This is a genomic window from Mesorhizobium sp. M7A.F.Ca.US.005.03.1.1, from assembly GCF_003997975.1.
GTDB lineage: Bacteria > Pseudomonadota > Alphaproteobacteria > Rhizobiales > Rhizobiaceae > Mesorhizobium > Mesorhizobium ciceri.
On record NZ_RZRO01000011.1, the window covers coordinates 1 to 54,338 of the forward strand.

General features: G+C 61.5%; 60 protein-coding genes and 2 pseudogenes (1 of these 62 running past the window's edge). 40 read left to right on the forward strand and 22 right to left on the reverse strand.

The annotated features are described in order from the left end of the window. The first annotated feature begins 105 nt into the window (after window positions 1–105). Genes EN990_RS07455 through EN990_RS07465 form a run of 3 tightly spaced genes read left to right on the forward strand, consistent with a single transcriptional unit; the run spans window position 106 to window position 1,627 of the window. Entirely contained in the window at window positions 106–981 is an 876-nt protein-coding gene (locus tag EN990_RS07455) for an alpha/beta hydrolase (protein WP_127369578.1), read from the forward strand. A gap of 57 nt (window positions 982–1,038) precedes the next feature. Beyond that, window positions 1,039–1,365, forward strand: a complete 327-nt coding sequence (locus EN990_RS07460; protein WP_027163236.1) for a hypothetical protein — start codon at window positions 1,039–1,041, stop codon at window positions 1,363–1,365. 10 nt (window positions 1,366–1,375) lie between these two features. Then, complete coding sequence (locus tag EN990_RS07465) at window positions 1,376–1,627, forward strand: hypothetical protein (RefSeq protein WP_127369576.1); 252 nt, start codon at window positions 1,376–1,378, stop codon at window positions 1,625–1,627. A 73-nt stretch (window positions 1,628–1,700) separates the two neighbouring features. Here EN990_RS07465 and mutL read toward each other — a convergent pair whose 3' ends face one another. Next, window positions 1,701–3,575, reverse strand: coding sequence for a DNA mismatch repair endonuclease MutL (gene mutL, locus EN990_RS07470; protein WP_127385315.1), 1,875 nt, complete (start codon window positions 3,573–3,575; stop codon window positions 1,701–1,703). 74 nt (window positions 3,576–3,649) lie between these two features. Continuing rightward, window positions 3,650–4,552, reverse strand: coding sequence for a LysR substrate-binding domain-containing protein (locus tag EN990_RS07475; RefSeq protein WP_013532333.1), 903 nt, complete (start codon window positions 4,550–4,552; stop codon window positions 3,650–3,652). A 90-nt stretch (window positions 4,553–4,642) separates the two neighbouring features. On the opposite strand from EN990_RS07475, the gene EN990_RS07480 reads away from it, so the two are divergent. The 4 genes from EN990_RS07480 to EN990_RS07495 all read left to right on the forward strand — a co-directional run bounded on the left by EN990_RS07480 (window position 4,643) and on the right by EN990_RS07495 (window position 9,077). Further along, entirely contained in the window at window positions 4,643–6,193 is a 1,551-nt protein-coding gene (locus tag EN990_RS07480) for a trimethylamine methyltransferase family protein (protein WP_127370354.1), read from the forward strand. Between the two features lie 42 nt (window positions 6,194–6,235). Next, complete coding sequence (locus EN990_RS07485; protein WP_127388267.1) at window positions 6,236–7,885, forward strand: ABC transporter substrate-binding protein; 1,650 nt, start codon at window positions 6,236–6,238, stop codon at window positions 7,883–7,885. Window positions 7,886–7,981: 96 nt separating this feature from the next. Next, on the forward strand, window positions 7,982–8,461 hold the full coding sequence (locus tag EN990_RS07490) for a DUF3828 domain-containing protein (RefSeq protein WP_064994159.1): 480 nt from the start codon (window positions 7,982–7,984) through the stop codon (window positions 8,459–8,461). A 4-nt stretch (window positions 8,462–8,465) separates the two neighbouring features. Beyond that, window positions 8,466–9,077, forward strand: coding sequence for a hypothetical protein (locus tag EN990_RS07495; RefSeq protein ID WP_127369658.1), 612 nt, complete (start codon window positions 8,466–8,468; stop codon window positions 9,075–9,077). A 9-nt stretch (window positions 9,078–9,086) separates the two neighbouring features. Here EN990_RS07495 and queF read toward each other — a convergent pair whose 3' ends face one another. Next, entirely contained in the window at window positions 9,087–9,548 is a 462-nt protein-coding gene (gene queF / locus EN990_RS07500) for a preQ(1) synthase (protein ID WP_010915503.1), read from the reverse strand. Between the two features lie 101 nt (window positions 9,549–9,649). On the opposite strand from queF, the gene EN990_RS07505 reads away from it, so the two are divergent. Next, a complete protein-coding gene (locus EN990_RS07505) occupies window positions 9,650–11,695 on the forward strand; it encodes an NADH:flavin oxidoreductase (protein ID WP_127385469.1) in 2,046 nt (681 codons plus the stop codon). Window positions 11,696–11,838: 143 nt separating this feature from the next. Here the strand turns inward: EN990_RS07505 and EN990_RS07510 are convergent, their stop codons facing one another. Next, window positions 11,839–12,246, reverse strand: a complete 408-nt coding sequence (locus EN990_RS07510) for a hypothetical protein (RefSeq protein ID WP_013532327.1) — start codon at window positions 12,244–12,246, stop codon at window positions 11,839–11,841. Between the two features lie 115 nt (window positions 12,247–12,361). Between EN990_RS07510 and EN990_RS07515 the strand changes: the two genes are divergently transcribed. Together EN990_RS07515 and EN990_RS07520 are read left to right on the forward strand one after the other, a co-directional pair. Continuing rightward, complete coding sequence (locus EN990_RS07515) at window positions 12,362–12,790, forward strand: MarR family winged helix-turn-helix transcriptional regulator (RefSeq protein WP_013532326.1); 429 nt, start codon at window positions 12,362–12,364, stop codon at window positions 12,788–12,790. Between the two features lie 115 nt (window positions 12,791–12,905). Next, complete coding sequence (locus EN990_RS07520) at window positions 12,906–13,718, forward strand: hypothetical protein (RefSeq protein ID WP_245267631.1); 813 nt, start codon at window positions 12,906–12,908, stop codon at window positions 13,716–13,718. Between the two features lie 71 nt (window positions 13,719–13,789). Here the strand turns inward: EN990_RS07520 and EN990_RS07525 are convergent, their stop codons facing one another. Continuing rightward, window positions 13,790–14,530, reverse strand: a complete 741-nt coding sequence (locus EN990_RS07525) for a polysaccharide deacetylase family protein (RefSeq protein WP_081714379.1) — start codon at window positions 14,528–14,530, stop codon at window positions 13,790–13,792. 76 nt (window positions 14,531–14,606) lie between these two features. After that, complete coding sequence (locus EN990_RS07530) at window positions 14,607–16,673, reverse strand: EAL domain-containing protein (RefSeq protein WP_063171870.1); 2,067 nt, start codon at window positions 16,671–16,673, stop codon at window positions 14,607–14,609. A 331-nt stretch (window positions 16,674–17,004) separates the two neighbouring features. On the opposite strand from EN990_RS07530, the gene EN990_RS07535 reads away from it, so the two are divergent. Further along, window positions 17,005–18,192 carry a glycine C-acetyltransferase gene (locus EN990_RS07535; protein WP_127388268.1) on the forward strand — a complete coding sequence of 396 codons (1,188 nt, stop codon included), beginning with the start codon at window positions 17,005–17,007 and terminating at the stop codon, window positions 18,190–18,192. 52 nt (window positions 18,193–18,244) lie between these two features. After that, window positions 18,245–19,279, forward strand: coding sequence for an L-threonine 3-dehydrogenase (tdh, locus tag EN990_RS07540; RefSeq protein ID WP_013532321.1), 1,035 nt, complete (start codon window positions 18,245–18,247; stop codon window positions 19,277–19,279). A gap of 229 nt (window positions 19,280–19,508) precedes the next feature. Here tdh and EN990_RS07545 read toward each other — a convergent pair whose 3' ends face one another. After that, on the reverse strand, window positions 19,509–20,447 hold the full coding sequence (locus EN990_RS07545; RefSeq protein ID WP_127368277.1) for an ornithine cyclodeaminase family protein: 939 nt from the start codon (window positions 20,445–20,447) through the stop codon (window positions 19,509–19,511). Window positions 20,448–20,753: 306 nt separating this feature from the next. Here EN990_RS07545 and EN990_RS07550 point away from each other — a divergent pair, with 306 nt between their 5' ends. The 4 genes from EN990_RS07550 to EN990_RS07565 are packed head-to-tail and all read left to right on the forward strand — an operon-like array spanning window position 20,754 to window position 24,506. Next, window positions 20,754–21,617, forward strand: a complete 864-nt coding sequence (locus tag EN990_RS07550) for a GNAT family N-acetyltransferase (RefSeq protein WP_127368278.1) — start codon at window positions 20,754–20,756, stop codon at window positions 21,615–21,617. Between the two features lie 11 nt (window positions 21,618–21,628). Next, window positions 21,629–22,807 carry an alanine racemase gene (locus EN990_RS07555; RefSeq protein ID WP_127368287.1) on the forward strand — a complete coding sequence of 393 codons (1,179 nt, stop codon included), beginning with the start codon at window positions 21,629–21,631 and terminating at the stop codon, window positions 22,805–22,807. A gap of 56 nt (window positions 22,808–22,863) precedes the next feature. Further along, window positions 22,864–23,055, forward strand: coding sequence for a hypothetical protein (locus tag EN990_RS07560; protein WP_206519153.1), 192 nt, complete (start codon window positions 22,864–22,866; stop codon window positions 23,053–23,055). After that, window positions 23,052–24,506 carry an aldehyde dehydrogenase family protein gene (locus EN990_RS07565; protein ID WP_127368279.1) on the forward strand — a complete coding sequence of 485 codons (1,455 nt, stop codon included), beginning with the start codon at window positions 23,052–23,054 and terminating at the stop codon, window positions 24,504–24,506. The genes EN990_RS07560 and EN990_RS07565 overlap by 4 nt, the downstream gene beginning before the upstream one ends. 629 nt (window positions 24,507–25,135) lie before the next feature. Here the strand turns inward: EN990_RS07565 and EN990_RS07575 are convergent. Both EN990_RS07575 and EN990_RS07580 read right to left on the reverse strand, forming a co-directional pair. Next, complete coding sequence (locus EN990_RS07575) at window positions 25,136–26,035, reverse strand: ankyrin repeat domain-containing protein (protein ID WP_127368281.1); 900 nt, start codon at window positions 26,033–26,035, stop codon at window positions 25,136–25,138. A gap of 87 nt (window positions 26,036–26,122) precedes the next feature. Next, a pseudogene (locus EN990_RS07580) lies at window positions 26,123–26,431 on the reverse strand (transposase); the annotation flags it as partial. Between the two features lie 151 nt (window positions 26,432–26,582). Here EN990_RS07580 and EN990_RS07585 point away from each other — a divergent pair. Further along, window positions 26,583–27,443 (forward strand): alpha/beta hydrolase, encoded by an 861-nt coding sequence (locus EN990_RS07585; protein ID WP_127368289.1) that lies wholly within the window; start codon window positions 26,583–26,585, stop codon window positions 27,441–27,443. A gap of 333 nt (window positions 27,444–27,776) precedes the next feature. On the opposite strand, the gene EN990_RS35425 is transcribed toward EN990_RS07585, so the two are convergent. After that, window positions 27,777–27,938, reverse strand: a complete 162-nt coding sequence (locus EN990_RS35425; RefSeq protein WP_164766092.1) for a hypothetical protein — start codon at window positions 27,936–27,938, stop codon at window positions 27,777–27,779. A gap of 67 nt (window positions 27,939–28,005) precedes the next feature. Here EN990_RS35425 and EN990_RS36025 point away from each other — a divergent pair, with 67 nt between their 5' ends. After that, a complete protein-coding gene (locus EN990_RS36025; RefSeq protein ID WP_245469170.1) occupies window positions 28,006–28,320 on the forward strand; it encodes a DUF6074 family protein in 315 nt (104 codons plus the stop codon). 39 nt (window positions 28,321–28,359) lie between these two features. Here EN990_RS36025 and EN990_RS07590 read toward each other — a convergent pair whose 3' ends face one another. Together EN990_RS07590 and EN990_RS07600 are read right to left on the reverse strand one after the other, a co-directional pair. Next, a complete protein-coding gene (locus EN990_RS07590; protein WP_127368283.1) occupies window positions 28,360–28,668 on the reverse strand; it encodes a hypothetical protein in 309 nt (102 codons plus the stop codon). 810 nt (window positions 28,669–29,478) lie between these two features. After that, the gene (locus EN990_RS07600) at window positions 29,479–30,078 is read right to left on the reverse strand and encodes a carbonic anhydrase (RefSeq protein WP_127368284.1); all 600 of its coding nucleotides are present in this window, start codon (window positions 30,076–30,078) and stop codon (window positions 29,479–29,481) included. A 795-nt stretch (window positions 30,079–30,873) separates the two neighbouring features. On the opposite strand from EN990_RS07600, the gene EN990_RS07610 reads away from it, so the two are divergent. The 8 genes from EN990_RS07610 (at window position 30,874) to EN990_RS07645 (ending at window position 38,971) form a co-directional block, all read left to right on the forward strand. Next, window positions 30,874–32,700, forward strand: coding sequence for a PQQ-dependent dehydrogenase, methanol/ethanol family (locus EN990_RS07610; RefSeq protein ID WP_245460898.1), 1,827 nt, complete (start codon window positions 30,874–30,876; stop codon window positions 32,698–32,700). A 17-nt stretch (window positions 32,701–32,717) separates the two neighbouring features. After that, on the forward strand, window positions 32,718–33,257 hold the full coding sequence (locus EN990_RS07615; RefSeq protein ID WP_127368285.1) for a c-type cytochrome: 540 nt from the start codon (window positions 32,718–32,720) through the stop codon (window positions 33,255–33,257). Then, the gene (gene coxB / locus EN990_RS07620; protein WP_127368286.1) at window positions 33,254–34,237 is read left to right on the forward strand and encodes a cytochrome c oxidase subunit II; all 984 of its coding nucleotides are present in this window, start codon (window positions 33,254–33,256) and stop codon (window positions 34,235–34,237) included. Before EN990_RS07615 ends, coxB begins: the two co-directional genes overlap by 4 nt. Next, the gene (ctaD, locus tag EN990_RS07625) at window positions 34,237–36,174 is read left to right on the forward strand and encodes a cytochrome c oxidase subunit I (protein WP_127388269.1); all 1,938 of its coding nucleotides are present in this window, start codon (window positions 34,237–34,239) and stop codon (window positions 36,172–36,174) included. Before coxB ends, ctaD begins: the two co-directional genes overlap by 1 nt. Next, window positions 36,167–36,766, forward strand: a complete 600-nt coding sequence (locus EN990_RS07630; protein WP_127370326.1) for a cytochrome c oxidase subunit 3 — start codon at window positions 36,167–36,169, stop codon at window positions 36,764–36,766. The genes ctaD and EN990_RS07630 overlap by 8 nt, the downstream gene beginning before the upstream one ends. After that, on the forward strand, window positions 36,763–37,212 hold the full coding sequence (locus EN990_RS07635; RefSeq protein ID WP_127370327.1) for a hypothetical protein: 450 nt from the start codon (window positions 36,763–36,765) through the stop codon (window positions 37,210–37,212). The genes EN990_RS07630 and EN990_RS07635 overlap by 4 nt, the downstream gene beginning before the upstream one ends. 83 nt (window positions 37,213–37,295) lie before the next feature. Further along, window positions 37,296–38,069: a cytochrome c oxidase assembly protein gene (locus tag EN990_RS07640; RefSeq protein ID WP_164766093.1), complete on the forward strand. Its 774-nt coding sequence runs from the start codon at window positions 37,296–37,298 to the stop codon at window positions 38,067–38,069. Window positions 38,070–38,071: 2 nt separating this feature from the next. Further along, window positions 38,072–38,971, forward strand: coding sequence for a cytochrome c (locus EN990_RS07645; protein WP_127370441.1), 900 nt, complete (start codon window positions 38,072–38,074; stop codon window positions 38,969–38,971). A gap of 180 nt (window positions 38,972–39,151) precedes the next feature. Here the strand turns inward: EN990_RS07645 and EN990_RS07650 are convergent, their stop codons facing one another. The 5 genes from EN990_RS07650 to EN990_RS07670 form a co-directional block, all read right to left on the reverse strand. Beyond that, a complete protein-coding gene (locus EN990_RS07650; RefSeq protein ID WP_127388271.1) occupies window positions 39,152–40,456 on the reverse strand; it encodes a glucoamylase family protein in 1,305 nt (434 codons plus the stop codon). Window positions 40,457–40,561: 105 nt separating this feature from the next. Beyond that, entirely contained in the window at window positions 40,562–41,509 is a 948-nt protein-coding gene (locus tag EN990_RS07655; RefSeq protein WP_127369830.1) for a VOC family protein, read from the reverse strand. Then, on the reverse strand, window positions 41,500–42,402 hold the full coding sequence (locus EN990_RS07660; RefSeq protein WP_127369831.1) for an SMP-30/gluconolactonase/LRE family protein: 903 nt from the start codon (window positions 42,400–42,402) through the stop codon (window positions 41,500–41,502). The genes EN990_RS07655 and EN990_RS07660 overlap by 10 nt, the downstream gene beginning before the upstream one ends. A 4-nt stretch (window positions 42,403–42,406) precedes the next feature. Further along, entirely contained in the window at window positions 42,407–42,850 is a 444-nt protein-coding gene (locus EN990_RS07665; RefSeq protein ID WP_127369832.1) for a cupin domain-containing protein, read from the reverse strand. Next, a complete protein-coding gene (locus tag EN990_RS07670; protein ID WP_127369833.1) occupies window positions 42,847–43,320 on the reverse strand; it encodes a DoxX family membrane protein in 474 nt (157 codons plus the stop codon). The genes EN990_RS07665 and EN990_RS07670 overlap by 4 nt, the downstream gene beginning before the upstream one ends. Window positions 43,321–43,574: 254 nt before the next feature. Between EN990_RS07670 and EN990_RS07675 the strand changes: the two genes are divergently transcribed. Genes EN990_RS07675 through EN990_RS07685 form a run of 3 tightly spaced genes read left to right on the forward strand, consistent with a single transcriptional unit; the run spans window position 43,575 to window position 47,384 of the window. Next, window positions 43,575–44,384 carry an SDR family oxidoreductase gene (locus tag EN990_RS07675; RefSeq protein WP_127388272.1) on the forward strand — a complete coding sequence of 270 codons (810 nt, stop codon included), beginning with the start codon at window positions 43,575–43,577 and terminating at the stop codon, window positions 44,382–44,384. A 4-nt stretch (window positions 44,385–44,388) separates the two neighbouring features. After that, window positions 44,389–45,951, forward strand: coding sequence for a GMC family oxidoreductase (locus EN990_RS07680; RefSeq protein WP_127370278.1), 1,563 nt, complete (start codon window positions 44,389–44,391; stop codon window positions 45,949–45,951). Next, entirely contained in the window at window positions 45,948–47,384 is a 1,437-nt protein-coding gene (locus tag EN990_RS07685) for a glycosyl hydrolase (RefSeq protein ID WP_127388273.1), read from the forward strand. The genes EN990_RS07680 and EN990_RS07685 overlap by 4 nt, the downstream gene beginning before the upstream one ends. A gap of 287 nt (window positions 47,385–47,671) precedes the next feature. On the opposite strand, the gene EN990_RS07690 is transcribed toward EN990_RS07685, so the two are convergent. Continuing rightward, window positions 47,672–47,920 (reverse strand): hypothetical protein, encoded by a 249-nt coding sequence (locus tag EN990_RS07690; protein ID WP_127388274.1) that lies wholly within the window; start codon window positions 47,918–47,920, stop codon window positions 47,672–47,674. Window positions 47,921–47,982: 62 nt separating this feature from the next. On the opposite strand from EN990_RS07690, the gene EN990_RS36030 reads away from it, so the two are divergent. The 3 genes from EN990_RS36030 (at window position 47,983) to EN990_RS07700 (ending at window position 48,898) form a co-directional block, all read left to right on the forward strand. Then, window positions 47,983–48,123, forward strand: coding sequence for a hypothetical protein (locus EN990_RS36030; RefSeq protein ID WP_245469171.1), 141 nt, complete (start codon window positions 47,983–47,985; stop codon window positions 48,121–48,123). Window positions 48,124–48,375: 252 nt separating this feature from the next. Next, the gene (locus tag EN990_RS35435; protein WP_164766094.1) at window positions 48,376–48,519 is read left to right on the forward strand and encodes a hypothetical protein; all 144 of its coding nucleotides are present in this window, start codon (window positions 48,376–48,378) and stop codon (window positions 48,517–48,519) included. An 85-nt stretch (window positions 48,520–48,604) separates the two neighbouring features. Beyond that, the gene (locus EN990_RS07700; protein WP_127369961.1) at window positions 48,605–48,898 is read left to right on the forward strand and encodes a hypothetical protein; all 294 of its coding nucleotides are present in this window, start codon (window positions 48,605–48,607) and stop codon (window positions 48,896–48,898) included. Between the two features lie 115 nt (window positions 48,899–49,013). Here the strand turns inward: EN990_RS07700 and EN990_RS36035 are convergent, their stop codons facing one another. After that, a complete protein-coding gene (locus tag EN990_RS36035) occupies window positions 49,014–49,232 on the reverse strand; it encodes a hypothetical protein (RefSeq protein WP_206632795.1) in 219 nt (72 codons plus the stop codon). Between EN990_RS36035 and EN990_RS36040 the strand changes: the two genes are divergently transcribed. The 4 genes from EN990_RS36040 to EN990_RS36045 all read left to right on the forward strand — a co-directional run bounded on the left by EN990_RS36040 (window position 49,222) and on the right by EN990_RS36045 (window position 51,800). Beyond that, the gene (locus tag EN990_RS36040) at window positions 49,222–49,374 is read left to right on the forward strand and encodes a hypothetical protein (protein ID WP_206632797.1); all 153 of its coding nucleotides are present in this window, start codon (window positions 49,222–49,224) and stop codon (window positions 49,372–49,374) included. The genes EN990_RS36035 and EN990_RS36040 overlap by 11 nt on opposite strands. Before the next feature lie 736 nt (window positions 49,375–50,110). After that, entirely contained in the window at window positions 50,111–50,956 is an 846-nt protein-coding gene (locus EN990_RS07710; RefSeq protein ID WP_127388276.1) for a LysR family transcriptional regulator, read from the forward strand. Window positions 50,957–51,397: 441 nt separating this feature from the next. After that, window positions 51,398–51,664 carry an AraC family transcriptional regulator gene (locus tag EN990_RS07715; RefSeq protein WP_245461100.1) on the forward strand — a complete coding sequence of 89 codons (267 nt, stop codon included), beginning with the start codon at window positions 51,398–51,400 and terminating at the stop codon, window positions 51,662–51,664. Window positions 51,665–51,686: 22 nt separating this feature from the next. Continuing rightward, entirely contained in the window at window positions 51,687–51,800 is a 114-nt protein-coding gene (locus tag EN990_RS36045; RefSeq protein ID WP_245461099.1) for an AraC family transcriptional regulator, read from the forward strand. A 123-nt stretch (window positions 51,801–51,923) separates the two neighbouring features. Here EN990_RS36045 and EN990_RS07720 read toward each other — a convergent pair. Beyond that, a pseudogene (locus tag EN990_RS07720) lies at window positions 51,924–52,149 on the reverse strand (SOS response-associated peptidase family protein); the annotation flags it as partial. Between the two features lie 18 nt (window positions 52,150–52,167). On the opposite strand from EN990_RS07720, the gene EN990_RS35440 reads away from it, so the two are divergent. Beyond that, window positions 52,168–52,350, forward strand: coding sequence for a hypothetical protein (locus EN990_RS35440; RefSeq protein ID WP_164766091.1), 183 nt, complete (start codon window positions 52,168–52,170; stop codon window positions 52,348–52,350). Window positions 52,351–52,429: 79 nt separating this feature from the next. Here the strand turns inward: EN990_RS35440 and EN990_RS07725 are convergent, their stop codons facing one another. Then, the gene (locus tag EN990_RS07725) at window positions 52,430–52,960 is read right to left on the reverse strand and encodes a ferritin-like domain-containing protein (protein WP_127370039.1); all 531 of its coding nucleotides are present in this window, start codon (window positions 52,958–52,960) and stop codon (window positions 52,430–52,432) included. Between the two features lie 141 nt (window positions 52,961–53,101). Beyond that, complete coding sequence (locus tag EN990_RS07730; RefSeq protein WP_127370038.1) at window positions 53,102–53,284, reverse strand: hypothetical protein; 183 nt, start codon at window positions 53,282–53,284, stop codon at window positions 53,102–53,104. A 357-nt stretch (window positions 53,285–53,641) separates the two neighbouring features. Here EN990_RS07730 and EN990_RS36610 point away from each other — a divergent pair, with 357 nt between their 5' ends. From EN990_RS36610 to EN990_RS07745, 3 genes are all read left to right on the forward strand, one after another. Then, the gene (locus EN990_RS36610) at window positions 53,642–53,776 is read left to right on the forward strand and encodes a hypothetical protein (RefSeq protein WP_281056248.1); all 135 of its coding nucleotides are present in this window, start codon (window positions 53,642–53,644) and stop codon (window positions 53,774–53,776) included. 183 nt (window positions 53,777–53,959) lie between these two features. After that, entirely contained in the window at window positions 53,960–54,214 is a 255-nt protein-coding gene (locus EN990_RS07740; RefSeq protein ID WP_127369747.1) for a hypothetical protein, read from the forward strand. A 120-nt stretch (window positions 54,215–54,334) separates the two neighbouring features. Further along, window positions 54,335–54,338, forward strand: the 5' portion of a protein-coding gene (locus EN990_RS07745) for a Crp/Fnr family transcriptional regulator (protein WP_127369746.1). It continues 710 nt past the right edge of the window; only the first 4 of its 714 coding nucleotides appear in the window; it begins with the start codon at window positions 54,335–54,337; its stop codon lies off the right edge, out of view.

Here is a 54,338-nt window from a genome sequence, read left to right on the forward strand (position 1 = left end):
GTGGTGAATTTGAAGAGATGAATATTGCCGACCGTCCGCTTCCGCCATTCGGAACGATCCCTCGATCAAACGCGTTTAGCCGAGGTTTGTTCGACGGAGGTCCGAATGCCGGGTGCAACCACGCACCGACGCATGCAACTGGATGATCTATCCATTTTTTATCGCGAGGCAGGGCCGTTAGAAGCACCTGTCTTGCTCTTGCCGCACGGCTATCCCTGCTCTTCGTTCCAATTCCGCCGACTGATGCCGGCGCTCGCCGACCGCTGGCGGACGATTGCATTCGACTGGCCTGGCTTCGGATACAGCGGCACACCCGATCCGGTCACCTTCGGCTATGATTTCGACGCCTATTGCGACGTGCTTTCCAAGCTTGCCGATGAATTCGGTCTCGAACGCTACGCCTTGTGGCTGCACGATTATGGCTCGCAGATAGGGCTCCGGCATGCGATCTCGCACCCGGAGCGGATCAGCGCCCTGATCATCCAGAACGGCGACATCTACGAGGACGTGCTTGGACCCAAATACGCCACGATCAAGGCCTGGTGGACCGACAAGGCGCCCGGCAAGCACCGTCCGCTCGAGGCCGCGGTAAGTGAGGACGGGTTCCGGGCCGAGTTCATCGGGGAAGTGGCTGACGACGTCGCCATGCGCGTGCCGCCCGATCTCTGGAGCCTTCACTGGCCACTGATGAACACGCCGGTTCGTCGGCAGATCGCCGTCGGTCTGATGGAGAAGCTGGAAGCCAATCTCACCTGGTTTCCGCGCTACCAGGCTTATTTGCGTGAACACCATCCGCCCACGTTGATCGTTTGGGGGCCAGAGGATGGCTATATGCCCGCGGCGTCGGCAACGGCCTATCATCGCGATCTGCCCGATGCGGAACTGCATCTGATCGAAGGGGCGGGTCATTGGCTGCTCGAGACACATTTCGACGACGCGCTGCCGCTGGTCCGCGATTTCCTGGCTCGTGTTCACGGCTGATCACAGCCGGCGTCCGCTATGCCCGGTTTGCTGTCCGCCTGACTGAAGGAGAACCTCATGCCGACCAAACCGACCATCGCGCGCATCTGGCGCGGTCGCACCCGCCGCGACATCGCCGACGCCTATGAGCCATACCTGCGTGCCGAGGGTATTCCGCCCCTCGAGAAGACGGCGCTTGGCGTCCAATTGCTGCGCGAGGACCGTGATGCCGAGACGTGGTTCACAACCATCTCCTATTGGGCCGACATGCAAGCGATGACCGCCTTTACCAAAGGCGAACCGACCAAAGTCCATCATCTGGACCGCGATGCCGAGTTCCTGATCGAGCTGCCGGAGCGGATCGAAATCCATCGGATACTTGTCGATCGTCGGGGACTGCGCTGAGCGCCGATCGGTGGTTCGCAACCTCTTCTTCTTCGCGGTGATATCGCTGATCTGGGGGCTGACCTGGGCCGCGATCAAGCTCGGTCTCAATGACGCGCCTCCGCTCCTGCTGGCGGCTGCACGCTATTTGCTGACCGCTTTGGCGGCAGGAGCCTGGCTTTTCGGCGAGGCGGTCGGCTGGGCTGAAATCACCGGTGCGATCCTCCTGCTGGCGGCGGCTGCGATCGCGCTACTCAGGCCGCTGGGCGAAAATCGCGGGTGACCACATTGTCGGCCGGCCTCCTTGACCTGCCGACCTCGAGCGGCGAAGCGATAGGCCCGCAATCCGTCCGCAGCTATCGCCGTCCGAAAAGCCGTTCGATATCCGCCAGCTTGAGTTCGATATAAGTGGGGCGGCCGTGGTTGCAGGTGCCGGAGCCGGGCGTCGCCTCCATCTGCCGCAGCAGCGCGTTCATCTCCTCGGCCTTGAGCAGGCGGCCGGAGCGCACAGAGCCGTGGCACGCCATGGTCGCGGCTATCTTGTCCAGCCGCTCCTTCAGCGTGTCGACCGTGTCGTTGTCGGCGATCTCGTCGGCGAGGTCGCGCACCAATTGCTGGACATTGGCCTCGCCCAGCATCGACGGCGTCTCGCGCACCGCGACAGCGCCGGGGCCAAAGCGCTCGATGCCGAGACCGAAGCGGGCCAGCGTTTCCGAATGCAGCGCAAGCCGCTCGGCATCCTCTTCCGGCAGGTCGATGATTTCGGGCAGAAGTAGCATCTGCGAGGGCACCGGGCGCGAATGCAGCGCATTCTTCAGCGCCTCGTAGACCAGCCGTTCATGCGCCGCATGCTGGTCGACGATGATGAGCGAATCCCTGGTCTGGGCGACGATGTAATTCTCATGCACCTGGGCGCGCGCCGCGCCCAGCACCGCGCCGAGCAACGTCTCGGCCGCTTCATCCTGCCCTGCGCGTGCATCGGCGCTGGCAAGCGGACCGGCATCGAAAGCCGCTTGCTCGCTTTCTCGCAAGCCGCGCTGCTCGAAGCCCGCACCATCGAAACCCATATCGAGCGGCCGCTGCGGCGATCGGGCAGGATCGAAGCCGGACGGACCCGACGCGCGGTAGGCCGCGTCGTAGCTGCGGTGGCCGTTTGCCGGTCCGCCGTGGCCGTAGGATGCGGCCCCTGGCCGGAACGCCGCCATCATGCCGGCGGCACCCGTGGTGGCGGCGCGGACGCCGGCATCGGCCAGTGCCTGTCGGATGGCCCCGACGATCAATCCGCGCACAAGGCCGGGATCGCGGAAGCGCACATCGGCCTTGGCTGGATGGACGTTGACGTCGACGATGGCCGGATCGAGCGTCAGGAACAGCACCGTCACCGCATGGCGGTCGCGCGGCAGGACGTCGGCATAGGCGCCGCGTATGGCGCCGGCGATCAGCTTGTCGCGCACCGGGCGGCCGTTGACGTAGGCATATTGCTGCAGCGCGTTGGCGCGGGTGAAGGACGGGATCGACACGTGGCCGGTCAGATGCACGCCATCGCGCATCGCGTCGAGGGCAATCGAATTGTCGGGAAAGTCGGCGCCCATCACCTGGGCGACACGACGCAGGCTGCCTTCCGCGCTGTCATCCGCCGCCGGCAATTCCAGTGTCGAGCGGTCCGAGCCGGCCAGCGTGAAGCGCACGGCGGGGAAGGCGATGGCGATGCGCTTGACCACATCGCTGGTGGCCGAGCTTTCGGCGCGCTCGCCCTTCATGAACTTCAATCGGGCCGGCGTTGCGAAGAACAGGTCGCGCACCTCGACCGTGGTGCCGCGATTGGCCGCCGCCGGCCTGACAGGCAGGACGCGGCCACCCTCGATGCCGATCTCGGCGGCGCTGTCACTCGCTGCCGTGCGCGAGCGGATCGAAAGTCGCGACACCGAGCCGATCGACGGCAGCGCTTCGCCGCGGAAGCCCAGCGAGCGGATGTCGTTGATATCCTCGGTGAGCTTGGAGGTGCAGTGACGTGCGATCGCCAGCGCCAGCTCCCGTTCGGCAATGCCGGAGCCGTCATCGGTGACGCGGATCAGGTTCAGCCCGCCGCCCGATGTGACGATCTCGACGCGCGAAGCACCGGCATCGAGCGCATTCTCGACCAGTTCCTTGACCACGCTCGCCGGACGCTCGATGACTTCGCCGGCGGCGATCTGGTTGATCATCGTTTCGGAAAGCTGGCGGATGGGCATGGCGGCACTATAGGCGGATTCGCGTCGCGCGGGAGGGGCAGAATTGCGCCAGCGGTGGATCAGTGGAAAACGACTTATGCCTGCGCCGCCAGCCAGTCGCGCACCTTGCGGGCGTTGTCGCTGAGCTCCCGGTTCTTCGGCCAGACGACATAGAAGGCCTTGCCGGTCTTCAGCACATGATCCGTCACCGGCACCAGCAGGCCCGACGCCAGCAGCCGCTCGGCGAGGTGCCGCCAGCCGAGCGCGATGCCTTGGCCTTCCATGACACCCTGAATCACCAGGCCGTAGTCGTTGATGCGCAGGCCGCGCGCGGTATCGCTGAGATTGGCGCCCGCAGACTGGAACCATTCGTCCCAACTGGCCGCCTCGCGATACGGCTCCTCCAGATGGATGAGGCGGTGCGTGGCCAGTTCGGCAGCGGATCTGGGCAGGCCGAACTTTGCCGCATAGCTGGTGCCGGCGACGGGAAATATCTCCTCGTCAGCCAGCGGCAACGAATGATAGTCCGGCCAGTCCCGCGGCGCGCCGCCGCGCACGCCGAGCGGGATGCCTTCCGCGATGATGTCGAGGTCGCGGTCGGCGGTCTGGATACGCAGGTCGATGCCCGGCAGCTCGTCACGGAACTGCTGCAGGCGCGGCATCATCCAGAACGAACCGAACGCGGTCGAGGCGGCCAGCGTGACATGACCGCCGGTCGCCTGCAGGCGCAGATCCTCCGCCGATTTGCGGATGTGCGAAAGGCCGAGCGAGACGTCGGCATGGAAGCGCTCGCCGGCCTCGGTCAGGAGCACCTGGCGGTGGCGGCGCTGGAACAGCTTGGCGCCGAGCTGTTCTTCCAGTCCGCGCACGGCATAGGAGACGGCGGCCTGCGTCATGCCCAGCTCGCGCCCGGCGGCGGTGAAGCTCGACAGCCGCCCGGCCGCCTCGAAGACGATCAGGCTGCCGGCCGAAGGCAGAAGGTGGCGCAAGCTTCGCATAAGCTGAGCTTATACAAGAGATCAGGATTTTCCAGCGTCACATCACCATTTTGTCGCGCTAGGCTCCTTCATGAGTGGAATGGAGTTGCCATGAACGCACCGGCCCCCGAAGTGACCGAACATGCCAACCGCCGCAGTGGCGGCCGCCTGGGGCGCAAGGCCCTGCGCGGAGCTCCCGTAACGTCGTTCCCGACGCTGGTCCGCCAGATCCCCGTCTACCAGATGGTCCCGGATGAGGCGGTCGAGCTGATCCACGAGGAGTCGCTCTTGATCCTCGAAGAGGTGGGATGCGAGTTCCGCGACGACGAGGCTATCGCACTGTGGAAGGCGGCGGGCGCGGATGTCTCGGAAACCCGTGTGCGGATCGACCGGGCCCTGCTGATGGAACTGGTGTCGAAGGTCCCGTCGGAGTTCACGCTCAATGCGAGGAATCCGCAGCGCACGGTGCGGGTGGGCGGCAACAATACCATCTTCGTGCCGATGTATGGCGCGCCCTATGTTCGCGATCTCGATAACAACAGGCGTTACGGCACGCTCGCCGACCTCAACAATTTCCACAAACTCGCCTACATGGCGCCGGCGCTGCATTCATCGAGTTCGGTCATTTGCGAGCCGATGGAAATCGCGGTACCGAAGCGTCACCTCCACATCATCCATTCCGCGCTTAAGCATTCCGACAAGCCGTTCATGGGCATCGTCACGTCCAAGGAGCGGGCGGAAGACACGATGGCGATGGCAGGCATCGTGTTCGGAGAGGATTACGTCCGCGACAATCCGGTCCTGGTGTCGATCACCAACTGCAATTCGCCGCTGGTGTGGGACGCCACCATGCTGGACGCGATGAAGGTCTATGCGCGAAGCAACCAGCCGCTGATCCTCGCACCCTTTGCACTGTGCGGCGCCTCGACTTCGGCGTCCGCCGTGGGCGCTGTGGCACAGGTCAATGCGGAAGCGCTGGCGGGCGTCGCCTTCACGCAACTGCTGCGCCCAGGCTCGCCGCAGATCTACGGACAGTTCATGGTCACGGTGGACATGAAGACCGGTGCTCCGATGGGCGGCACGCCCGAGGCGGCGCAGATGATGTATCTGATGGGAGCGCTGGCGCGGAAATACCGGCTGCCGTGGCGCACCTCCGGCTTCCATGTCGGGTCGAAGCTCAACGACGCCCAGGCTGGTTACGAGGCGAACATGCTGATGCATGCCGCCATCCTCGCCGGCGCCAACTACATCTGGCACTCCGCCGGATGGCTCGAGGCCGGCCTGACCTGCGGCTATTCGAAATTCGCCACCGACTGCGAACAGCTCGTCGGCTGGTACAAATATGCCGGCGGCCTGCCGTTCGACGATTTCAAGGAAGCCATGGCGGCAATCCGCGAGGTGGGACCGCAGGGCCATTTCCTCGGTACCCAGCACACGCTGGAACATTTCGAATCCGCCTTCTTCATGCCCTCGATCATGGACTTCAATTCGTTCGAACAGTGGAAGGCAGAAGGGGCGAAGGACCACGACACGCGCGGCCGCGAGAAGGCGCGCAACATGCTGGCGGATTACGAGGAGCCGAAGCTCGACGAAGGCATCGCCGATGGCCTGATGGATTTCATCGCGCGGCGCGAGGAGAGGCTGCCGGACAGCGTCAGTTGAGGCGAAGAACCAAGATCAAAGGGAACCAGACGGGAGGAAAAAATGGCATTCTTCAGAAGCAGTGGCGATCGCGTGCCGAGCGCTATCGAGGCAATGGCGGTCGAAGCACGCGCGGGTCGTGTCGACCGGCGCGAGTTCCTGGCGCTGGCAAGCGCCTTCGGCGCATCGACGGCTCTTGCCTATGGCATGATCGGCCTTGCCGTGCCGGATCGGGCCTTGGCCGAAGAGCCGAAGAAAGGCGGAACGCTGCGCGTCTCGATGTCGGTGAAGGGACAGAAGGATCCGCGCACTTACGACTGGGTGGAACTGGCGAACATTTCGCGCTGCTGGCTGGAGCCGCTTGTCCGCTATACCAGGCAATTCACCTTCGAGCCGGTCCTGCTCGAAAGCTGGGATATCAACGACGACGCCACCGAATACGTGCTGCATGTGCGCAAGGGCATCACGTGGAATAATGGCGATGCCTTCAACGCCGATGACGTCGCTCACAATCTGACCCGCTGGTGCGAGAAGAATGTCGCCGGCAATTCCATGGCCGCCCGGGTCGGCGCGCTGATCGACGCAAAGACCGGCAAGGCCAGGGATGGCGCGATCACCAAGGTCGACGACAATACGGTCAAGCTGAAGTTAAGCGAACCAGACATTTCGCTGATCCCGAATTTCACCGACTATCCGGCGCTCGTCGTCCATCGCAGCTTCGATGCCGACGGTGCCGATCCGATCAAGAAGCCGATCGGCACGGGACCGTTCGAACTGGTCTCCTACGATGTCGGCCAGAAGGCGGTCGTCAAGCGTCGTGAGAATGGCAAATGGTGGGGTGGTGAGGCGCCGCTCGACAGCGTCGAGTTCGTCGACTACGGCACCGATTTCAACGCCACCGTGAACGCGTTCGAATCCGGTGAGATCGACCTCAATTTCGAGTCGCCCGCCGACTTCATCGACATTCTCGACAAGATGGATCTGGTGAAATCGGAGGTGGCGACGGCGACGACGCTGGTTGCCCGCACCAACATCACCCACAAGCCCTATGACGACAAGCGGGTGCGCAACGCCCTGCAAATGGCCGTCGACAACAATGCGGTCCTCGAACTCGGTTATGCCGGGCGAGGCACCCCTGGTGAAAACCACCACGTCGCCCCGATCCATCCGGAATACTATGCGCTGCCCAATAAGACACGCGACGCCGCCGGCGCCAAGAAGCTGATGGCGGAAGCCGGACAGGCCGACTTCGAGCATGAGCTGATCACCATCGAGGACGATTGGCAGAAGAATACCGGCGACGCCATTGCCGGCCAGTTGCGCGATGCCGGGATCAAGGTGAAGCGCACGGTGCTGCCGGGTTCGACCTTCTGGAACGACTGGACGAAATATCCCTATTCGATGACGATCTGGTACATGCGCCCGCTTGGCGTGCAGGTGCTGGCGCTCGGCTATCGCACCGGCGAGGCCTGGAATGAATCGGCATATTCCAACCCCGATTTCGATGCCAAGCTCAAGCAGGCGCTTTCGCTCATCGACGTGGAGAAACGACGCGAGGTCATGAAGGATGTCGAGCAGATCCTGCAGGATTCGGGCGTCATTATTCAGCCCTTCTGGCAGAAGCTCTACAGCCACATGAGCAAGAAGGTGAAGAACTATGGTGTCCACCAGACATTCGAGATGGACCTTCAGAACGTCTGGCTGGACGGCTGAAACAAGGTGCTGCAGGACTTCATGAGCCGCAAAAAAGCCGATATGCAGGATACGTGGTGTTGATAGGCTCAAGCCGTCAAAAGCCGGAGATTCTGCATGCGACTGACAGTGATCGTTGCCGCCCTTTCGATAGCCCTGCCGGCCGGAGCCGTCGCCGGACCGGCGTCCGACGCGGTGAAGTTCTTCTATGCCCCGGCGGTCAAGTTCGAGGCCGACGAACAATATCGGGACCGGTTCACCGAACCGGTGACGAAACTGTTCGAGCTGAACGACCAGGCAACGAAAAAGAACCCGGACCAGGTCGCCTGCATCGATTTCGATCCTGGTCTCGACGCTCAGGATTTCGATCAGAAAACCGTCTCGAAAACGCTGAAACTGTCTGAGAAGCAGGATGGCGACAACGCACAGGTCACGGCATCCTTCAGCCTGTTTCCGGAAGGCGATGATTCCAAACGTGAAATGCTCTGGTCGCTCAAGAAGATCGACGGCAAGTGGAAGATATCGGACATCGCTTCCAAAACCAGCGACTGGACGCTCAGCGCGCTGGAATGCATGGCCGGCCAGACGCCGGAGTGAAGCGATGGCCCACGGCCGGTTCGTGGCACTGTCGGGTGTGTGCCTGCTGGCGGCTCTGAGCGGCGCCGCCGCGCAAGGCTTGTTGGGTGCGCCGCCGGCAAACGCCCCGGCCGACACCCAGCCGAGCGACAGCGCTGCACCGCCCGCAAATGCGCCGGGCGGAGCGGCAGAACCGGCCACGCCGCCGGTTGGATGGTCGCCGGCCGAAGCCGCGCCCGCCGCACCGATCCAGCCGGGCTCGCCGACCGCCGTGGTGCGGCCGTTTTACGGTCAGGTCGGGCTGGAGATCGATCCGGCCGAGCGAAGCCATTTCATCGATCCGGCCAAAACCGTGCTCGACAAGAGCGACGCCTTGCGCAAATCCGGGCAGGGCGAGTGCCTCGACCCCAACATGGCGCTCGACAATGCCGATTACGACAAGGCCGAGATAGACAAGAGCCTGAAGACGCTCGAGGCGATCAACGGTGACCAGGCCAAGGTCATCGTCGCCTTCGTCATATCGGGCAACCCGCACCGGCTGGAATGGAAATTCAAGAAGGTCGATGGCGACTGGAAGATCACGGACCTGTTGTCGGTGACCGGCGAATGGGCACTCAGCCAATATCAGTGCGAATGATGGGCGAGCTCAACCCCGCCCGCGATAGGGCGCCACCCCGGTGTCGGGGAGCCAGGCGCCTTCCGGCGGAGCGCCGGTTTGCCAGAACACATCGATCGGAATGCCGCCGCGTGGATACCAATAGCCGCCTATGCGCAACCACAGCGGCTTGGTTGCCGCCACGATGCGGCGGCCGATCATGACGGTGCAGTCTTCATGGAAGGCGCCATGGTTGCGAAACGAGGTCATGAACAGCTTGAGCGACTTCGATTCCACCAGAGCCGCATCGGGTGCGTAGTCGATGACGATATGGGCGAAGTCCGGTTGGCCGGTGACCGGGCACAGCGAGGTGAATTCCGGGCAGGTGAAGCGCACGATCGCCGGCGGCCCGTCGCCGCGCGAAAACGGTACGGTCTCCAGGACCGCTGCTTCGGGGCTTTGTGGCGTCTCGACGTGCGCACCGAGCTGGGTGAGAGTTTTGGTGTCGATCATGGGCCCAATCCTTGTCGCATGCGCCCGGAGTGCGTGCGGGACGACATGCTTGAAAACGAATTTTGCCGCTCATTAGCACAATTTGAAACCGCAGGAAGACGATGACCTCCAACGATCCGCTTCTCCAGCCCTACCAGCTCAAACATCTGACGCTGAAGAACCGGGTCATGTCGACCAGCCATGAGCCGGCCTATTCCGAGGACGGCATGCCGAAAGAGCGCTACCGGCTCTACCATGCCGAGAAGGCTAGGGGAGGCATGGCGCTGACCATGACCGCCGGCTCGGCGATCGTCTCGCGCGACAGCCCGGCCGCTTTCGGCAATCTGCATGTCTATGACGACAGGATCGTGCCGTGGCTGGCCGAGCTCGCCGATGCCTGCCACGAGCACGACTGCAAGGTGATGATCCAGATCACCCATCTCGGCCGCCGTACCGGCTGGAACAAGGCCGACTGGCTGCCGGTACTCTCGGCCTCGCCGGTGCGTGAGCCGGCGCATCGCGCATTCCCGAAAACCATCGAGGACTGGGACATCGAGCGCATCGTCGCCGACTATGCTTCGGCCGCCCAGCGCTGTCAGGCCGCCGGCCTGGACGGCATCGAGTTCGAATCCTACGGCCATCTGATGGACGGCTTCTGGTCGCCGGCCACCAACCATCGCGACGACGAATTCGGCGGCTCGCTCGACAACCGCCTGCGCTTCACCAACATGGTGCTTGATGCCGTGCGTGCGTCGGTCGGCGAGAAATTCGTCGTCGGCATCCGCATGGTCGCTGACGAAGATTTCGAAAAAGGCCTGTCCAAACAGGAGGGCATCGAGATCGCCGGGCGGCTGGCCAATTCCGGCAAGGTCGATTTCCTCAACATCATCCGCGGCTCGATCGAAAGCGACGCGGCGCTGACCAAGGTCATACCGGTGGCCGGTATGCGCTCGTCGCCGCATCTCGATTTCGCCGGAGAGGTGAGGGCGGCGACGAAATTCCCGACCTTCCACGCGGCGCGCATATCCGACGTGGCCACCGCACGCCACGCCATTGCCACCGGCAAGCTCGACATGGTCGGCATGACCCGCGCCCATATCGCCGATCCGCACATCATCAAAAAGGTGATGGAGGGCCGCGAGCATGAGATCCGCCCGTGCGTGGGCGCCACCTATTGTCTCGACCGCATTTATGAGGGCGGCGAAGCGCTTTGCGTCCACAATGCCGCGACTGGCCGCGAGGCCGAAATCCCGCATATCATCGTCAAGACCGAAGGACCGAAGCAGAAAATCGTGGTCATCGGAGCCGGCGCCGGCGGGCTGGAGGTTGCGCGGGTCGCAGCCGAGCGCGGCCACAAGGTGACGGTGCTTGAAGCATCGAGCCAGGCCGGCGGCCAAATTCGACTGGCGACGCAGAACCCGCGCCGCAAGGAGCTGATCGGCATCATCGACTGGCGGCTGGCCGAACTCGCCCGGCTCGGCGTCGAGATCCGCTACGACACCTGGGCGGAGAAGGACGATGTTCTGGCGCTGTCACCCGACGTGGTGGTGGTCGCCACCGGGGGCCTGCCGCAGAACCCGCCGCTGACGGCCGGCGACAATCTTGTCACCTCAAGCTGGGACATCATGGCCGGCAGCGTCAAGCCGGCCGAAAATGTACTGCTCTATGACGACAATGGCGGCCATCAGGGCATGGGCGCCGCCGAACTGATCGCCAATGCCGGCTCGAAACTCGAACTTGTCTCGCCCGAACGTTTCTTTGCCCCGGAAATGGGCGGCATGAACCATGTGCCGTATATGCGCGCCTTTCAGGAAAAGGGCGTCACCATCACCATCAACACGCGGCTGCGTTCGGTGCGCCGCGAGGGCAACCAACTGGTCGCCGAACTGGCATCGGATTTCGCCGATGGCTGGCGCGGCGAGCGCAGGGTCGACCAGGTGGTGGTCGAGCACGGTACGTTGCCGCTCGATGATCTCTATCTCTCGCTGAAGCCGCTGTCGAAGAACGGCGGTGCGGTCGACTACGAACGGCTGGTGAGCGGCGGCGACATCTTCCCCAAGCGCAATCCAGAAGGCGGCTTTGTACTGTTCCGCATCGGCGACGCGGTCGCCTCGCGCAACATCCATGCCGCCATCTACGACGGCATCAGGTTCGGCTTGCGGATCTGAAATTGGGCGTTGCGAGGATCGGTGGCGCGCGGCCGGACCTGCGTACGAGAGCCCATGTACTTCGGTCTGGCCGCGCGCTCGCACGTCATTGGCTCGTCGCCAGACAACGCACGATTCTGTGAGGGTGTGCCGCGTGGCGGCGTTCAAAACATTCTGGCGGTGGCCATGCACAGCACTGTCAGCACCAACAGCCCCCCGGCAATGCGCTCGCCTCTTGTCATCTTCGCGCGCAACTGCCTTTCCGTTGCCGCATCGGCACCGGCAAGCTGCCTGCTGGCTGAGCCCACCAGCGCGCCTTGCACGCCGGCGGCGATCAGGGCCGTCACGATGCCCAGCGCCAGCACCTTCTCCATCGAGCCGAAAACACCCTCGTGAAAGAAATACCAGAGCAGTATGCCGGTCAGGAAAACCAGGCCGGCAGCGCCCATTTGCGGCCGGAAGAACCGTTCCGCCCGGATGTCCGGGTCACGGCCGACCGCGATGGTCGTGCCCGCCCAGAATACGCCTGCCATGACATGAAGACCGATAACGACGATGTAGACATATTGCATGACCGGATTTCCTCATTAGCCCGCCATCTCTAGATGATTAGATATCGAATGGTTAGATGTCAATATATAAGTCGTGCCAGTTCCATCCGTGCATGACACCGTCTAGGGTCCTGCAATGACACCCTTTGACCGCCCGCCAGTCGGCATGAATCTCGGACGAACCGCCAAGCTGGTTGCCCAGGCCTTCGATGCTGCCCTGGTCGAGGCTGGAGGTACATTGCCGATCTGGCTCACGCTGCTATCGGTCAAGTCGAGCAACCTTGCCAACCAGCGCGAGCTTGCCGGCATGATCGGTATCCAGGGCGCGACGCTGACCCATCATCTCAACGCCATGGAGGCGCAGGGCCTGCTGATGCGCCGCCGCGACCCCGTCAACCGCCGGGTTCATCTGGTCGAATTGACCGAGGCCGGAGAAGCGATGTTCGAGACACTGCGCAAGGCCGCGCTCGTCTTCGACAAGCGGCTGCGAGTGGGATTGACCGACGAGCGTCTGGCGGAGTTCGCGCAGGTGCTGGCTGTGTTGCGGGGCAATGTCGGGGGATAGAACCCTGCGGACCAAGAATTTCCTTGGACTGGACTTCCCTCATCACATTTGTAACGTTCCATTGTCCGGCTGATCCTGGTGGGAAGAGGTCAGGCTCAACTCTTCCGCAAAATCTGTGCAAGAATACCGAAGCCGCTGGCTTCGGCAGCGAGAAGTCGCCGGAAAACCTAACAACGTTCGGGGGGACAAGTTGACCAAAGAAGATCTGTTCGTTCCGCGCCAGACCAACACGGCGCTTTACATCCAGCTATACGAGGCTGGATATCCGCTTGCCGATATCGCCCGGGTGCAGAAGGCGTATCGTGTGTGTTGCGCGATGTTCAACGGCCGTTATCGCAAGACGGGACGGCCTTTCATCTGCCATGCGGTGGGAGCTGCGTCGTCGGTCGCGCATTTCGACAAAAGCGTCGATCTTGTCCTCGCTGCTATGTTTCACGCCGCCTATGACGGAGGCCAGTATCCGGACGGCAAATCCAGCAGGCGAACCGATGCTCACCGCAAGTGGCTGGAGCAAAAAATCGGTCCTCGCGTCGAGGGTCTTGTCGCTCGCGTGGTCGGACTGAAATTCGACACGGGAGATCCCGAGCGCATTGTGGACAAAGGTGTGCCTGCCGGCGACGAGGACATTCTGTTCCTGGCGCTTGCCCATGAGGTCGATGACCTGGCGGACGGCGGACTGGCGTTTGCGCCCAAATACGGCCAGTCGATTCGTTCGAGGGTTGCTGCCTGCGCCACTCTGGCCAGGAATCTGGGCCACGAAAATCTTGCCGCCACCATCGAAGGTTACGGCGCCCGCTACGAGACGATGGCGTGGGCTGCTCCCCTCCAGGAGACGAAGCTGGTGGGCTTTCAGATGACGCCTAATTTGCGCACATACATCAAATTGCGTCGGCACAAGCTGCGCGGGGAGTCGATCGAGGTGCTTTGACGCCTTGCCGGCCATGCGACAGCATCGGGTACCGATGCACATCCGCTGAAGAACTTGCCGTCCTTACCGGTTCAGTCGTCGTAGCCCTGGATTGCCCCAAAGGCGTAACGGCGCAGCTTCAGCGCGGCGATCAAATTGGTCAGCTTCGTCTTGCCGTCGAAGCCGTCCTGAAACATCTCGTCATGCATCAGCAGGATCAGCTTGCCGGGCTTGACGAAGCGCCCATAGCCGAACAGATGATCGATCTCGCTGACCAGATGGTCGACGCTCTGCACCGGCTCGCCGTTGTCCTTGTGCACCCATTCATGGTCCCAGCCGTAGAGATAGAAGCCTGAGGCCGCGACAAATTCGTAGTCGGGCTCTTCATGCCCCTCCTGGGCGAGGCCAAGCGAAGTGTCGTTCTTCGACATGGAGGGCAGCCTGAACACGTCGCGCCCCGGCAGCCTTGCATGCACCACGGGCTTCAAGCCGAGAACCGCGTTTGCCCGTACCATGTCGGCGACGACACCCTCGGTGTCGCCGTAGAAATGCCGGTAGTGATTGTAGGCATGGCTGTAGCTGTGGTTGCCGAGCGTCACCAGAGGAAGCTGCTTGGCGCGCTGGACGAGCGCTCTGTTGGCAGCGCTCGCCTGTGCGTGCATGCCGACCATGAATAGGGTTGCAGGAACCTGCTCGGCCTCCAGCACGTCGAGGATGTTGCTTGTGCCGTTCAGCGGCCCATCGTCGAAGGTAAGATAGATGGTGCGATCGGCGCCCTGGGCGGGGGCCGCAAAGATCAGCAGTGCCGCAAGGGCAAACCGAAACGGTGTCATCAGCCCCGATATCCCTGTTGCGATCACGACAAGGCGGCCATCTTCACACGCGGTTGTCAAGGCAGCCCGGCCGTACCTATGCCAGGCTTCCTTGCAGCACCGTCAGCTTCGCCTTCTTCGGCATGCGGGCGGTCAGCCACTCCAGCGCCTTGTCGTGCGGCATCGGGAAGGCGATGGAGTAGCCCTGCACCTGGTCGCAGCCGATCGCCATCAGCGAATCGAGCTCGGCCTCGGTTTCGGCACCCTCCGCGACGATCGAGATGCCGAGGCCACGCGCCAGCTCGGTGATGGCGCGCACGATCTTCGAGTTGTCGCCATTCTCATGGATGTTCTGAACGAAGCGGCGATCGATCTTCAGCCGATCGATCTCGTTCGGGTTGACATGGCTGAGCGAAGCATAGCCGGTGCCGAAATCATCGAGTTCGAGATGGACGCCGGCTGCCCTGATGTGGCGCAGCTTGGCGGCGATGCCTGTCTTTTCGTCGTCGAGGATGACGGATTCGACGATTTCCAGCGACAGTTTTTGCGGCGGCAGCCCAGCCTTTTCCAGCGTCTCGAACAAGAACGCATCGAAATCGTGCTCGCGCAGCTCGGTGCCGGAAACATTGACGGCAAGCCGTCCGAAGGCAATGCCGGCGCGATTCCATTTGGCCGCCTCGTTGATCGCCTTGGTGATGACGATGCGGCCGATCTCGGGCATGAAGCCGCATTTCTCGGCGACCGGGATGAATTCGCCGGGCGGGATCATGCCGCGCTCCGCATGGTTCCAGCGCACCAGCGCCTCGATGCCGCTGATCGTGCCGTTGGTCAGCGAGACCTGCGGCTGGAAATAGACCTGGAACGCCCGCTCCGCGATGGCGACCTTGATGTCGTGCTCGAGCTGCTTGCGATAATCGAGTTCGCGGCGCAGTTCCTCGGAGAAGAAGGAGAAGTTGCCACCGCCAAGCTTCTTGGCGGAATAAAGCGCCAGGTCGGCATGGACCAGCAAATCCCCAGCATTGTCGGCGTCGATCGGATAGACCGCGATGCCGGCGCTGGCGCCTGGGAGAATGGTCGTGCCCTGGAAGACGATCGGCTCGTTGATGTGCGCCAGGATGCGCCGCGCCAGCATGTTGATGTCTTCGGTGCCGCCGGCGCCGCCGAGGATCATGACGAACTCGTCGCCGCCCAGGCGCACGCACAGATCCGACGCCCGGCAGGAATCGCGCATGCGCTGTGCCGTGACGACCAGCACATAGTCGCCGGCGGCGTGGCCGAGCGTATCGTTGATCTGCTTGAATCGGTCGAGATCGAGCTGGACGACGGCAAGGCGTTCGCGACGCCGGTGCGTGCCCTTGATCAGCGTGTCGAAATGATCGGTCAGGAACGTGCGGTTGTGCAGGCCGGTGAGGCCGTCATGAACCGCGATGAAGGCCATGGAATTGCGCGCGTCGATCAGTTCATGCGTCTTGCGCAGGATGGCGTTCGACATCGGCCTGAAGATGAAGAGCGCCACCAGTATGATGACGCCGATTGTGGCGTAGAACAGCGTGCGATGGAGAGCGAGCAGCTTCTCGGAGCGGTCGTCGGCGTCGGCAGTGATGCGCTGGCCGAGCGCGGCATAACCCGACAAGGTCGCATTGGCGACTGAGGCGTCGAGATTGACGCGTTCGCCGCCGCCCTTGTAACCGCCATTGCCGCTGAATTGCGATTCATAGGCCGAGATCAGGCGGTCGCCATTGGCGATCAGCCCGACGGAGAAATAGTCGAGGTGGAAGGGCTTGGCGAAGAGGACGCTTTCGATCGACTTCGGGTCGAGCTTGGCCGGCGATTGCGGATCGGCTCCTGTCTGATCGAGCAGCAGGTCGTAGTTGGTCTCGAACTCCGCCGTTGCCTGCTTGAGCGCGCTGACCAGCGCCGGTTGCTTGTCGCGTGAACCGGCACCCGTTGCACTGGCAAGGAAGACGATGCGCTGCGACAGTGTCTTTTGTGTGCTGACGATGTCGAGCAAGGTGTGATTGTGCTGTTGGGTGGCCATCATCTGCTGCAGCAGTATGAAGGAGGCGATCACCATGGCCGCAATGATCAGCAGGGCCAGCCAATAGCCAGCCTTGATCAGCAGTATGAGCTTGCCTGAAACGGTTTGCACCGGCTGCTGCGACATTTTCGGGGGCGGCCCTCTCGCCTAAGGATTCTTGCCTAGGGATTCTTGTATGAGCACCATTGAACTGCAAACGTTAACAGGACTGGAAATCGACGGCTGTCCGGCAAGGGGCGGCCGTGGAAAGATCGCGGAATGGTTATCGGCTCGTTTAGCACCGTACCGGCATTTGAGCGGTCATCGGCCAGAACCTTTGTCGTGGCGTCGTTCCTCGGCCGCGTGATGATCGACATCGGGGCCGCATCGTGCTGCTTGCCACCGATCCGGTCGTTTTTGCGATGGATTTTTCGCGCGGACGAGACGACAGTCGGCCCACATCAAACGAGGCTAGGTCATGACCGCAGCATTCCTCTCCCACATCGACAGCGAGCTCGCGGGGCTCAAATCGGCAGGCCTCTACAAGTCGGAGCGGGTGATCACTTCGACGCAGTCGGCCGAGATCGAGGTCGGCGGCGACAAGGTGTTGAATTTCTGTGCCAACAACTATCTCGGCCTCGCCGATAGCGCCGATTTGCGCAATGCTGCCAAGCAGGCGCTCGACCGCTATGGCTACGGCATGGCATCGGTGCGCTTCATCTGCGGCACGCAGGAAGAGCACAAGCAGCTCGAATCGACGATTTCCTCCTTCCTCGGCATGGAAGACACCATCCTTTACGGCTCCTGCTTCGATGCCAATGGCGGCCTGTTCGAGACGCTGCTGGGCGAGGAAGACGCCATTATTTCGGATGCCTTGAATCATGCCTCGATCATCGATGGTGTGCGGCTGTCGAAGGCCAAACGTTTCCGCTACGCCAACAACGACATGGCCGATCTCGAGGCGCGCCTGAAGGAAGCCCGGGACTGCCGCTTCCGGTTGATCGCCACCGACGGCGTGTTTTCGATGGATGGCATCATCGCCAATCTCAGGGGTGTCTGCGACCTCGCCGAGAAGTATGACGCCATGGTGATGGTCGACGACAGCCATGCCGTCGGCTTTGTCGGTCAGAACGGCCGCGGCTCGGCCGAGCATTGCGGCGTCGAGGGCAGGGTCGACATCATCACCGGGACGCTCGGCAAGGCACTTGGTGGGGCCTCCGGTGGTTACACCTCGGGCAAAGGCCAGGTGGTCGACTGGTTGCGCCAGCGCTCACGGCCGTATCTCTTTTCCAACACGCTGATGCCGGCGATCGCCGGCGCTTCGATCAAGGTGTTCGAACTGATCAAAGACGGCGATGGGCTGCGCGACAAACTCTACGACAACGCTGCGCGGTTCCGGTCGCAAATGGGCAAGCTCGGCTTCACGCTGGCCGGAGCGGATCATCCGATCATCCCGGTGATGCTGGGCGATGCCAGCCTGGCGCAGGAGATGGCCGCGCGCATGCTGAAGCGCGGCATCTATGTCATCGGCTTCTCCTTCCCGGTGGTGCCAAAGGGGCAGGCGCGCATCCGCACGCAGATGTCGGCGGCGCATTCCAGCGCCGATATCGACCGCGCGGTGGAAGCGTTCGCCGCCGTCGGGCGCGAACTCGGCGTCATTTCCTGACAAGCCGGAATCGAAAAGCGATTCCGGAACAAGAGCTTCAAGGGACAAAAGCATGTCGAACATGATGAAAGCGCTGGTGAAGGCCAAGGCCGAACCAGGCATCTGGATGGAAGAGGTGCCGGTGCCGGAAATCGGCCCTAACGACGTGCTGATCAAGATCAAGAAGACGGCGATCTGCGGCACCGACGTGCACATCTACAATTGGGACCAGTGGGCGCAGAAGACGGTGCCGGTGCCGATGGTGACGGGCCATGAATTCGTCGGCACCGTTGCCGATTTCGGCGCAGCGGTCACCGAATACAAGGTCGGCCAGCGCGTGTCGGGCGAGGGCCACATCGTCTGCGGTCATTGCCGCAACTGTCGCGCCGGGCGAGGGCATCTGTGCCGCAACACGCTCGGCGTCGGCGTCAATCGTCCGGGCGCCTTCGGTGAGTATCTGGCTATCCCGCAGCACAACGTCGTGCCGATCCCCGATGATGTGCCGGACGAGATCGCCGCCATCTTCGATCCGTTGGGCAATGCCGTGCACACCGCACTCTCCTTCGATCTGGTCGGCGAGGACGTGCTGGTCACCGGCGCCGGGCCGATCGGCATCATGGGCGCGCTCGTCGCCCAATGCGTCGGCGCGCGAAAAGTCGTCATCACCGACATCAATCCGGTGCGGCTGGCGCTGGCGAAAAAGCTCGGCGTCCAGCATGTCGTGGATGCTTCGAAGGAAAAGCTGCGCGATGTCATGCCGGCACTCGGCATGACCGAGGGTTTTGATGTCGGCCTCGAAATGTCGGGCGCAGCCCCCGCCTTCCGCGACATGATCGACACCATGAACAACGGCGGCAAGATCGCCATTCTGGGCATCGCCCCGACCGGATTCGAGATCGACTGGAACAAGGTCATCTTCAAGATGCTGCATCTCAAGGGCATCTATGGCCGTGAGATGTTCGAGACCTGGTACAAGATGATCGCGCTGGTGCAGGGGCCGCTGGATGTTTCCGGGCTTATCACGCACCGCATCGGCATCGACGATTTCCAAGCCGGCTTCGATGCAATGCGCAGCGGCAGTTCCGGCAAGGTGGTGATGGATTGGTAGGAGGCGGTCGGGACTAGCCTTCGAGGGCGCGATCTACGGCGTGAACCTCCGGGGCGATGTGATTCCGATTCCTGAGGTCGATGATGATGATGTCGCTTTCCCACCCAGGGCTGCCGTGTGTGGTTGGCGGTAGGCTGGCGGACTTGCGCTCATACGGGGCCGCAGAGCTCCGCCGTTTGTTCCAGTGCAGCCGCACCATCGCGGCGGGGACTTGTCGCTGCGAAACTGATCAGCGGTGGGGCGTCTTGGCGCGGATCAGCGCGTCAGCCATGTAGAGGTCCTGGAGGGAGATACCGGAGCTGTCGAAGACAGTGATTTCGGTGTCGGAGAGGCGTCCGGACACACGCTTGGCAATGACGTCGCCGATTGGTGTAACTGCAAGCACGCCGGCGTCGATCTCGTCGCGCACGTGTTGGAACTCGCCGATCTGAACGGACTGGGAAAGCAGATCACAAAACAGATGTGCGTTGGGAAATAGTGCGCTCGGCAATTCGCGCTTGCCTGGAGCATCCGACCCCATGCTGACGATATGGGTTCCGGGTCCCACCCAAGCGGCATCGAACAGCGGTTCGCGTGAGGGTGTCGCCGTGACCACGATGTCGGCCGCACGCACGGCTTCTTCGGGCATAACAGCGCGCGCCTGCAGGCCCAATTCGCCGATCTGATCGACAAAAGCGTCGCGCCGCGGCGAAGGCGGGGCCACCACCAACACGCTTTCGATTGCGCGGATGCGTGCCAGCGCTCTCACTTCGAAGCCCGCCTGGTTGCCGGCGCCGAATATCGCCAGAACCTTGGCCTGCTTGCGCGCAAGAAGATCAGCTGCAACCGCGTCGGCTGCGGCCGTCCTGTAGGCGTTCACCTTTCCGGCCTCGATTACGGCGCGGAGCCGTCCTGTATTCTGATCGAGCAGCACGATGGTGGAGTTGTGGCGGGGAAGGCCACGTGCCGGGTTGCCTGACCAGAAGGAGCCGATTTTCACTCCGGTCAGGTCGTCCGACGAGCCGGATTTGATAGAGAAGGTATTGCTCGCCTCCTGCGTGCGCCCGATGACAGCAGGGAAGACCCAGCTCTGCCCCGATGCTGCTGCCACGAGCGCCTCCCGCGCCGCCTCGAAGGCAAGTTCATGCGTGACAAGGGCGGCTGACTCGTCTTCGCTGATGTAGATCATCCGAAATTCCTTCTGAGCATCAAGCGCTCATCGCTGAGACGTGTCGCGGCTATGCCATCGTGGAGGCTGAGAACGCATCCGTTTTGGATGGGTGCGGAGGACACGCCGAGCGAGGGTAATCACAAAACGGGGACTCAAGCTGCCCGCTATTTCTTCGCCTGATTTGTGCAACCTTGCGTGCCGAGGAACTGACGAAAACGAATGATCTCGCTTATTTGAAAGGGCAAAACAGCAGAGAAATCTGCTGTTGGGGCGCAATTCTAAGGTCCACTTCAATTCGACAGTGATCAAGAGACGGCACCTCCCATGGCCCCCCAACTCGAGCGAGACATCGTCATCCCTAGCGAACTGATGATATTGGAAACCCGTCATTTGCCGGGCGCGCTGAAGCTGTCGCAGGAGATGGGCTGGCCCTATCGCCTGGAGGATTGGGAATTCGCCGCCACTGTCGGCGGGGGGCTGGTTCTCGAGCAGGCAGGGCAGGTGATTGGTACCGCCATGTCGTGGATTTACGGCAAGGCTTTTGCCACCGTCGGCATGATCATCGTCACTGGCCCTGCGCAAGGCGGTGGCAACGGTTCGCGGCTGTTTGATGGATTGCTTGAGGCTGTGCAGTGTCGCAATGTGCTGCTCACGTCCACCGAAGAGGGGCTCGCGCTTTACAAGCGCCGCGGCTTCACTGGCTGGGGCACGGTGCTCCAGCACCAAGGCCTGCTGACCACTGCGGTGACGCGGGGGGGCGGTAACGGTGTGCGTCAGGCGACGATCTCCGACCTCGCCGCGATCCAGGCGTTCGATGAACGGGCCACGGGCATGCCGCGACCATCGATGGTCGCGGCACTCGCCGATGTGGGCAAGGTCGTCGTAGTCGAACGCGACGGGCGGATTGCCGGCTACGCCATCAGCAGGAGGTTCGGCCGTGGCTATGTCATCGGCCCCTGTGCGGCCGAGAGTGACCAGGATGCGCGGCTTTTGATCTTGGCGCAGCTTTCTAGGCTTCATGATCAATTCGTTCGCATCGATATCTATGCCGAAGATGGATTGGGCGATTGGCTCGAGAGCCTCGGCCTCCAGCAGGTCAGCTCGGCGACTGCCATGGTCAAGGGGCAGCGGCCTGTCTCCGAGGGCTCAGCCCATATGTACGCGCTGGCAAACCAGTCGTTCACCTAGGAAACGAGATGATGAACAAGATGGCGGCAAACCTGGCAGCGAGCGAGACGACTGAGACGATCGACGCCTTGATTACCCCAGCGCTGCTTTTGGATCGCGGACGGCTCGAGCGCAATATTCAGCGCCTGGCTGAGCGTGCCAAGGAGCTTGGCGTGGTGCTGCGCCCGCATATGAAAACGGCCAAAAGCATCGACGTCGCCCGATACGCGTTCCCTCGCGAGCCCGGTCCGATCACGGTCTCGACCATCGCCGAGGCGGAATATTTCGCGGACCACGGCTTTCGCGACATCACTTATGCGGTTGGCATCTCGCCGGCTTCGGCCAGGCGCGCCATGGAGCTTTGTCGCCGTACCGACGCTGATGTGAAGCTGTTGCTCGATACTGTGGAGCAGGCCGATGTCTTGGCCGACGCGCGCCAAGTCACCGGCATGACGCCATCGGTCTTCATAGAACTGGACTGCGATGACCATCGCGGCGGATTGAAGCCGGACGACCCGAGATTGCCCGACGTGGCCGGCAGGGTCGGCGCTGCCGGTGCCAAGCTCGTCGGGGTTCTCGCTCATGCGGGCGAATCCTACGGCTTGAACACGCCCGATGCCCTGGTCAGGGCAGCGGAGAACGAGCGTTCAGCCACCGTGCGCGCAGCTGAAATCTTGCGCGCCCATGGCCATGCCTGTCCGACCGTCAGCGTCGGCTCGACGCCAACCGCGCATTTCGCTCAGAATCTCGAGGGTGTCACGGAGTTGCGCGCCGGGGTCTACATGTTCTTCGATCTCGTTCAGCACGGGGTTGGCGTCTGCGACCGCGATGATATCGCGATTTCCGTATTAGCAACGGTGATCGGCTCGAAGCCGGAAAAGGGATGGGTGCTGGTCGACGCCGGGTGGATGGCGCTTTCGCGCGATCGGGGCACCGCAAACCAGCAGATCGACCAGGGTTACGGCGTGGTCTGCGACGAAAAGGGGCGGGTGCTGGAAGATGTGATCGTGGTCCAGGCCAGTCAGGAACACGGTATCCTCGCCATTCGTGCCGGTTCTGGGAAATCCATGCCCGAACTGCCGCTCGGGTCCCGGGTCCGGATCCTGCCCAACCATGCGTGTGCGATGGCCGCGCAGCATGATTTCTACAGTATCGTTAACGGGGACAGCCCCAGGATTGAAGAGCGTTGGGTGCGGATGCGCGGCTGGTAGGCGCGTACACACGCCTCGGATTTCGCCCGCTCAAATCAGCATTGGTGGTCAAGAAAATGAAGTTTACCTCTTACGGGCTGGATCTGTCGACGCTGATAGGCAGCACCATGACTGATGTCATGGATGGGCGCCCCGACCTGAACCCCTGGAAGGATTTCAACTGGCAGGCGATCCCCGGCCTTTTCGGGCGCCTCTGGTTCCTGCCGGTTCTGGGTGGCTATGATCGCATGAAGGGCCTTGTCGCGTGATGACACCCCTCGAACATCTGTCGCGCAACGGCCACCTGGACAAGTTTTTCATCGACGGTCAATGGGTCGAGCCGAGCGGCGCCGCCAAGGGCGTCGTGGTGAACCCCTCCACCGAAGAGGTTGTGGCTCGGTTTCCGCTCGGAAACAGCTTGGACGTTGATGCGGCCGTTGCACCGGCCCGCCATGCATTCGCCGCCTGGAGCCGGACCACGCCGGAATATCGTGCCGGTCTGCTCGATCGCCTGCAGGTGATGCTCGAGGCGCGGGGCGAACTGATGGCTCAATGCCTTACCCTCGAAATGGGCGCGGCGATCGGCTATGCGCGCAGCGCTCAGGTACCGCTGGCGATCGCGCATGTTAAGGCTGCGCGTGATGTGCTGACAGCCTTTCCCTTCGTCAAGCAGCGGGGGCAAACCGCCATCACCCACGAACCGATTGGTGTCTGCGCACTGATTACGCCGTGGAACTGGCCGCTTTACCAGATCACCGCCAAGGTTTCGCCGGCGCTCGCGGCAGGCTGCACGGTCGTGTTGAAGCCAAGCGAGCTTTCTCCCCTGAACGCTCTGCTGTTCGCCGAGGCGATCGAGGAAGCCGGCTTCCCTGCCGGAGTGTTCAATCTGGTGCAAGGGGATGGCGCATGCGTGGGTGCTAGTCTGGCATCCCATCCGAATGTCGATATGATCTCCATTACCGGGTCCACCCGCGCGGGCATTGCCGTGGCCCAGGCGGCAGCGCCGACCATCAAGCGTGTCGCCCAGGAACTCGGTGGCAAGTCCCCGAACGTGATCCTGCCGGACGCCGATCTCGACCGCGCCGTTTCCCTGGGCATAGCCGCCGCCTTTCGCAATCTCGGCCAGTCATGCAGCGCTCCGACGCGCATGATCGTGCCACGCGAGCGGCTGTCCGAGATCGAGGCAATCGCCAAGAGGGTCGCGGGCCAGATCGTCGTCGGCGATCCTCTTTCGGAAGCCACCACTCACGGTGCGATCGCCAATCGTACCCAATTCGACCGAATACAAACCATGATCGACGTGGGCATTTCGGAAGGCGCCAGGCTCATCATCGGCGGACCGGGTCGTGCACACGATCTGAACGTCGGCCTCTATGTGAAGCCGACGATCTTTTCGGACGTGCGCACCCAGATGCGCATTGCCCAGGAAGAAGTTTTTGGGCCGGTCCTCTGCATTATCCCCTATGACACAATCGAAGAGGCCGTCACCATCGCCAACGACACGGTGTACGGCTTGGGGGGCCATGTGCAAGGCGAGGACTTGGAGGTCGTCAGGGACGTCGCGTCGCGCATTCGGTCCGGTCAGATTCATCTCAACTACCCGGCCTGGGATCCGCATGCCCCGTTTGGCGGTTTCAAGCAGTCCGGAAACGGACGAGAATATGGTCTTGAGGGCATGCTGGAATATCTCGAGGTGAAATCCGTCCTCGGCTACTTCTAGGTGGCATCTAGGCGTGGCGCTGAGGCTGCGGCGGAGGCCATGATGTGCCTTCGGAAAGGCCGCTACCTCAACCGACACTGCTCGGTCCCGATCAATATCGCTGAGCGAGCCGTCTCTTGAAAACCCGAAGCCAGTCGTGATCCCACCGCCAGCAGGAAATATCCAAGCGCCGCGGCAAACAGAGGCTCGTTAACCCGAACCGTCTGAGCGCGAACGAGGTTGGCTGCACCCATCAGGTCGAAGACCGTGATTGTCGACGCCAATGCGGTCCCCTTCAGGAGCAGGATGTTCTGGCCGCCGATCGCTGGCAGGGCCAACTGAAAGCCTGCGGGAGAAGGACGGAAATCATGATCCGGGTTTTGGACAGGCCAAGCGATCGGCCGGCCTCTTGCTGTCGTTCTGGAATGGTCTGGATCGCACCTCTCCATATCTCGCCACAGTAGGCCGCGGTGTTTGATAACTTGGACTAAAAGATCTGGTTACATAGCATCGCCAAGAATGTTCCGATCAGGGTCTAGCCGCCTCGGCGCTCACGGCGCGCGAGAAACGAAGCCGTGAGATAGTAATCTTGCCTCGGCGTGCTCGCTGCAGGTCAATTCGGCACCAAAGTTACCCACCAACAACAGCGCTCAAGGAAGCGGCAGCGGTGCATCACTCAAAGTCCGAAGGTAGGCAATGAGGTCCGCCCGCTTGTTCTCGTCCTTCAATCCCGGGAAAGACATCTCCGTGCCGGGCAACGCGAGCGCGGGATTCGAGATGAAGAGATTGAGTTCCTCAAAGCTCCAATTACCACCAGCGTCCTTCATAGCAGATGAATACTGGACATCCGCTTGTGAACCCTTCTGGCGCCCAACGATGCTCCACAGACTGACCTTTTTGGGTACCCTGACGCCCGGAGAAAGATGACAGGCCACGCAGGTGCTGTCGTATATTACTTTGCCCGATTGAGCGTTTGCTGAGGCAAGCCGTGGTGAAATCGGCGCGATGGCCGGTTTTGCGGCGCCATGACTGCGCAAATAGGCTGCGACGTCCTCGTGCCCTGCGACCTTGGCCAGATGTAGCGGGGGACTTCCATTCGATGTCAGCGCGTTAACATCTGCTCCGACTTCTATAAGATGGACGACGCATGGGAGGCAGCCATTTTCGGCAGCAACGTGAAGCGGCGTCTGCGCTTTCGTCACCCGATTTGGGTCGGCCCCGTTGTCTAGCAGCAGCTTGACGATGTCAGCATGGCCGCCCTTGTTGGCGGCGTAGAGCGGCGTTCGCTGCCAGCTGACAGGTAGGTTGACGTCTGCCCCATGCCTGATCAGTAGCGCTGCCAACTCGACATTCCCGGCTTCTGAGGCGATGTAAAGTGCCGTAACGCCGTCGATTTCGTTGACATCGAGGCCCTTGTCCAAGGCGGCAGTGACCGCTGGCAAGTCGCCATTCTTGACCAGATCACCCAAGCTGCTCGCTTGCGCGGGCAGGGTCAGAAGCCAAAGGGCGCACGAACCCCATAGCATCCATTTGCATCCCGGCTTAACCATTGCATCCTCCCTGAGGCTGCTCGTCTCGACCTTACAAATTGACCTGCAATCTAACCCAAAGCAGAGTGTTAGTACACGCTAATGTACCTAGGACGTAGACTCACTACCGCGTACCCATATGCGGACGGAGACGAGTTTGAGGGCAGCGAGGTGATTTTCTGCCAGCTTGTCATACCGAGTTGCAATGCGGCGAAACTGCTTGGCCTTGTTGAAGAAGCGTTCGACCAAGTTGCGGGCCTTGTAGAGGAAGGGGCTGAAGCACATCGGGTCCTTGCGGTTGGCCTTGGGCGGGATGTTGGCCCATGCCTTTTTCTCGGTGACGGCATTGCGCAAGGCGTTGGCATCATAGCCCTTGTCGGCGAGCAGCATGGCACCTTCGGGCAAATCCTTGATCAAGTCCGCCGCGGATTCCGCTCCAACTTGAAACCCGCCTGTCGACAAACGACCCTACTCGGACGTAGGGAACCTAAGCTGCAGATCTCGACAGCTGGCGTTGGAACTGGACTCCGCCAGCGTTCCGAAAATGGCGCGGACAGGGAAAGCAAGTATGTTCGGTGGATTCGAACTGGAACGGATCAAGCTTCCCGAGGCCACTCTCCGGTACCGGGTTGGTGGCAAAGGGGAGCCGCTACTACTTTTGCATGGTCATCCTCGCACACATGCAACTTGGCACCGAATAGCGCCAATACTCGCAGAGCAATACACCGTCGTCTGCCCCGACCTGCGTGGCTTCGGCCAATCCTCCAAGCCTGCCGATACACCGGATCACGCCGGGTCATCGAAGCGTGCAAAGGCAAGAGATTGCGTTGCACTCATGCGCCAGCTTGGCTTCGGCCGCTTCGGCCTCGTCGGGCACGACAGAGGATCCTATACAGCCTTTCGAACCGCAATGGACCACCCGGACTCGGTCAGTCGCCTCGCGATCTTGGACGGTATCCCAATCGCGGACGCGTTGGCACGGTGCGATGCCCGCTTCGCGTCTGCTTGGTGGCACTGGTTTTTCTTCGCGCAAGCGGAGAAGCCCGAGCGGGCGATTCTGGCTGATCCGGATGCCTGGTACGGTGGCAGTCCGGAAGCGATGGGAGTGGAGTCTTACGCTGACTTTCATGCTGCCATCCATGATCCGGAAACGGTTCATGGCATGATCGAGGACTACCGGGCGGGATTAGGCATTGACCGCCAGCATGACGAAGATGATCGGTCGGCAGGTCGGAAGCTCGCTTGCCCCCTGCTTGTGCTCTGGTCCGCCCGGGACGATCTGGAGGATCTGCACGGTGATATCCTTGGCATCTGGCGAGAATGGGCTTCCGACGTCAGAGGCCGTTGCATCGACTGCGGCCACCATATGGCCGAAGAAGCACCCGAAGAATTGGCCACCGAGCTAGCAGCATTCTTCCAAACATCTTAAGCTGCGTCAGCTTCCACCAACAGCTCTCTTCCGCGTCCCACCCGTCCCGGCCACTCCGCATTAATGAGTTCACGGCCTAGTATCGGCTTGGACGGTGGTGGTGATGCCGATATTTATGGCCAATGTCATTGCCTTTTCCCACCGCCGGCGGTGCGGGCGGTGGTGCCAGTCTCGGTGGTAGACCTGCCGCACTTCTGCCTGTTCAAAACGGGAACCGCGCCAATGGCGTGCCGGAACCGCCGAGCTAAGGGAACCGGAGAGCGAGAAGAACGCCTGCGGCAAACGCCTCATCGCCTTCTACGACAGCCTCTCCCACTAAAGCTGGCCATCCATTCATTCCCGTAACTCGCGATCCTCATCATTTTCAGCGATGGGCGGCCCAATGAGGCCGGCATCGCCACCACGGAAATCACTGACGAAGTGCCCAGCGTGTTCGACGTCATCGCCGAAGCCATGGATCACCGCGAGGCGGCACGCCTTGACACTGATCGGCACCGCTTTACTCGTTCCCGACGCGTTCCCATTTTGGTCTTCCGCAACGGCAGGCTGGTGATCTCATGTTATGTCGACTTACGTGGCGAAGGCAGCGGAGAACCGGCGCGGCTTCAACCTCGTCACGCGAGGACTGGAGAGATCAGTCCAAAGGCCTCGGCAACTTGCTGCGGCACGCCGATTTAGCAAGGTGCTTTCGGCAAAGCGGGGCGCCGCGGTGACGAACTGGAAGCAGATGGTTGCCACCTTGGGCACGCAGATGCAGCGCGCCGGCTTCGATCGAGACATCACCAACCGCGAACTTCGCGAGTTCCACAACGCCGTTCAGCGCGAGCTTTGGCTGCGATCTGGACAGGGTCAGCGGCCCGGAGGCAGCGCCGCGTGACCCGGCTCCGATCTGAGAGCCGGGTCCGGCGTAAGAAGATCAGTAGTCGTTGTTCTCGATGACGACGTGACGATGGCGGTGGTGCATCGGGCGGTCGTCCGAACGCTTGATGATGATGGTATCTGGACGATGATGTCTGCGCCAATGATGGCGATTCCCGTTGTCGTAAAACGCCTCGGTGCCATGACGGCGATGATGGAGGCGAGCTCCGTCCTCATTGATGACGACAGCGTCCGCACCATGGTGATGGCGGTGCTGGTTCGTGGTGAGAACCATCGCATCCGCCGAGGCAATGGAAGGCGCGGCCAAGCAAAGCGCCAGCGCGCCCAGAATCAGGGTGGTTTTCATGTTCAACTCTCCAAGGAAGTAAGATGCCCTTCGGTCAATAAACATCGTTTGCACATTTTGGTTCCTGTCTGGATTATTGGACGTTGAGAACTCGTTAGTCGAGGTTGGGTTTGAAGTGGTCGCCGCGCACCGAGGAGCGGACTTTGACGCCGTAATTCTGGACGTGAATCTCAACGGAGCCGAAACCTATCCCGTCGCCGAGGCGCTCACCGAAAGGTCGATACCCTTCGTCTTTTCGACTGGCTACGGCGCCGGGGGCATTCCTCAAGGTTTCCGGAACGTCCCCGTCCTCGGGAAGCCCTTTGAACGGGGCGACTTGGAAAGGGCACTCAGGGTTGCCCTGAATAGCTAGTCGATGGGGGCTGCGATCAATGGGCAGGGCGAAGCGGCGTCCCGGTTATCGGTGAACGAGTTCGGGACCAGTCTTCGAACCGGCGACAGTGGGCATATCTGGCACACCGCTGCCTGAGAGCGCTTATCACTCTCGTTCCGATGAGGCGTAGCGATGACCCCTCGGCACATGTGCCTTGTCGTGGCCCGTCCCTACCAGCGCGCTTCTTCATAGGCGATAAGAGCTCCAACGCTTCAAATTCGAGCCGCCGGAGATTCGCGGAGCCGATGCGGCCCTGACTTTCAGATATTCAGGCTATGCCGCGGTGCAGATCGACACGCGACAGGCTTCGGCATGGGCCAGCCAATTGGTTAGAATAGCTGACATTGACTTTTAGGAACGAGAGGCTGAGGAATTGGGGTTTCATCGGCTGATCGCCGCCACCGTAGCGGAGCAGGAGGCTGTGGTTCAGCGGGGGCTCAGCCTTCCAGCGCGGGCACGCTGCACTTGAGGTCCGAGATCAACCCGTCCGTCAGCCCATATACCCAGCCGTGTATCCGAACGCGCTTGCCGCGCTTCCAAGCCCACTGCACGATTGGTGTCCGCTCAAGACGCGCAACCTGGTTGCGCGTGCTCATTTCACAAACAAGCCTGAGGCGCGAGCTCAGATCGGGGAGGCGGTCGAGGTCGTCCTTGTTCTGCTCGGCCACATCCCGAATGGGCTGCAGCCAATGGTCGATGATTCCGTGCCTTTCTCCGTCGAGCGCAGCTCGAATGCCGCCACAACCATAGTGGCCACAGACGATGACATGTGACACCTCCAACACGTCTATCGCGTACTCGAGGACCGACAGCAGGTTCAGGTCGCTTGGGTGAACAAGGTTTGCAACATTGCGATGCACGAAGACTTCACCCGGCTCCAAGCCGGTGATCGTGTTGGCAGGTACCCTGCTGTCCGAACAACCGATCCACAGGTATTGCGGTCGCTGAAGATTGGAAAGCCGTTCGAAATAATGGGGATCGTCGCGGCGGCGTTCTTCGGACCAGGCCCGGTTTTTCTCAAACAGCTCATTCAGCATGACTTGACCTCCAACACAGCAGGGGCGTGGCCACGGCCGCGCTCGGACATTTAGGTCACTACAGCGGTCCTGACAGGATGGCCAATGTCTTGAGGTTGAGTGGAGCCTTTGTTGCCCCGTTGATCGACGCCGCATTGCGGCGCAGCGGCTTGCCAAGGAGGGTACCACTGGACCTTCGCGAGGCTTTCAAAGTTAGTTTGCCTCCAACCCGGAGCCTGATCATGGCCTCGCCTGGTAGTTCGAACAACGCCCCACCGTCTGAACCGCTCGCAGGGCGGTAGCCGGCCACACCGTCGCCCGCTACGGCCCTATGTCAAGGATAACCGATGAACGTCGCCATGTGCAGCTCGACAGTCTGATGATGGCGGTCGCTGCCATCCATAATGCACTGGTGCATCACGGCGTTCTTTCCATCGACGACGCCTTGTAGAAGGCCGAAGGCATTCCGTCGCCTGCGAGGAAAGGGTCTTAGAGAATATGCCGCCCGCCAACAGGGACGCGGTCTGTTTTTCGTAGCGGCTGCTCCAGCTCGCGAATGTTTCCTAGGACGAGAGCGGCGTGCCGCCATTTGCGGAATTAGCGCGACAGGTTGGCCTCACCAAAGAAGCTTGCAACGATTAGAGGTAACCCGAAGAGGCGAGTAGCCAGCTCGACGAAGCCGAGGCTCGTAGAGGTGTATTTTCTCTTCGGGCTGGGGTTTTTTCTCACCGATTGATGGCCGGCTAACAACTTTACGTGAACAACTGGAACCGTTTGGATCGGGCGGAGTTTGAGCGCTGATTCCTGGAGGATTCAATGCGGATTGCGCTTTCGTCGGTGGCTTTGGCTGCCATTACCGCATCTTCTTGGGCGCAGTCGACAGCGCCGTCTCCTCCGCAGAAATCGTATTCCGGCGCGACGGCCAACTTCGCCGGAGCAGCACAGCCCGGCGAATGGACCAGTCAGGCGCGCGACTATGCCAACACGCGGTTCAGCCCTCTTGACCAGATAAATGCCGCCAATGTCGGTAAACTGAAAGTCGCCTGGACCTTTTCCGACGGCACGCAATACGGCCATGAAGGCGCGCCGCTGGTCGTCGGCGACACCATGTATGTGGTGACGCCCTATCCCAACACCGCCTATGCGCTCGATCTCTCGAAGCCGGGCCCGTCGATCAAATGGAAGTTCGATCCCAACCCTTCGCCGCAGGCGATCGGTAAGGCGTGTTGCGACGCCGTTATCCGCGGATGGGCCTATGCCGACGGCAAGCTGATCTATAACATGCTCGACGACCATACCGTCGCCGTGGACGCCGCTACCGGCAAGCAGGCGTGGCGCACCGCGATGGACGACGTCAAGCATGGCGTGACCTTGACACAGTCTGCTTTCGTGGCGGACGGCAAGGTTTTCGTCGGCAATTCCGGCGGCGAAATGGGCGTCAACGGCTGGCTGGCGGCCCTGGATGTCGCCACCGGCAAGGAGTTGTGGCGCGCGCATGCCGTGGGATCGGACAAGGACGTCCGTATCGATAATACCTTCAAGCCTTATTACGACTGGATGAAAGGCAAGGACCTCGGAATCAATACCTGGCCGTCGGGCGCCTGGGATACGGGCGCCGGCGCGTCGTGGGGCTTCGTCTCCTATGACGAGAAAACAAAAACCCTCTATTACGGCACCAGCAATCCGGGGCCGCGCGTTCCGGTCCAGCGGCCCGGGGACAATTTATGGACCAGCGCCATGTTCGCGCGCGATCCGGAAACCGGCATGGCCAAATGGGCCTACCAGTTCACGCCGCACGATCAGTGGGACTATGACGGTGTCAACGAGGCCGTGCTGCTCGATATGCCGATCAACGGCAAGATGCGCCACACCTTGGTCCACTTCGATCGCAACACCTATGCGTACACGATCGACCGGAACACCGGCGAGGTGCTGTTGGCCAACAATTTCGCCTATCAGAACTGGTCGACCGGCTTCGACATGAAAACCGGGCGTCCTACCGTCGACCCCGCGCGCGAGCCCAAGCCTGGGGTGAAGATCGACCGGGTGTGTCCGCCCGACATCGGCCAGAAGGACTGGGAGCCACCGGCGTTCAACCCGAATACAGGCCTGCTCTACGTCGGTGTGTTCAACATCTGCATGGGACTTACCGATCACGAGGTCTCCTACATCGCCGGCACGCCCTATGACGGGATGGAGATGGAACGGTTTTCGGTCGATGGCCCCGACGGAAACTGGGGCGGCCTGATAGCCTGGGATCCCGCGCACGGCAAGAAGATCTGGGAAGTCCCGGAAAAGTTCATGGTGATGAGCGGCGTCATCGCGACCGCCAGCAACCTGATTTTCTACGGCACCACTGACGGCTGGTTCCGTGCCGTCGATGCCTGGACGGGCAAGGTCCTGTGGTCGCAAAAACTCGGTTCGGGCATCATCGGCCAGCCCATCACCTATATGGGTCCGGACCATCGGCAATACGTGGCCGTGGCCGCCGGGGTAGGGGGTGCGGCCATGGTGCAGAAGGATCGGCCCGGCTTCCTGCCGCGCGGCAATACGATCTACGTGTTTTCCGTCGATGGCGACACTATCCAGACGGCCGCCGATACCGCGCCGACCCCCGTCGGGGCTGTGGCGGCACAACAATAGGGCGCGGCGGATTCGACATGTCACCCGGACGTCTCCTTATTGCGCTCGTCGTGGTGGTCGCGGTCGTCGCCGGGGCGACCGGCTGGCTTCTCCAATCGGGCAAGCCGGCGGCAAACCGGATCGACGTTGCCTACCCGGAAGGCGTGGCCGCCGTCGTCCCCCTCGGTCTCACCGCCGGTAAGGCGCCGGCCGTCAACGTCAGCCTCGCCAATCCGCTGGCCGACGATCCAAGTTCGGTGGCGGAGGGCAAGAAGCTTTTCAGATCGATGAATTGCGCCGGTTGTCATGGCTATGGCGCCAAAGGCGGTATGGGTCCTGACCTGACCGACCCCGCCTGGCGCTACGGCGGTACTCCGATCGAAGTATACAAGAGCATATACGAAGGGCGGCCGCAGGGCATGCCGGCCTGGGGAAATGCCCTTCCGTCCAACTCCCTGTGGCAGTTGGTGACTTATATCCAGTCGCTGGGCGGGACGTTCAGCCCACCACCGGCGGGAAGCGAACAGCAGGCTGCGGTCGGTCAGGGAAGGGGGGCCCAGACGGGCAAGACCCCATGAGACACCGAGCCGCGCTTCTCGCCATCCTGGCGCTGCCCGGCTGCAGCACGCCGCTCAGCTATCTCGACGCCACCAGCCCGGTCGGCGGCGTCATCGCAAACCTCGGTTTGGGCCTGACGGCCATTTCCGTCGGGGTTTGCGTCATCACCGGCGTGCTGCTGGTGGTCGCCATATGGCGCCGGCGACCGGTCGGCGAGCTCGAGATCGCCCCGGTTAACGACCGCGCAGCCATTCGCTGGATCGGCATCGGTGTGGCAATCTCGACGGTCTTCCTGCTGGGTTCGGCGGTATGGACGCTGGCTACGGTGAGCTCGATCGGCGAACCGGCGCAGGCCAAGGCACTCAGCATCGACGTCATCGGCCAGGAATGGTGGTGGGCCGTCAAATACCATTCGAGCGACCCCGCCCGCGAATTCGGCACCGCCAACCAGCTTGTGATCCCGGTGGGCGTGCCGGTCCAGATCAATCTCACCTCAAGGGACGTCATCCATTCCTTCTGGGTGCCGAAGCTCGGCGGCAAGATGGACATGATACCGTCGCGCACCAACGTCACCTGGCTCGAGGCCGACAAGGTCGGCGACTTTCGCGGCCAGTGCAGCGAGTTCTGCGGGCTGCAGCACGCCAACATGGCCTTCACCGTGCGCGTCCTGTCGCAAGCGGATTTCAACGCCTGGTGGGACCGCCAGCTTCAACCGGCAACGGGTTCGGCCGACGATCCTCGGCTTAGAACCTTCATGGCGCGCTGCGCCGCGTGCCACACGATCCGCGGCACGCCCGCCGGCGGCATCCTCGGGCCCGACCTGTCTCACTTCGGCGACCGCGAGACGATCGCCTCCGGACTCATGTCCAATACACCGCAGAACCTCGCCCGCTGGATCAACAACACCCAGACCATCAAGCCGGGCGTGAAGATGCCAGAACTGGGCATGCTGGCGAGCGAGATCGACGGCGTGACGTCCTATCTGGAGGGCCTCAAGTAATGGTCGTCCATGTCGATACGATCAACCCCGCCGAACGCCAGAGACTGCTCGGAATCTGGGAAACCGCGCCCGGCCTTTACGGATGGCTAGCGAGCGTCGACCACAAGACCATCGGCATCCGCTATCTCTGTACGGCGTTTTTCTTCCTGGTGATCGGCGGCATGGAAGCCCTTGTGATGCGCGTGCAGTTGGCGCAACCCGAGCTCAAAGTGCTGTCGCCCGACGCCTACAACCAGCTCTTTTCGATGCACGGCACGACGATGATGTTTCTCTACGCATTGCCGATGCTGTCCGGTTTTTCCAATTATCTGTGGCCGCTGATGCTTGGCTCGCGGGACATGGCGTTTCCGCGCCTCAACGCGCTCAGCTACTGGGTCTTCCTTTTTGCTGGTGTTTTTCTCTATGCGAGTTTTCCGCTCGGCCAAGCGCCCAACGGCGGCTGGTTCGCCTATGTGCCCAACACCAGCCTTGAATACGATCCCGGCATCAACATGGACGTGTTCGCGCTGGGCCTGATCTTCCTGGGCATCTCGACGGTGGTCGGCTCGGCGAATTTCATCGTTACGCTGTTGCGCTGCCGCGCGCCGGGAATGTCCGTCAACCGGCTGCCCATCCTGGTCTGGGGCACGCTGACGGCGTCGGCGGCCAATCTGCTCGCGGTCCCGGCAGTCAGCCTTGCCTGCGCCATGCTCTGGCTCGACCGGCGCTACGGCACCCACTTCTTCGAGATGAGCGGTGGCGGACAGCCGCTGCTGTGGCAGCACCTGTTCTGGATCTTCGGCCATCCATGGGTTTACGCCCTAGTGCTGCCGGCCATGGGCATCGTGTCGGACGCGCTGCCAGTGTTCTGCCGGCGACCGCTGGTCGGCTATACGCTGGTCGCAATCTCGACCGTCGCCACGATGGTCCTCGGCTTCGGCGTGTGGGTGCATCACATGTTCGCGACCGGGCTGCCCGTGATGTCGCTGGCGTTTTTCAGCGCCGCCAGTTTCGTCATCGCGGTGCCCAGCGCAATCGGCGTTTTCGCCTGGATCGCAACCATTTGGACGGGCAAGCCGCAGTTCACGACGCCGTTCCTGTTCTTCGCTGGCTTCATCCTGCTTTTCGTCATCGGCGGCGTCTCCGGTTTCATGACCGCATCGGTTGCGCTCGACTGGCAGCTCACCGACACCTATTTCGTCGTCGCCCACCTCCATTACGTTCTGCTTGGAATCAATGTTTTCCCGGTTATCGGCGGCATCCATTATTGGTTTCCGAAGATGAGCGGCCGGATGCTGGACGAACGGCTCGGCAAATGGACCTTCTGGGTTATGTTCATCGGCTTCAACGCCGCCTTTTTCCCAATGCACATCAGCGGGTTGATGGGCATGCCGCGCCGCATCTATACTTATCCCTCGGGCATGGGCCTGGGCTGGCTGAATTTACTTTCAAGCGTTGGCGCATTCGTTTTCGCAGCGGGCGCTCTCCTTTTCCTAATCAATGTGGCCAAGAGCCTACGGGCTGGCGCGGTGGCGGGTGACAATCCCTGGGACGCGCCGACTCTCGAATGGGCGACGACCTCGCCGCCGCCGGTCTATAATTTCGCGACCATTCCGCAGATTGCTTCTCGCTATCCGCTTTGGGAGGATCGGCTCAAGGAAAGCGAGGAGCGGTCCGTTGTCGGCGACGCCGCGCCGGACGGCATGGTGCTGGATCGGGGAAAGGAAACCATCGGCGTCACCCTGCTCGATGCCGAGCCCAATGTCGTCCTGAAAATGCCGGGCGACAGCATCCTGCCGTTCCTGCTCTCGGTCGGGATGATGCTGTTGTTCTTCGGCATGTTGGCGCAGGTGATCTGGCTGATGGTGTTCGGCCTAGTCTGCGAGATCGTGATTCTAGCCGTGTGGCTCACGCCGCAACCCCACGTCGCGGAGGAAAGGGTGGAAGTCTATGAGTGACCACGCGCATGGCCAGATCCTGCCTGTCGGGGGCGCCGGGGTGGTTTCGACCGCTTGGTGGGGCATGGTTTGCCTGATCGCCACCGAGGCCATTCTTTTCGTTTACCTGATCTTCAGCTATGCCTATCTCGGCTCGCAGCAGGACGGCCCATGGCCACCGTCGGGCGCCCCCAGCCTCAAGCTCGCGCTTCCAAACACGTTTATTCTCGTCGGCAGCAGCTTTCTGTTGGGCTGGGGAGTGCGCGAGTTTCGCAGCCGCAGGTCCAATGGCCGCTTGGCGCTTTTTCTCGTCGGGACCATCGTCCTCGGCGCGGTCTTCATCACGGTCCAAAGTTTCGAATGGGCGGGAAAACCGTTCAATTTTTCCACCAACTCCTATAGCTCAGTGTTCTTCATTCTGACCGGCGTGCACATGGCGCATGTGGCGGTCGGCTTGTTGATGCTGGTCATGCTCCTGATCTGGACCCTTATGGGGCGTTTCGGAAACGTCCATCACGAACACCTTGTTCTCGGCGCGCTCTACTGGCACTTCGTCGACGTGGTGTGGATCGCGGTGTTCACCACCGCCTATCTGGTGCCGCAATTCTCATGAGCGCGCTTCACCCCCTCGCCAAAGGCGTGCAGCATCCATCGCCCTTGCGGCACGAGGCGCCGTGGTGGCTAGTGAGCGTCGGTTTAATCGCGGCGCCCGCGGCGTGGTCGCTGCAATTGCTCGTGTCCTATGTTCTCAACGGCGACAGATGCGCCGCCGGGAGGTTGGGCGCCTTGCCCTTTGAACCGACCGCCATGCTGTATGCGATCATCGGCGTCATCGCGGTCGCAACGTCGATCCTGGGCCTTTGGGCCGCGCATCGCACTTGGCGCCTTACCCGAGAGGAAGGCTCCGGCGATCATCATGAAGGATTGACGACGGGAATCGGGCGCACCCGTTTCCTTGGGCTCAGTGGCATCGTCTCGAGTTCGATTTTCATCGTTGGCGCGGTTTTCGCGCTGCTGGTTCCGTTTTTGGTATCACCATGCTTCGCCCTCTTCTTTTGAGCGCGCCGGCCGCCGTGCTGGCGACGCCCGCCTTTGCGGAAAATGCCGCCTCGCCCATCTGGACGCGATGGTTCGGCGAGCCAGTGGTGGAAGTGCTGCTCGCGATTCTGCTGGCGGTGTATCTCGCTGGGATAGCGGAAATGCTTTCCCGCCGGCATCGCAAATGGCCGGTCGGCAAGACGCGGGTGGCAACCTTCCTGTTTGCGATCGGCGTGATCGGTCTCGCCCTCCTGTCGCCGATCGACGCTCTGTCGGACGAACTGTTTTCCGTCCACATGCTCCAGCATCTGATGCTCATCCTCGCCGCGGCGCCTCTGTTCGCGTTCTCGAATGCCCATCTCGTCATGCTTCGGGCGTTTCCGGTCGCGAGCCGCCGCGTGCTCGGACACGCCGTCGCGGCCATACCCGGCGTCAGGCAGGCGGCGCACAAGAGAGCCTCGGCGTGGATCGCCGCCGCCGCCTTCGTCGCCACGATGTGGTTCTGGCACGTTCCCGCCGCCTATGACTGGGCCCTTGACAATGAGGCCGTGCATGTCTGGGAACACCTGACGCTGCTTGCGGCCGCCACCTTCTTCTGGCGAATTATCCTGACCAGCGGCGATCGCCGGCTGAGCCCCGGCATGGCGGTGGTCCTGGTGTCGCTCGTCGGCATCCAAGGGGCATTCCTATCCGCGCTGATCATGTTCGCCTCGCATCCGCTCTATGGCGCCTATGCCGGCAATCCGCTCGACGACCAGGTGCTCGCGGGCGTCCTGATGTGCATTCCCGCGTCGTTCGTCTACCTCGGCAGCACCATCTGGGCGCTGTGGCGGATGCTCGGCAACAGCCGCCTGCGTGTATATGACGGGGAGGCGTGAAAGTGGCGGCGGGCGTGCGGCGACATTGGAAGTGGTGGCTCGCGGCCGTCGTGCTGGCCGGGCTCGTTGTGGCGATCTATTTCCTGAAGCCGGTAACGGGTCCGGCGCGCGACCTGACGCTGGCGGGAAATGCCGCTAGCGGCGCCTACCTGATCCGCCTCAGTGGCTGCGACGCCTGCCACACGGACCACGAGCACAACGGTCCCGCTCTGGCCGGGGGCAAGCCGTTGAAGACCAAGTTCGGCGTGTTCTATCCGCCCAACATTACCCCTGACAAGAAAACCGGGATCGGCAACTGGACCCTGGCGCAGTTTTCGAACGCGCTGAGCAACGGCATTGGTCCGCACGGGAAAAATTTCTATCCGGTCTTCCCCTATAATGACTTCACACTAATGAGCGATCAGGAGGTCGTGGATCTCTATGCGGCGGTCATGGCGACGCAGCCCGTGTCGCGCGAGGCTCCGGCAAATCGCGTGATCTTCCCTTTCAACATCAGGTTGTTCATTTCCGGGTGGAAGAACCTTTTCTTTTCGCCGCATCGCTATCAAAACGATCCGGCACATTCGGCCCAGTGGAACCGTGGGGCCTACCTTGCCAACGGTCCCGCCCATTGTGTCACCTGCCACTCTCCCCTCAACGCGCTTGGCTCCGTCGTGCAGGGCAAGCGCTTTACCGGTAATCCGTTTGAAGGTCCGGGAGGCAAGGCGCCGCCCCTTACACCGGCCGCGTTGCTGCAGGGTGGTTACACCAGGGATGGCCTAGCTCAAACCCTCAAGACCGGTGTCACCCCCAATGCCGGCAAGGTCGGCAAAGAAATGGGGCTGGTGGTGACCGACGAGACGTCGCACTGGACGGACGACGATCGCAATGCAGTCGCGGATTACCTGTTGAATTTGAAGTAGCGATTCGGCCTCTTTGACCGCGGTGCACAGGTTTCGGGCTGGCGGAACACTGGATCGAGCCTATGTAGGCGTTAACGGAATTACTGCAATCGCGATGATCTTCGTCTTGCCCGATATTTGATATTCCGAATATGGGCTTTCCTTGTCCTGGCAGCTTCCCTATCGAGCGAATCCGGACTGTCAAAGCCAGCCGCTGCTGAAGCCGGCCCGGCGCAGGCCGCGCACCACATGCGGGCAGGCGCGCATCAACTTCCATAGAAAATCCGATCGATAGTTCTCGATCATCAGCACGATCGGTCCCTGATTCAGCCCGAGGTGATCCGGCGCAACCCAGCCGGCGGGGTGATCGCTGCCCGGTTTGAGCGTCGGGTTGAAACTCGCCTTGAAGCCGTAGGAATTGTCGAGATTGAGCTCGATATCCTGGAAATAGCGCAGGGCCGGCAGGACGATCTCCGGGGCGAACGGCAACGACGCAGCCGTCGCCCAGGGCGATAGAGTGCCGTCGTCGGGACCAAACGGCGCTCCGCGGGCTCGATAGCCGTAAAAGCGCCGCTCGATGCCGCCGATCCGCCTTGTTTGCCACCCTGGCCCGTCGCTGGCCGTCACGCCCCAACTCGTCCCATGGTACCCGTCGAATTCGAGCGGATTGCGAATCGCGTATTCGCGTTGAACATGGGTGGCACGGCTGCTGTTCTCGAAATAGTCGCTGTCATGTTCGCGCATGAAGGCATCTCGAATGCCCCGGAAATCGAGCCAGATATGCGAAAGCTGATGGATGAACAGCGGGCCCGCATACGCAAATTCCTGACCGTAGATCTTCTTCCAGAGATAGGAGGCGAGCCATGCCGCGTAGCTTTCGCGCGGCAGAGCGTGCGTCGGGGAACCCAGCCCGAGCACATAGAGGATCAGCGCCTCGTCGTAGCCTTCCCAGCGGTAGCCGATGAAGCCGCTCTCCGGCGTCCAGCCGTGGGTGACAGTGGCGCCGCCATTGCGCGCCCAGTCCCAGTCAACCCGTTCATAGAGTGCCTCCGAGAGGATGCGGATTTCCTTCTCCTCCTCGCTGTCCTCCCGGAAATAGGCGCCTGCGGTCAGAATGCCGGCAATCAGAAGCGCGGTGTCTATCGTGGACAGTTCGCATTGCCATACGCGCCGACCTGTCTGCATGTCGAGGAAATGGTAATAGAACCCTTTGTATCCGGTGGCGTCGGGTTCGGTGCCTTGTGCGCTGTTGCGGAAGAAACGCATTGTGGTCAGAGTCCTCGCGCAAGCCTGCTTGCGCGTCATGAAGCCTCGCGCCACGCCAACTGGATACGAGGTGAGCGCTAGCCCGACAGCCGCTATGCTGGCGGGTGAACCTTTTCTGGTCCTGTCGGCGACGAGACCGTTTGCCTCATTGGCTTCGTAAAGGAAGTAGTCGAACGTTTTGCTCTGAAGGGTCGCCAGGAGGTCATCGTCGAGCGCTTCCTGCTTGGGCTCATTCTGCATGCGAGCTCCTGTATGCATATTCTGGCGCCACCAGTCCGCTGGGTGGTGTCCAAGACTTGACAGGGAACATACCAGGACGATCAGACGTCTGATGTTGGGGATTTCTCATTGGATATTGATTGTTTTGGGACGAGAATTCTGGTCGCCGTCCCCCGAAGCCGATCCCCAAACCGTTGAGGCCCGCGACACGAGCAGCAAGGTATGATCGTCGGGGTCACGCATCAAGCGGTGGCTGTCGGCGGCCTGGGTCGCGGGAACCTCGTACACAAGACGCGTGCAGGCGATGTCGTTGCTGCGAGCCGCAGGTTGGACTGGCATTCGTCGATCGCGCACGTTGCGATAACATAGCAGTTCCAGATGCGGGGTATCGCAGGACAGTGCCAGGGCAGTGACATCAACCTGGGCGCCCGCGACATCGTCCAGCCGTTCCTGGGCGGCGCCGAAATTGAAGGAGCGTGCTGACACAACAAGGCCGAGCTTTTGGTAAAACGTGACGCTTCGGGCCGAGTCAGAAACGCTGATTGCCGAATGGTCGATGCCAAGAAAAATTTCGCCGGCCGGCATCTCGGTCCACCGGCGATCACCCCCATCCGGGAAAGTGAGCAATTCGAGGGGATGGCCCTCGGGATCGCGGAACTTGAACGCGGTGACTCCACCCGAAGATTGCGGCAGGCGCTGCGGCCCGCCAATCGAGATGGGTTTCCAGCCCGCCACGCACGACAGCCGCTCAAAGGCTTGCTCAATATCCGCGACCACAATCGCCAAGTGCTGGAAGCGAAGGTCGGATGACGAGGAGTCCTCCGGATAGGTCACGCCCGGCACGTCGAACTGCAGGAGTTCGATGATTTCGCAGCCGAGGCCCAGCGTGATACGATCGGCGCCGCCGTGAACATCCATCAGCCGTTCGAACTCGGGGCCGGCGAGGCGGTCCGCCGCGATTCTGCGGCAACCGAAAGCGGCTTCGTAAAAACGCGCGGCGCTTGCGGCGTCAGCTGTGGTGAGGCTGAAGCGAACAAGCCTGTCGATGCGCTGAGATTTGGCGGTCATGGCCATGCCGCGCCCCGGCAATTGAGGAAAATCGCATAGAGCGTGTGAGAGCCGCCGATGAACAGCCTGTTTCGGGCCAAGCCGCCGAACGTCAGGTTGGAGACGCGATAGGGAACGAGGACCTTGCCCAGCAATTCGCCATTGGGCGCAATGCAGTGAACGCCGTCGGCGGCGCTCGACCAGACGTTGCCATTCTCGTCCACGCACAGCCCGTCGGCATAGCCGGGCTCGACCTTGTGGAAGATTTCGCCACCACGCAGGTGGTCTTCCTCCGCGACGTCGAAGACCCGGATATATTGCTTCGGATCTTCAGTGGCCTGGTCGCCGGTTTCGGCGACATAGAGGCGCGCTTCGTCGGGTGAAAACGCCAGGCCGTTCGGACCGTCGAAATCGTCAGCTGCGATCGTGATCCGGCCGCTCCGCGGGTCGAACCGGTATAGCGCCGGCGGCTGCTCCGAAATCTGGCGGCCGCCTTCATAGTCGTTCTGAATGCCATAAAGCGGGTCGGTGAACCAGATCGAGCCATCGGACTTCACGACGACGTCGTTCGGCGCATTGAGGCGCTTTCCGCCGTGCCGGTCGACCAGCCGCGTCAGCGAGCCGTCCAGTTCGGTCCGATACAGGCAGCGCCCGCGATGCGAGCAGGAAATCAACCGTCCCTGCCGGTCGCGCGCCTGCCCGTTGCCGTAGTCCGACGGCGAACGATAGACCGATATGCCGGCGTCCTCGATCCAGCGCATGGTTCGGTCGCGAGGGAGATCCTGGAACAACAGGCAAAGTGCGTCACCCATCCACACCAGCCCTTCGATCCAGCGAAAGCCGCCGGCCAGTTCTTCGAGCGGCGCATTCTCTAGCACGTAATGCGCAAATCGCGGATCGATGACGTCGAAACCCTTCATCTCATTATCTGAACTCACAAGGCAGGGACGGCGCCAGCGCGTCATGCAACTGGACAACAATCAGGGCGGCTGGCTCATCTCCGACTGTCCCGGAGCGATGGCCTCGCCTGCCGTCGACCTCCCGGCAATTCTGGTCGCCGCCGAAGGACAACTCGCCCGGCCCCATTTCGACCCGCACGCCATCCATCGATTGCACGAACCAGCGTCCTGAGAGCGGCACGATCCATTGCGGCTTGGGGTTCTCATGCCATGTGCCGGTCCAGCCGACGGGCAGGATGGTAACAAGCGTGGTCATGCGCCCATTCGAGCGCAGCCCCTGCCATTGCGGATCGGCAGGCGGCTTGATCGATCGCAGCTCGAATTCAGTCAGCGCGCAACGGGTCTGGCGGCTGATCCCGTCCGCATCCGTCCAAAGATGCCAATAAGGGATTGTCGGCGCGGCGCTCATCGCAGGTCTTCCTGAACCGTCTGATAGGGGTGTGACGAGGCCAGCGGATGGCGAATGAAGCGATCGACCTCGGCAGCGTTGGAGCCGAAGGCGAGAAGGAGAAAGCCGCCGGCAAGAGCGAGGTTCTTGAGGAAATCCCAGAACACGTCCCGGGCCTCGCTCCTGCCTTTCAGGCGGAAATCCGGCCGGCGCCAGAACTGTTTCCAAAGCAGCGCCGTCACGAGGCAATAGCCGGCCAGGATCAGGGCCGCGAGGCGGTCGGCAACGCCGCCCAGGATCGCCAGCGACATGAAAACTTCGACAAAGAAACCACCCGCGATCATCACCGCCGCGAATGAGCGGCCGGGGATCGCCTGCGATGCCTGGTCAATCGCCTGCTCGAAGTTCAGCACCTTGTCCAGCGCGCTGAACGGCAGGAATAGCGCGACAAGCAGACAGCGCACTGTGAACGTGACGAGGATAGCGGGCATCAGACGCTTTCTTCGAACGGCCAAACGCGCGACCGTTCATCCGGTTGCGCGATCGCAGTTCCCGACCACTCTCATACGTTGGAGCGTCAAATTGGTTCGCAAGCCGCGATCACAATGATGTTCCTGCGCGTTACCGCATTGTAATGGCGCCAGCCGGACCTTTTGCCCTTCGCACGCGTTTTGCCTGGGTTGACTGACCCAGCGGTGGCAACAATTACGGTTTTTAGATCATTTCCTTTCCTGATGAGTTCTTCATGCCCGATCACAAACCTTTGGTGCGGCAGAAAGCCATCGTAACCGGAGCCAACTCAGGGATCGGCGAGAGCGTCGCAATCGCTCTCGGTCGGGCAGGCGCCGATGTCGTGGTGAACTACGTCGAGAACGAGGACGCCGCCAATGCAGTGGTAGACCAGATCCATCGGGCCGGCAGCAATGCGCTCGCCCACAAGGCCGATGTCTCCATGGAAGATGAGGTTGGCGACATGTTCTCGCGCGCCGTGCACGAGTTCGGCACTATCGACATTCTTGTCGCCAATGCCGGCCTGCAACGCGACTCGGCTTTCGCCGACATGCCGCTTGCGAACTGGGCCAAGGTTCTCGGCGTCAACCTGACCGGCCAGTTCCTCTGCGCCCAGGCGGCAACACGCGAATTCCTGCGGCGCGGCGTGGTGCCGTCCGTCTCGCGCGCGGCCGGCAAGATCATCTGCATGAGTTCCGTGCATCAGGAAATCCCGTGGGCGGGCCACGCGAACTACGCCACCTCGAAAGGCGGCATCAAGCTGCTCATGGAAAGCATGGCGCAGGAGCTTGCGCCCAAGCGCATTCGCGTCAACGCCATCGCGCCGGGCGCGATACGAACGCCCATCAACACCTCCGCCTGGGACACGCCCGAAGCGCTCAAGAGCTTGCTGACGTTGATTCCATATGGGCGGATCGGTCTGCCGGAAGACATCGCGCGGGCGGCCGTCTGGCTGGCGTCGGACGAGTCCGATTACGTTGTCGGCACTACGCTTTTCGTCGATGGCGGCATGACGCTCTTCCCTGGTTTTTCGACAAACGGCTGACGGCATGGGCGGGCAGTACGACGTTATCGTCATTGGCAGCGGTCCGGGCGGGGCTTCGCTCGCGCAACGTCTGGCGCCGACCGGAAAACGCATCCTGCTCATAGAGCGCGGCGGCTACCTGCCGCGTTCGCGCGCCAACTGGGACGCACGGACGGTGTTCGTGGACGGCGCCTATCAGGCCAAGGAGACCTGGTACGGCAGGGACGGCGAGAGTTTCCACCCTGGCCTGCATTACTATGTCGGCGGCAACTCCAAGGTCTATGGCGGGGCGCTCTTTCGCATGCGCGAGCGCGATTTCGGCGAAGTCCGCCATAAGGCCGGCGTCTCTCCCGCATGGCCGCTCGGATACGAGGTCTTCGAACCTTACTATGCCGAGGCCGAACGGCTGTTCCATGTACATGGCCAGCGCGGCGAAGACCCGACCGAACCGCCCGCCAGCGGCCCCTTTCCGTATCCGCCGGTGTCGCACGAGCCGCGCATCCAGGAACTCCACGACAGCCTGGCCAATGACGGGCTGCACCCGTTCCATCTGCCGCTCGGCATTCTTCTCCAAGAGAAGGACGGCAGGGCCACGCCGACCAGCACCTGCATCCGCTGCGACGCCTTTGACGGGTTTCCCTGCCTGCTGAACGGCAAGGCCGACGCCCAGGTGGTATGCGTCGATCCGGCGCTCAGATCGTATCCCAACCTGTCGCTGCTGACCAACGCCTATGTGACGAGGCTCGAGACGGACGGGACGGGCAGGAGAGTGACAGACGTGATTGTGATGCGCGACGGCGAGGAAGTGCACTATGGCGCCACCATAGTGGTGGCGGCTTGCGGTGCGCTCTCCACGGCGCTGCTTCTGCTGCGATCGGCCAGCGCCAAGCATCCGGAAGGTCTCGCCAACGGTTCCGGGCAGGTCGGGCGCAACTACATGCGCCACGATCAGTCCGTGCTGATGGCTTTGACCCGCAAGCCGAACGACACGATTTTCCAGAAGACGCTCGCGCTTTCCGACTTCTATTTCGGATCGGACGATTGGGATTACCCACTCGGGCTGATCCAGATGTGCGCCACCTCACACGGAGCACAGATCAGAGGCGAGGCATTGCCCCGCTGGCTGGAATGGCTGCCGAAGCTTCCCTTCCAGGAGATGGCGCGCCATTCGATGGATTTCTGGCTTTCGACCGAGGACCTCCCTCGCTCGGAAAACCGCATTCGCTACGACGGCCGCCGCGTCGTCCTTGAATTCACCGTGAGCGATCTGGAAGCCCATCGCCGTCTAAAGAAAAAACTCAAGCATATATTGAGCAGGGCCGACTCCCGCCCCGTGCTGCTGGAGCGCAGTCTTTACTTCGGCCTCGGCATTCCGATCGGCGGCACCGCGCATCAGGCCGGCACCGCGCGCTTCGGGACCGATCCCGCGGCCTCAGTGCTCGACCTCGATTGCCGTGCCCATGAAGTCGACAATCTCTATGTCGCGGATGCGAGCTTCTTTCCCTCGATCGCCGCGGTCAATCCCACACTGACGATCATCGCCAACGCGCTGCGCGTGGCGGACAGGATCAAGGAGCGGCTTGGATGACGGCGACATTTTCATGCGACCTGAACGGACCGGCGACGCAACTGCCGCATTTCTGGGAACACACGGTCGGTAGCGGCCACGCGACGCTCGGCTTGCGTGCCGACTGGCAGGCGCAACTGAAGCGCACGCATGACGAGCTCGGGATGCGCCATGTCCGCTGCCACAGTATTTTAAGCGACGAAATGGGTACGCTGATCGGCGAGGGCGACACCTTGTTCTACTCGTTCTTCAATGCCGATCAGATTTTCGACTTCCTGCTCTCGATCGGCATGAAACCGTTCGTGGAACTGAGCTTCATGCCCGGTGTCCTGGCCTCCGCCGACAAGACCGTCTTCCACTATCGCGCCAATGTCTCGCCGCCAAAGGACCACGCGCAATGGGCGGTGCTCATCCGCAAGCTTGTCAGCCACTGGGTGGATCGCTACGGGCTGGACGAGGTGCGCCAATGGTTCTTCGAGGTCTGGAACGAGCCGAACCTGACCGCTTTCGGCAGCGGCAAGCAAAGCGACTATTTCGAGCTCTATCGCTACACCGTCGAAGCCATCAAGGGCGTCGACAAGTTGTTGCGGGTCGGCGGCCCGGCAACGGCCGACAATGCCTGGATTGGGGATTTCCTGGATTTCTGCCGGACCAGCGGACTGCCCGCCGATTTCGTCAGCACGCATCACTATCCAACTGATGATTTCGGTAAACCAGGCGATGACACCGAAGCGCAGCTCGCCGCGAGCAAGCGCAGCGCCTTGCGCGACGAAGCGCGCGCCACGCGCAAGCAGGCGGGCGATGTGCCCCTCTATTATACCGAATGGTGCACCTCGTCCAACCCGCGCGACCCCTTGCACGACGACCCCTATGCCGCCGCGTTCATCGTCAAGACCGTGCTGGAAGCAAACGGGCTGGTCCAGGGATACAGTTACTGGACGTTCTCCGATATTTTCGAGGAGAACTATTTTCCCTCGATACCCTTTCAGGGCGGGTTTGGATTGTTGAACATCCACGGCATCGCCAAGCCGGCCTATCGGGCCTTTCAATTGCTGCATGGAGTTGGCACCGAGTTGCTGCCTGTCGAGGGCGCTCACGAGACGGTGGATGCCTGGGTTATCCGCGATGACGGTGGGTCCACGCTGATGCTGACGAATTTCGCCCTGCCGCGTCATCCGATCGAGACCGAGGAGGTTTCGTTCACGCTGAAAGCTGCGCCGACAGCCACGATGGCTTCCGTACAACAAATCGACGCCGATCACGCCAACGCAAAACGCCGCTGGGAGGAAATGGGCAAGCCCGAATATCTCGACCCGGCGACGGTCGATGAGCTCAACGATGTGTCGGAACTTCGCAGTGAGCCGGTCGCGACCGAGAGCGAGGCCGGTACCTTGAGCCTCAAAGTCACACTGCCACCGCTATCGGTCGCCGCCATACGTCTGGCGAGCACGTGAACCGCTTTATGGGAGACGCACGCTGGAACCTCCTCGGGCCTGCCAATTCAGTAAGCGCTGTTCACGGCCTGCACCGAATCGCGCAGCGACTTGACGTCGCCTGCCGAAATCGGACTGGCCTGGTTGCCCCAGGCATTTCGGATGTAGGTCGCCACCGCGGCGACCTGGTCGTCCGAGAGCTTCCACGCGGGCCAGCCGCGATGCCGACCGGCGGCTGGTCATAGTGCTCGCCGTGCCGATCGACCCAATCCAGGTAGTTGTAGCGCGCCCGGGCAGCCGAGCATCTTCTAGCCGGCCATATCCTTGTTGCCGCCATAGATCCGAAAACATCCCCTCCTTGGGGCTTCTGCCAAAGCATTTTTGGAGAAGGTCGTGGCATCCGACGCACCGAGATCGATCTTGCCCGCCTTCGAGATCCAAAGCATCGCATCCTGCGCTTGGGCCGGGAGATCGGCGAAAAGCTTGCCGCCCTGCGATGACAACGCGGGGTCGTCAATTGCCTTGGTCGCTGCCCGGTAGAGGGCGGCCCGAGTCATGCGCGATCGAAAGCTTTGTGTGTCTTCACCCTTTGCCCATGGTCCCTACATGTACCACCTGCATGCCCGTAGGCGCCGGCAAGCTGATGATCGATGAAGAGCGGCACGCCGCACGCCTTGGCACCGGGGCCGAGGTCGTCTTCAGGGATAAGCCTTTCGGTCGCGGCCTCGACGAAGGCAGCCTCCTCGGGCGGCCGAACTGACAGTGAAATCGCCAAAGGCGGCTATCATAAAAATTGCACTCAATTACCGATTAAATTCGTTTGCATGAGATCCGCGATGGCGGGAAACTACAACGTGAAAACCACACAGCCCGATGCCTGACGTGATCGGGATGTTGGCGGTGCTGACACTCTGAAGGCGCGCTAGCCAGGCAGAGAATATCCCGAAGCAAATGGGGATTGCCGCTTCGCCGCACGAGCGACTTTTGACGCTGGATCGCCAAGGAGAAGAATATGGCTGAAACTGAGACCAAGGCCTGGATCTCGCCTGGGGGACCGCGCTGTCCGACCTCTCCGATGCCGGAAAGCTCCTCTTCGATCTTCCGTGACACCGAGAGCCTGGAGGCAGAGGCCGAGACAGGGCGCGAGATAGCCTAACAAGCGCTCCGCGCGGCAGCCCGGTTCGAAACAGCACGGTCAAGATGGCGAGCGGGATGTGATTGTGATTGAAAGGAGTTCGACTATGTCCACACTGCAGCATGAAATTAGCGGCAGAAACGTTTTGCGCACTGTCGGACCTGCCCAGCACCATTCAAAGGTCGTGGAATTCATCGACGAGATCGCCAGGCACGCTAACGATGCGCCGACCTCGGTCGAAATCTTTTCGAATGACGGCCGCTGGTACTGCAGGGTCCGCCGCGGTGAAGAAAAGACCCGCCCGATGGGTCCCTATACCAAACAACAAGCTGAGCGGATCCAGGAGGTTCGGAGACTGTTGATCGCCAAAAGAGGCACGGCTGGGATCATGTTCGAGTAGGACGGGACTTTCTTAGTCACCAGCCGAAGCACCGAGTGGCCGCGACCTTGGTTTTTGGGATGCGCTTTCGGACGTTGTAAAAAATAGTCGTCGCAGGAAGGGAGGCGGCGATGGTTCAAACGCATACCATCTTGCGAGAGCGGTCATCGATGCCGCCTTCCACGCTCGACAGCAGTCCATGGCGGGAACTGCCGCACTTCGCGGGGATATGGATGAAACCCGACAAGCGATTGCCGCATTGCACGAACTCGTGAAACGAATTCGCCAGCGACAGAGCCAGAGCGAGGAAAGCGAATCTGCACCAGTTGCCGTCTGCGCGCTCGATGCTGATCATCCGCAAGGCCTTCCACGATCTGATCTCGGAAACCAGAGCGCCGGAGTCGCAATGGCGCGATTTGGCCAGGAGCCTGGTGCACGAATTCACCGGGTGCGAGCGGATCGAAGCTGGCTTGCTGGATTGGATCGAAAGCAAGTAGAAGTTGTCCACCCTCTGCATTTTTGAGGACCACGTACTCTCGATCTCCCGGCCTTTTTAGCTCTCGCGCATCGCCCACAGCTTTTGCCATGGCGGGGGTCACGCGCAGCGTCTTGCGGATGAGAAAGCCGCCATACCCAGACGGTAGTTCGGCCCGTCGAAGCCTACCATCGGTTCGATTCCGGTATCCGGCAGGGCCGAGGCCCGCAGGAAGTCCCAAACGCGCCTCTCAAGTGGATCCCTTACGAAACTCTACCGGCTAGCCTTTTCTGATGACAACGGGAAGCACGATCCTGCCAAGGCGTTCGGATGACCTTGATCGCCCAGTTGCGAAGGTCGGGCTCTCCTCGGGACGGCCAAAAACCGCTGAAGATGCGCCTGCTGACCTCGCCGGTGGCAAGATCGAGGCTCCAAGCGATGCGGTCCGCCCTGGCCTTTCTCTCAGGACATCCATGGCGAGGGGCTCCTCGATCAACCTCGGCCGCTCCGCCCTTTTGCCAGCGCAAGATTTCGCTCCAGGATTCCTGGAGACTCCGAATGGCCGTCATACTCGGACGAAAGCTCGTGCGCTAAGCAGGGTGGAAATGTGTGTTCGTGGGTGTTGGCGTCCGGGTAGTGGGTAGCTCCGCATCCGGTGTGCCCCACACGTTTGCTCAAACGTGTTCCGCAGGAACAGCAAAGCAAACGAATTAAGTGCTACCATCAGTGCAAAATTATTGCTGTCATAAGAGGAGCCCGTGGACATCAATCGAGCGCGCACTTTCCTTGAAATCGTCCATTCGGGTAGTTTCCTGAAGGCCGCGGATCGTCTTCATGTCACGCAGACCACTGTAAGTGCTCGCATTCGGACGCTGGAGGAGGAGCTCGGACGGCAGCTCTTCATCCGTAACCGCAACGGCGCTCAACTGACGCCGGCGGGACGCGAGTTCGAGCGGTTCGCCCAGTCCTTCGTGCAAATATGGGAACGTGCTCGACACCAGCTCGCCATCCCTTCGGGGCGGACGAGCGTGGTGGCGCTGAGCGGCGAACTGAGCCTCTGGAACCCGCTTCTGCTGGACTGGCTGGTTTGGATGCGAAAGGCGAGGCCGGAAATCGCCATCAACGCACAGGTCGGGGTGCCGGACCAACTCATCGAACAGCTCAGGACGGGGGTTCTCGATATCGCGGTGCTATACGCGCCGAAGCTGCTCCCGGGGTTCAAGGTAGAGCTTCTCGTCGAGGAGCAACTCGTCCTGGTCCGGACGACCGACAGAGACGGAGAGGCTGCCGGTTCCAAGGACTATGTCTATGTCGACTGGGGGCCGCTGTTTGCGGCTCAGCATGATGCCAGTTCCTCTGCCTTTGGCGAGCCTGGATTGATGGTCGGCCTTGGTCCGCTCGGGCTGAGCTACATCCTGCGCGCCGGTGGCATGGGATATTTCCGCAGGGGCGCGGCAGCTCCTTATATCGAGACAGGCCAGTTGGAGGTCGTGGAAGGCTCCCCGGAATTCACCTATCCAGCCTATGCGGTCTATCCCGAAGCTAGCGAGGCTCGGCCCGACGTGAAGGAAGCGTTGCGCGGCCTGAAGCAAGTTGTGAAATGATCGTTCCTCCCAGGCGCGGAGGTCAACAAGAATTTCCACAACCACGCCCTGTCGGCGGAGTTTCTTGCCGACCTGAACCGACTTGTGCCCCTCGGCAGGGCAGCGGCGGTGCGTCATCATGGCGCCGGACAGGCGGGAACGCCTCCTTAGGCCGCTTCAGCCGGGATGTCGACAACTGCCTCGGCGAGTTCCGTCAAAGCCGCGTCGGTCTCTTCTCTCCGCCGAGCGTGAGGTCCAGCAGCTTGACCGCATCTTGTACACAGCCCATGCCTCCACCTCTGAGCAGGAATTTGCAACGTGGGACTGACTCTGTGAGCAACGCGAGCTTGACTTCGGCGGCATCCTTCAACGCAGCTGTGGCCGCAGGCCGAACCTTGTGGCTGGGAGCCGCACGGCCCCCTCAGGCGGAACTTTAAGTGCGATGTATCAGGAGACCAAAAAATGCCGAGTGACGATGGCCTCCCCGGGTCGATTTTCGGTCGCAATTCGGCCCGACAGCCGACGCTCAACACGAAGGGCGGGCTTTCGGTCCGCAGCACTCGTCGCGTGCAGGAATTCCTGGACAAGAACTTCACGCGCAAGCTGGCGCTTGCCGAGATGGCCGCGGTTTGCGGTCTCTCACCTTATCACTTCATGCGTGCTTTCTCGAAGACGTTTGGAATGCCGCCGCACCGTTACGTGATCGAGCGGCGGCTGAATTTTTGCTGAAAGGCAGCTTGCCCTTACCCGTATGACGATCCCCGACATTGCTCATTCCTGCGGATTTTCGAGTCAGAGCCATCTTACCACCGTGATGAAGAAATACCGACGGACGACGCCGTTGAAGGCGCGGCTGGCAAAGTAGACCCCAACGTTTGAATATTAGGCCCAATTCGTACCTAAGCCTCGGCTGTGACAGCCGCCACATGCGGGCTTTACGTCGTCAGATGCCGAGGCTCAGAACCGGCCGGCCGGTTGTTTTGCCCCTTTAGCGCTTGGGTTGACGACCGCCGGCGTCGCTCCCTTCCCGAACGGTCTCGATTGCCAACCCAGCCGGCAGGGCCGTCAGCAGATCAGCCGGGTTTCGTGACTTGGATCCATGCCGCCCAGTCCTCTGGGCGCAACACGACGATCTGGCGATTGTGTATGGGCGCCATATCAGGCCCGGGCTCCGTCGTCAGCATCGCGAATGTGGGTGGCTTGTTGCCTTCGCCGTCAACATGAAGACAGTGATGTTCCCGTTTTTCGGCAGCCACCGGCAGGCGGCGGTGTCAGGCGCCGCAGACTACGGCTTGCGTACCGTCGTGCAGGATGCCCTGTGTAGCGCCTCCGATGAGGCTCATGATGCCATGATCGATGTGTTCAGCAGCCGCAACAGCCAGCACATCGAAACTGCCACTACCGATCAAGTTTAAGAGACTAGACAGAGTAACTCGATCTCGCAAGGCAAGGGTTGCGACGAGGCCGTGACCCTTGTTGCGTGGGCCTGAAGGATCAAGCCGCTTTTTGCTGCTCGGCCGCCTTGTCGTTCACGCCGGATTCGCCGAGGGAGGTCAGGGCCTCATCGGTGGCCTTCTCCTCTTCGAGCGTGGCGTTGAGGAGTTTGACAATGTCATTCTTACCCAGCGACGTCGCCCAGGCGATCAGCGTGCCGTAACGTGCGATCTCGTAATGCTCCACCGCCTGCGCGGCGCCGACAAGGCCGGCGTCGATCGAGGGCGAACCCTTGTATTCCTCGAGGATCTCCGATCCTTCCTCGATGATGCCGTCAATCGCCGGGCAGGTCTTGCCGCGGGCGGCGGCACCCAGGATGTCGAACACTTGCTCGAGTCGCTCCACCTGACCCTCGGTCTCGACACGGTGTTTTTCAAAGGCGGCGGAAACCTGCTCGTCCTGCGCGCCCTTGGTCATCTTTGGCAGGGCTTTCAGAATTTTCTTCTCGGCGTAATAAATATCCTTGAGGCCATCGAGGAACATGTCCTCAAGGCCCTTATTGCTGGCGCTTGCTTTGTTGGTGGCTGCCATCTGACAATCTCCTTTGGTTGAAATCACCCGATCGGGTGCTATTCAACCTGGAGTGTGTCGGCAGGTTCCATTGGATGGCACTTTTATGCATCTGCCAGGCGAGATCTAATCGGCGTATCGCGCAACGCCTATGATTGGGACTCAATCGACCTTCAGGCGATCCGACAGATTTTTCGTTACTCTCTGAATAAGGGCGACCTTGAATGCAGCACCTGCGGGGTCGCACCTCGCTTTGGACGGGCCGTTGATCATCAGAACAATTTTAGCAGACTTCTCCGTGAGGCCGTGCCTGGCTGCAAAATCGGCGACCTCAAGGATAGTCATTCTCGACTGCCTTTTGCCCTGCACGGTCTCCTCCGGCGGCATTCAAAGCCCATTGCCACCATAAACCGCTTGTCCGCCATTCAAGTAATGCGCTTGGGCGCACGGCCGGCGCCGGCTGATATTTGCCGCTTCGAATGTTGGATCTGATACCCTAATAGCGGGGAGAGGCGGAGCTACCCCGGTGCCGCTGTGACCACGCACCGACCAGCCAATTGTCTGGGAATAACCAAGTCCTCGGACTGCCGGAACAAATCACTCAGCAGCAGCTTTGCTCACCGAGAACGTTCGTGTCGCGGGTTCACCGATCGAAATATGACGCGCGAACCAACGCGGCCGTCAACCGACGGGAGCAACCCGATGTTTGCAGACGATATGGCAGCAAGACGCCTGAAAATGCTCGTCGAAGAATATGTCGAAACGAGGAAAAGGCGCCATGAGGTCATTTCGACCTCCATGGCAGAAGCCGCCATTCGACAGTTACTCCCGAACTGATAGCCGCCAGCGCCATCGCGCATGGCATCGGCGTCCGGTTTGGCAGGTCGAGCTCAACGCAAAGCCTCCGCTGAGCAACTGATTAGCCAGGTCAGGCGCCCACGTGGATATCCCCGCTTGGTACGTTTCCGACGCTATTCATCAAGCGTGCTGCATTTAAAAGTCGAAAAAGGTGGAGCAGCCATGCCCAGATTCTTCTTTCACATTCGAACCCGGGACGGGCAGCTCCTCCAGGATCCAGAGGGGCAGGAGTTCGCAAACTTGCAAGACGTAGAAGACGATGCCATGGCTTCGGCCAAGGAGATCTTGGCTGAGGGATTACTGGCCGGCAAGCCGGTCCTAACCGGCGATGTCTTCGAAATCTTCGATGAGCGCGAGGTCCTTGTTCTAGAATTCCCCTTTTCGCGCGCGGCGGAAAAGTCCGGTGCCCGGCCATAATGCCTAACGTGATTAGGTGTTGTGACCAGCAGAACCTATATATGACCTATCGTTCGCACGTTTTCACGGGCGCGAACGGCTGGGAGATCACAGAGCTCTTGCCCTATGGAGGGTGGAGTTATGT

What these genes read in the sequence shown, in the direction of transcription:
- EN990_RS07455 (WP_127369578.1), top strand. Translation starts at nt 106, where the DNA reads ATGCCGGGTGCAACCACGCACCGACGCATGCAACTGGATGATCTATCC.
- EN990_RS07460 (WP_027163236.1), top strand. Translation starts at nt 1,039, where the DNA reads ATGCCGACCAAACCGACCATCGCGCGCATCTGGCGCGGTCGCACCCGC.
- mutL (WP_127385315.1), bottom strand. Translation starts at nt 3,575, where the DNA reads ATGCCCATCCGCCAGCTTTCCGAAACGATGATCAACCAGATCGCCGCC.
- EN990_RS07475 (WP_013532333.1), bottom strand. Translation starts at nt 4,552, where the DNA reads ATGCGAAGCTTGCGCCACCTTCTGCCTTCGGCCGGCAGCCTGATCGTC.
- EN990_RS07480 (WP_127370354.1), top strand. Translation starts at nt 4,643, where the DNA reads ATGAACGCACCGGCCCCCGAAGTGACCGAACATGCCAACCGCCGCAGT.
- EN990_RS07485 (WP_127388267.1), top strand. Translation starts at nt 6,236, where the DNA reads ATGGCATTCTTCAGAAGCAGTGGCGATCGCGTGCCGAGCGCTATCGAG.
- EN990_RS07490 (WP_064994159.1), top strand. Translation starts at nt 7,982, where the DNA reads ATGCGACTGACAGTGATCGTTGCCGCCCTTTCGATAGCCCTGCCGGCC.
- EN990_RS07495 (WP_127369658.1), top strand. Translation starts at nt 8,466, where the DNA reads ATGGCCCACGGCCGGTTCGTGGCACTGTCGGGTGTGTGCCTGCTGGCG.
- queF (WP_010915503.1), bottom strand. Translation starts at nt 9,548, where the DNA reads ATGATCGACACCAAAACTCTCACCCAGCTCGGTGCGCACGTCGAGACG.
- EN990_RS07505 (WP_127385469.1), top strand. Translation starts at nt 9,650, where the DNA reads ATGACCTCCAACGATCCGCTTCTCCAGCCCTACCAGCTCAAACATCTG.
- EN990_RS07510 (WP_013532327.1), bottom strand. Translation starts at nt 12,246, where the DNA reads ATGCAATATGTCTACATCGTCGTTATCGGTCTTCATGTCATGGCAGGC.
- EN990_RS07515 (WP_013532326.1), top strand. Translation starts at nt 12,362, where the DNA reads ATGACACCCTTTGACCGCCCGCCAGTCGGCATGAATCTCGGACGAACC.
- EN990_RS07525 (WP_081714379.1), bottom strand. Translation starts at nt 14,530, where the DNA reads ATGACACCGTTTCGGTTTGCCCTTGCGGCACTGCTGATCTTTGCGGCC.
- EN990_RS07530 (WP_063171870.1), bottom strand. Translation starts at nt 16,673, where the DNA reads ATGTCGCAGCAGCCGGTGCAAACCGTTTCAGGCAAGCTCATACTGCTG.
- EN990_RS07535 (WP_127388268.1), top strand. Translation starts at nt 17,005, where the DNA reads ATGACCGCAGCATTCCTCTCCCACATCGACAGCGAGCTCGCGGGGCTC.
- tdh (WP_013532321.1), top strand. Translation starts at nt 18,245, where the DNA reads ATGTCGAACATGATGAAAGCGCTGGTGAAGGCCAAGGCCGAACCAGGC.
- EN990_RS07545 (WP_127368277.1), bottom strand. Translation starts at nt 20,447, where the DNA reads ATGATCTACATCAGCGAAGACGAGTCAGCCGCCCTTGTCACGCATGAA.
- EN990_RS07550 (WP_127368278.1), top strand. Translation starts at nt 20,754, where the DNA reads ATGGCCCCCCAACTCGAGCGAGACATCGTCATCCCTAGCGAACTGATG.
- EN990_RS07555 (WP_127368287.1), top strand. Translation starts at nt 21,629, where the DNA reads ATGAACAAGATGGCGGCAAACCTGGCAGCGAGCGAGACGACTGAGACG.
- EN990_RS07560 (WP_206519153.1), top strand. Translation starts at nt 22,864, where the DNA reads ATGAAGTTTACCTCTTACGGGCTGGATCTGTCGACGCTGATAGGCAGC.
- EN990_RS07575 (WP_127368281.1), bottom strand. Translation starts at nt 26,035, where the DNA reads ATGGTTAAGCCGGGATGCAAATGGATGCTATGGGGTTCGTGCGCCCTT.
- EN990_RS07585 (WP_127368289.1), top strand. Translation starts at nt 26,583, where the DNA reads ATGTTCGGTGGATTCGAACTGGAACGGATCAAGCTTCCCGAGGCCACT.
- EN990_RS36025 (WP_245469170.1), top strand. Translation starts at nt 28,006, where the DNA reads ATGTCGACTTACGTGGCGAAGGCAGCGGAGAACCGGCGCGGCTTCAAC.
- EN990_RS07590 (WP_127368283.1), bottom strand. Translation starts at nt 28,668, where the DNA reads ATGAAAACCACCCTGATTCTGGGCGCGCTGGCGCTTTGCTTGGCCGCG.
- EN990_RS07600 (WP_127368284.1), bottom strand. Translation starts at nt 30,078, where the DNA reads ATGCTGAATGAGCTGTTTGAGAAAAACCGGGCCTGGTCCGAAGAACGC.
- EN990_RS07610 (WP_245460898.1), top strand. Translation starts at nt 30,874, where the DNA reads ATGCGGATTGCGCTTTCGTCGGTGGCTTTGGCTGCCATTACCGCATCT.
- EN990_RS07615 (WP_127368285.1), top strand. Translation starts at nt 32,718, where the DNA reads ATGTCACCCGGACGTCTCCTTATTGCGCTCGTCGTGGTGGTCGCGGTC.
- coxB (WP_127368286.1), top strand. Translation starts at nt 33,254, where the DNA reads ATGAGACACCGAGCCGCGCTTCTCGCCATCCTGGCGCTGCCCGGCTGC.
- ctaD (WP_127388269.1), top strand. Translation starts at nt 34,237, where the DNA reads ATGGTCGTCCATGTCGATACGATCAACCCCGCCGAACGCCAGAGACTG.
- EN990_RS07630 (WP_127370326.1), top strand. Translation starts at nt 36,167, where the DNA reads ATGAGTGACCACGCGCATGGCCAGATCCTGCCTGTCGGGGGCGCCGGG.
- EN990_RS07635 (WP_127370327.1), top strand. Translation starts at nt 36,763, where the DNA reads ATGAGCGCGCTTCACCCCCTCGCCAAAGGCGTGCAGCATCCATCGCCC.
- EN990_RS07650 (WP_127388271.1), bottom strand. Translation starts at nt 40,456, where the DNA reads ATGCAGAATGAGCCCAAGCAGGAAGCGCTCGACGATGACCTCCTGGCG.
- EN990_RS07655 (WP_127369830.1), bottom strand. Translation starts at nt 41,509, where the DNA reads ATGGCCATGACCGCCAAATCTCAGCGCATCGACAGGCTTGTTCGCTTC.
- EN990_RS07660 (WP_127369831.1), bottom strand. Translation starts at nt 42,402, where the DNA reads ATGAAGGGTTTCGACGTCATCGATCCGCGATTTGCGCATTACGTGCTA.
- EN990_RS07665 (WP_127369832.1), bottom strand. Translation starts at nt 42,850, where the DNA reads ATGAGCGCCGCGCCGACAATCCCTTATTGGCATCTTTGGACGGATGCG.
- EN990_RS07670 (WP_127369833.1), bottom strand. Translation starts at nt 43,320, where the DNA reads ATGCCCGCTATCCTCGTCACGTTCACAGTGCGCTGTCTGCTTGTCGCG.
- EN990_RS07675 (WP_127388272.1), top strand. Translation starts at nt 43,575, where the DNA reads ATGCCCGATCACAAACCTTTGGTGCGGCAGAAAGCCATCGTAACCGGA.
- EN990_RS07680 (WP_127370278.1), top strand. Translation starts at nt 44,389, where the DNA reads ATGGGCGGGCAGTACGACGTTATCGTCATTGGCAGCGGTCCGGGCGGG.
- EN990_RS07685 (WP_127388273.1), top strand. Translation starts at nt 45,948, where the DNA reads ATGACGGCGACATTTTCATGCGACCTGAACGGACCGGCGACGCAACTG.
- EN990_RS07690 (WP_127388274.1), bottom strand. Translation starts at nt 47,920, where the DNA reads ATGACTCGGGCCGCCCTCTACCGGGCAGCGACCAAGGCAATTGACGAC.
- EN990_RS36030 (WP_245469171.1), top strand. Translation starts at nt 47,983, where the DNA reads ATGCCCGTAGGCGCCGGCAAGCTGATGATCGATGAAGAGCGGCACGCC.
- EN990_RS35435 (WP_164766094.1), top strand. Translation starts at nt 48,376, where the DNA reads ATGGCTGAAACTGAGACCAAGGCCTGGATCTCGCCTGGGGGACCGCGC.
- EN990_RS07700 (WP_127369961.1), top strand. Translation starts at nt 48,605, where the DNA reads ATGTCCACACTGCAGCATGAAATTAGCGGCAGAAACGTTTTGCGCACT.
- EN990_RS36040 (WP_206632797.1), top strand. Translation starts at nt 49,222, where the DNA reads ATGCTGATCATCCGCAAGGCCTTCCACGATCTGATCTCGGAAACCAGA.
- EN990_RS36035 (WP_206632795.1), bottom strand. Translation starts at nt 49,232, where the DNA reads ATGATCAGCATCGAGCGCGCAGACGGCAACTGGTGCAGATTCGCTTTC.
- EN990_RS07715 (WP_245461100.1), top strand. Translation starts at nt 51,398, where the DNA reads ATGCCGAGTGACGATGGCCTCCCCGGGTCGATTTTCGGTCGCAATTCG.
- EN990_RS36045 (WP_245461099.1), top strand. Translation starts at nt 51,687, where the DNA reads ATGACGATCCCCGACATTGCTCATTCCTGCGGATTTTCGAGTCAGAGC.
- EN990_RS35440 (WP_164766091.1), top strand. Translation starts at nt 52,168, where the DNA reads ATGTTCCCGTTTTTCGGCAGCCACCGGCAGGCGGCGGTGTCAGGCGCC.
- EN990_RS07725 (WP_127370039.1), bottom strand. Translation starts at nt 52,960, where the DNA reads ATGGCAGCCACCAACAAAGCAAGCGCCAGCAATAAGGGCCTTGAGGAC.
- EN990_RS07730 (WP_127370038.1), bottom strand. Translation starts at nt 53,284, where the DNA reads ATGACTATCCTTGAGGTCGCCGATTTTGCAGCCAGGCACGGCCTCACG.
- EN990_RS36610 (WP_281056248.1), top strand. Translation starts at nt 53,642, where the DNA reads ATGTTTGCAGACGATATGGCAGCAAGACGCCTGAAAATGCTCGTCGAA.
- EN990_RS07740 (WP_127369747.1), top strand. Translation starts at nt 53,960, where the DNA reads ATGCCCAGATTCTTCTTTCACATTCGAACCCGGGACGGGCAGCTCCTC.